Source organism: Erythrobacter insulae, assembly GCF_007004095.1.
GTDB classification, from domain to species: domain Bacteria; phylum Pseudomonadota; class Alphaproteobacteria; order Sphingomonadales; family Sphingomonadaceae; genus Erythrobacter; species Erythrobacter insulae.
Genome location: NZ_VHJK01000001.1, coordinates 1,881,702 through 1,939,372, shown reverse-complemented (window position 1 = coordinate 1,939,372; position 57,671 = coordinate 1,881,702). Strand labels below are relative to the sequence as shown.

The following is a 57,671-nucleotide window of genomic DNA, read 5'->3' as shown; positions in this document are numbered from 1 at the left end:
GCAGCGATGTCGAACAAGGATCGGTTCGACAAAATGCGGGACTTTTTCGAAGGTGTCGGGACCGAGCACGCCGCAGGCGTATGGGAAGACACCCCGGTCGACCGGCCCAAATTCCGCAAGAAATATGCGGCACTTAACGAAGCGGCGCGCAAAGCGGCCGAGGCGGTGGGCACATGACCTTCGTTATCGATCACGATCGCGCTGGCGGTTACTGGGGTGCGACATATGTCTTCACCGCGGTAAAAGGCCTGCAAGTTATCATTGATGGTCCTGTGGGTTGCGAAAACCTGCCGGTGACATCGGTGCTGCATTACACAGACGCCCTGCCCCCGCATGAACTGCCCATCGTCGTAACCGGCCTGGGTGAAGAAGAGCTGGGCAAGACCGGTACCGAAGGCGCGATGAAACGCGCATGGCAAGCGCTCGATCCTGAACTTCCCGCAGTGGTTGTGACAGGCTCCATCGCCGAAATGATCGGCGGCGGCGTGACGCCCGAAGGCACCAACATCAAACGGTTCCTGCCGCGCACTATTGACGAAGACCAATGGGAAAGCGCCGACCGCGCTCTCACATGGCTCTGGACAGAATTCGGCCCGAAAAAAGCGCCGAAGCTGAAAGAGCGCAAAGAAGGCGAAAAGCCGAAGGTCAATATCATCGGCCCGAGTTACGGCATGTTCAACATGCCATCGGACCTCGCTGAAATCCGCCGTCTGGTCGAAGGTATCGGCGCGGAAGTCGGTGTAGTGTTCCCGCTGGGCTGCCATCTTGCCGATATCCGCCAGCTTGGCATGGCAGAAGCCAATGTCTGCATGTACCGCGAATTTGGCCGGAACCTGTGCGAGACATTGGAGCGCCCCTATTTTCAGGCGCCCGTCGGCCTCAGCTCGACCACCAAATTTCTCCGCGCGCTCGCTGCAGAACTGGGTCTAGACCCTGAACCGTTTATCGAGCGCGAGAAACACACCACGATCAAACCGCTCTGGGATCTGTGGCGCTCGGTTACTCAGGATTTCTTTGGCACAGCCAATTTCGGCGTTGTCGCAAACGGCACCTATGCCCGCGGTATCCGCCACTTCCTGGAAGAAGACATGGGCCTGCCCTGCTCGTTCGCCTATTCGCGCGAACCCGGCGTCAAACCCAAAAACGAAGACGTACGGGCCGCCATCCATGCATCGCCGCCAATGGTGGTGTTCGGCAGCTATAACGAACGCATGTATCTGGCCGAAGCACCCAGTGGGTTTGGCCCGACCAGCACTTTCATCCCGGCAAGTTTCCCCGGTGCGGCGATCCGCCGGCACACCGGCACACCGTTCATGGGCTATTCGGGCGCGACCTATCTGGTCCAGGAAGTCTGCAATGCGTTGTTCGATGCGCTGTTCCACATCCTGCCGCTGGGCACGGACATGGACAAGGCCGAGGCAACCCCTGCCCGCTCCGAAACCGAAGTTTCATGGGATAATACCGCCAAGACCAAGCTCGATAAGCTGGTCGAAGCGCAGCCCATCCTGATCCGTATTTCCGCTGCAAAGCGGATGCGTGACGCCGCCGAGCGCACAGCACGCCAGCGCGGCCAAGACACAGTCACATCAGACTGTCTGAACGACCAATTTTCTGGGGCACAGCTCGAAGGGGAGACCGCATGAATTTGCGCACACTCACCATCGCTGCGCCCGGCATCCAGATTGCCCTTAACCCGGGCACACCAAATCCACGTGGGGGATCACGCGGGGATGCCGACGGAGGCTTCGGCCTTCACTCCAACCAACTGATACGGAGACATTTCTATGAATGATCCTGAAAGAATTGGAACTCATCTGACGCCTGAAGAGGCTAAAGAGATCCACAAAGCGTTTATGGGCACGTTTGCTCTTTACGTCGGAATCGCGCTTGTTGCACACGCATTGGTCTGGGCTGACAAGCCTTGGTTCCCAATCTGATCCACACAGTATGATCCGCCAAAACCCGTGGGAAACCCTGCGAGTGTTTGGTCGAAAATTACTACTGAAAATCTAAAAGGAATTTCATCATGTGGAGTATTTGGCTTCATTTTGACGTCCGCCGCGTTCTCGTGGCTCTACACGTCGGCCTCGCTGTTCTGGCCTTCTCGATTCACTTCATCCTGCTCAGCACGGATCGCTACAACTGGCTCGATAACTCGACCACTGGCACTCCTACTGCTGCAGCTGTTGTTGAATCGTCGGAAGCTCCGGCAGCAACATAACGGCACTAAAGATGCGAGGAGGCAGGTTCGCCTGCCTGCCTCCTACTTCTTTTCGTTAACAGATTAACACCCACCGTTCAGGTGGGAAGGATGGACCTATGGCGCTCCTTAGTTTCGAGCGGAAATACCGCGTGCGCGGTGGAACATTGATCGGCGGCGACCTATTCGATTTTTGGGTCGGCCCGTTTTATGTCGGATTCTTTGGGGTCACTGCAGCAATCAGCGCGCTCTTGGGCACAATGCTGATTTTTGCTGCGGCCATTGAAGGGCCGACCTTGAACCCCTGGCTGATCGATATTCAACCACCTGCGATTGAAAACGGTCTTGCTTTTGCCCCACTTTCCGAAGGTGGGTACTGGCAAGTCATCACAGCCTGCGCGCTTGTCGCGTTCGGCTCATGGGTACTCCGGCAAGCGGAAATCTCCCGCAAGCTGGGCATGAGCTATCACGTTCCTATTGCTTTCAGCTTTGCAGTGTTCGCCTATTTCACGCTTGTCGTGATCCGGCCTGTATGGATGGGCGCTTGGGGCCACGGCTTCCCGTATGGCATCTGGTCACACCTCGATTGGGTGTCGAACACGGGCTATATGTACGCCAACTTCCACTATAACCCTGTGCATATGCTCGCGATCACGTTCTTCTTTACGAACTGTCTCGCGCTTGCCCTGCACGGCGGTCTGGTGCTGTCAGCGGTCAACCCTACCAAGGGAACCGATGTGAAGACGCCTGAATATGAAGACACGTATTTCCGTGACTTCATTGGCTATTCTGTCGGTACGCTCGGTATTCACCGCGTTGGTCTCTTCCTCGCTTTGAGCGCAGGTTTCTGGAGCGCCATCTGCATCGTGATTTCAGGAACCCTTTATGTCGGCAGCTGGCCGGAGTTCTGGGATTTCTGGAAGAAAATCCCGATCTGGTCCTGAGGAGAAGCTGAATTATGGCTACCTATCAAAACATCTTCACTCAGATCCAGGTGAAAGCGGCGCCCGAAATGGGCGTCCCACACCTGGATGGCAGTGAACCACGCATCAACGCGACCGGTTACAGCTACTGGATGGGCAAATTCGGTCAGGCTCAGCTTGGCCCGATTTACCTCGGTTGGCTCGGCATGATCTCACTCGCCTTTGGCGCTGCTGCGATCATGATCATCGGGCTCAACTTCTGGGCGCAGGCCGGTTGGAGCCCGCAGACTTTCATGCGCGAGCTGTTCTGGCTTTCGCTTGATCCTCCGGGTCCGGAATACGGCTTTAGCCCGTTCGTGCCTTTGAACGAGGGCGGATGGTTTATCCTGACCGGTGCGTTCCTTTCGATTGCCGTTCTTTCATGGTGGGCCCGCACATATATGCGCGCCAAAGCGCTGGGCATGGGGATGCATATCCCTTGGGCCTTTGCGAGCGCCATCTGGCTGTTCCTGGTGCTGGGCTTTATCCGTCCACTCCTGCTTGGCAGCTGGGCAGAAGCGGTCCCATACGGTGTGTTCTCGCACCTTGATTGGACCAACAACTTCTCGCTGATCCATGGCAATCTGTTCTACAATCCGTTCCACGCGCTTTCGATCGTGTTCCTGTACGGCTCTGCCGTGCTGTTCGCGATGCACGGGGCAACGATCCTTGCGGTTGGCCGTTACGGCGGTGAACGTGAGATCGAGCAAATCACAGACCGCGGCACCGCTTCTGAACGTGCCGGCCTGTTCTGGCGCTGGACCATGGGCTTTAACGCCACAATGGAATCCATCCACCGCTGGGCCTGGTGGTTCGCAGTGCTCACCACCTTCACTGGCGGTATCGGTATCCTGCTGACTGGCACCGTGGTTGATAACTGGTATGTCTGGGCGCAGGAGCATTACTACGCTCCGAAATAATGCGCCCACGAGGGTAGAGCGCAGCCGGATACGGCAACGCGCTCTACCCCGTCGGCATATTGCCCAAGGGCAACTGAAAAGCCCGGCCTCGCACTGCGACGCCGGGCTTTTTCGTGGCCGGATCAACGGGATCTTTGGATTGATGCCGGTAGAACGAGGCGTCAGCGGTGAGGCATTAGCGGATCGGCAGCAGCGGATCGGGTAATTCCAAAAGCCACAGCATCGCCTTAACGATTACATCGCAAGCGATTGATCATCTGCGAGTGTTCAACCGGCCCTTCAGATCAAACAGATGCAGCGGCAGCGACAATGCCAGCGGAACCGCCACCCAGTACCAAGCCGCCCCGATCAACGCCGCACGCAGGCCCAGGACAATAAACGCCGCCGGGCCAAGCAATCCGGCGATCGCGCTCCAGCTCCAACCGCGCAGCTTTAGCCACACAGCCTCAAGGCCAAGCACAATCAAAATAAGATCAGCGGCGTGGCCGGATTGAAAGAACCAGCTCACGCGGGCAATCAGCCAAACGGACCGTTAAGCTGCAGGATGGCCCAATTCAGAGCGCCTGCAATCGTGACCCAGATCAAATACGGCACCAGCAGCACGCTGGATAGACGCGAATGGCGTCCGCAATAGATGATAAGAAGAACAATCGAGAGCCACAGCAAGACAAGTTCTACCATCGCCCAATCGGGTCGCTGGAGCCGGAAAAAAATCAGGCTCCACGTGATGTTGAGAAATCCGTTCAAAGCAAAGAGGCTGATAACCCACTGCCCGCTCTCGCTATTCGGCGCAGCGCGCCACGCGGAGATGCCGGAAACCCAGATAAGCGCGTAGATAAGCGTCCAGACCATCGGGAACACCGCATCCGGCGGGTTCCAATCCGGTTTCTGAAGACTTTGATACCAAGGGCCAAGGTCGGTAATCGTCGCGCCAAGCGCCGCGACAACAAGCGCGGCGATTGTCGCCACAGTGACCGGAATGATCAGGGTTGCTCTCATGCGAGATAGCTTAGCGCGTTGCGGCCCGCATACCCAATAGATGCGCGCAATCTTTCAAGAAGATTTTGATATGCGCCAGCGGCTTTTTGCGGACGAGCTTCTTGTTCATATACGCTTGCCAGGTGAGCTGCTGCACATCCTTGTCATCGCACATGGTCACAAATCGTTCGCGCCGTTTGTCTGATGAATACCAGAAATATTGCATCATGCCGAGGATCCAGAACACGCGGCCGTGCTCTTTCATAAACCGCTTGCGAGCAAGCTTGAGCGCTTTGGCTTCGCCCGTCTTCAGGAATTCACTGGCTGCATCGGCGACAACGCGGCCGCCGACCATCGCGTAATAAATGCCTTCACCCGATGCTGGCGCAACGATGCCAGCCGCATCGCCGGCAACAATCACATCCTTGCCATTGTCCCACTTTTTAAGCGGTTTCAGCGGAATAGGTGCGCCTTCGCGGCGAACGGTTTCGCAGCGGGTCAGATCAAGCTCGCTGCGCATTTGCGAAACAGCGCCGCGCAAGGAAAAACCTTTGTTCGCGCTGCCGACACCAATGCTGGCGGTGTCGCCATGCGGGAAGACCCACGCGTAAAAATCGGGCGACAATTTGCCTTGATAAAACACATCGCAGCGATCGGGATCGAACGCTTCGAGATCGTCATTATCGGGCGCTTTGATGATTTCATGATACGCGAAAACGCAAGGCACGCGTTCCGCGCCGGGCAGGCATTGTTTCGCAACCGAGGACCGCGCTCCGTCTGCGCCAATGATGCAGCGTGCACGCACGCTTTCAATTTCGCCGCCGCGTTTCCTGCGGAATGTCACCTGCGGATGTGCGTGTTCGTCACGCTCGACCTTTTCAAAGACAGCGCAAAGACGTTCTGCGCCCGACATACGCGCTCTTTCGCGCAGCCATTCATCAAATTCGTCGCGATTGACCATGCCGACATAGCCGATTTCGCCCACCGGCATATCAACCGACCGGCCCGAAGGCGCGATCATCCGGGCGCACCGCGCTTTGGCGACGAGCAGGCTGTGGGGAATGTCAAAATCTTCGAGCATTCGCGGTGGCACCGCCCCGCCGCAAGGTTTGATCCGTCCGCCGCGCTCAATCAACAGCACCGAATGTCCGGCAAGGGCCAGATCGTTGGCTGTGGTGGCACCGCAAGGGCCTCCTCCAACGACGACTGCGTCATAAATTTTCTCGCTCATGCGAACACCTCTTTCTTGCCTGTTTGTTTCAGGCTCGTCCCATTATTCTGATTGGTTTGCGCGCTGGCGCTGGTTGCGCGCACCGCGAGTATTGCCGCGAGCACAAACAGCCCGGCTTCGATTGCGAATATCAGTTGGAATGCGCTGCCATCGCTAGCCAATGCCGCGCGCGCTTGATCCACGCCGATTGCGCCGATCAATCCGCCTAGTCCAAAAGCGATTGCCTGACTTGCGCCCCACACGCCCATTCGCACGCCTTCGCGCGTTTTCTCGCCTGCTCCGGCGAGCCCCATCATCGCTCCGATCGAAGCGACCGCAAAAATGCCGTTGCTGAAGCCTAAAACGAACACGTTGATCGCAATCGGCCAACCGGGGCCGTGGATCGATGCCATTGCCAGACAAGCGAGCGACGCAGCCGAACCAACGCAGCCAGTGACCACCCAGACACGCAGATCGCTCGGCAGGCGGCCCGCAAATGCGCTGCCGCCGATTCCCGCGATGATCATACCAATCAGGATTCCGCCTTGATGCTGACCGCCGAGCTGGGTTGAATCGCCTGGATCCATGCCAAATACGAGGCCCGCAAAGGGTTCAAGAATGAGATCCTGCATGCTGAACGCGATCATCGATACGAAAATGTAGATTGTGAACCGGCGCGCGGCCCGCTCTTCCCACATCTCGCGCAGGGCCTCTCTGAAATTGGGCACTGGCGCATCTTTGGCGGTTTCGGCGAACAGGTTGGCGGTTTCGCTGCGCTCAAGCCGGATAACAGAAATCGCCGTAATCAGGATTGTAACCGCAGCTAGCCCGCTTGCGACGATCATCAAACGTTCGGGAGAATACGGTTTTAACAGTTCCCCCACTGTTATGGCAGAGACAACTATACCGGCGACCATCATAATCCATGTTGTCGCGGCTGCAGCAGCGCGGCGCTGCGGCGCAACGCCGGATGCGAGCAAAGCCAGCGCCGATGTGCCCGCCGCTCCAACCCCAAACCCGATGAAAGTGTATGCGATTACAGCAAGAGCAAAGCCGCCTTGCGGACTTACTTCCATCATCAGGGTTGCACGCGTGGCGAGCAGCGCTGATCCTGCCAGCAAGATGATACCGCCAAGTATCCATGGTGTGCGACGGCGCCCTTGATCGGAGCCATGCCCGAACAATGGACGGGCGAGCTGCACGGCATAATGCCAAGCAACCAGGCCAGCCGGAATGGCGGCGGCCATGGTAAATTCAACCACCATCAGCCGGTTGAGCACTGTCGTCGCCAACATAACGAGCGCGCCAATCGAGGCCTGAACTAGCCCGATGCGGATAATCGAAAACCAGCCAAGGCCAGTTGATACAGTTGCCGGTGGTTGTGATCCCTGATGCAGCATCAGATGTAACCGCCCAAGCCCAGCGCGGCAGCAAGCATTCCGAGGACAAACAGAGTTACACCCACGCCGTTATACCACGGGGCATATTGTTTCGGATCACGCAGCAATTTCGGCATCGCGGCCAGCTGTGCGCATAGCACCCCGGCAACCAGCAAAGCAGAAGCGGTGTATTCCCACATGGCCAGCAATGCGACCACTGCGATTTGTGAAACGGCCATGATGGCGCAGGCGTATCGAGCCGCCCCGGTTACGCCCATTGTCACAGGCAGCGATTTCAGACCCGTCTCGCGGTCGCCCTCTACCGCTTTGAAATCATTCAGCGTCATGATCCCGTGCGCGCCGATACTATAAAGCACGATAACCATCAGAACGTCTGCGGCTGGCAAACTTCCCAGCATAACCGCCGCGCCGGTGAACCAGCTTAAACCTTCATAGGTGAAACCGACTACTGCGGGCCCGGTCCACCCGCTCGTCTTGAAACGGAAAGGCGGGGCGCTGTAACCCCAGGCAAGAGCCAGTCCGACCAGCCCGGCAACAAAGACCCACATTCCCAAAGCGAACGCGACCGCCGCCGATAACAGAGTGCCGATCAATGCGATGTAAAGCCCCCATTTGCCGCCTATGCGGCCAGAGGGTATCGGGCGATCGGGTTCATTGATTGCATCGACATGCCGATCAAACCAGTCATTCACCGCCTGACTTGTCCCGCAAACCAATGGTCCGGCGAGCAAAATCCCGCCGAGAACGAAAAGCCAGCGGCCCTCCAGACCGACGCCAGAAGAAACCGCGCCGCACATAAACGCCCACATTGGCGGAAACCATGTAATCGGGCGGATGAGCTGGACAACGTCGCGCAGCGCCGGAATGGGCACAGATTCAGTCGTAAGCGCGGAGCGTTCCATGAAGGCAAGCTATGCCTGACAATCATAGGCGTCAAATTATTTTGACACTATTGTAAGGCCAGCACCCATTTTTGAAGGCTATTTCAGGTTTTTTCGGCCTCGTCGTGACACCTTGGAGAGACAAACAAGTGTCCAAATGTTTGGAAAAACCGGCAAATCGATCCCGCGAATCGGTGCTTTTGAGGTGATTTGGAGCCTGATTGTAGGCTGGTATGTGCCCTTTGGGGGCTCTTCAAACACGCACTCAAGCGGTATTTGCCGGTGCACAAACCGGCGCACAAACCGGGCGTTCAAACCGGACGTTTACTCCGTTTCGTTGGGCAAATTGCCAAGCCCGTAACGGTGAAGTTTGGAATAAAGACTCTGGCGCGAAAGACCGAGGATTTCAGCGGCCGATGCACGGTTGTCAGATGTGTAAGCAAGCGCGGCTTCGATACACAGCCGCTCAATCAGATCGGTCGATTCCCGCACGATATCTTTCAATGACATACGGCCCACCAGATCGGTGAGCTGTTCAACAGACCGCGGCAGGTCCTGTGAGCCCGGCGGCAAATCGCGCAGACGGCGGCCGATCGGACGAATAACGAACGCGTAGAGTGGATCCTCTCCGCTGCTGCGCACCGCCGACAATTCAACCGGCTCGCCTTCCATTTCATTGCCCGAACGCAGCACCGTGCTGACATTGCGCGCGGCGCCGTGCTGGTCAATCTGCCCCTCGATCAAGTCCAGATCGATGCCCGGACGCCCAAGGGTTTCGGACAATTGCCGACCGCGCAATTGATCAAGGCTGGCCGCCTGCACCAATTCAACAAAGGATTGATTTGCGCTGACAATTTCAAGATTGGCGTTGGCCATAACAAACGCATCCGGCATGTGATCGACCAGATCGAACAGCGGCGATGCATCATTGCTTTTGTCGGCCCCCACAGGCGACATGCGAAGCAGCAGGAACTGCCCGCGATCCTGCGAGAAACCGTTGATCGAAAGGGAGACTTTCCGTGCCCCTTTGGAAACGGTGATTTCAACAGGGGTTACAGCGTCGGACGCTATGGCCGCGCCAGCCATCGCCTGAAGCGCATCACGCGATTCCTTTTCGATCAGGCTCGGGAATTTTTTACCCGCTAGACCGCCCGCCTTGACACCCAGCATGGAATGCGCGGCGGGGTTCGCCTCGCGAATCCGCAAAGTCTGCGCCTCAAGCACCGCCACCGCTTCGGAAGAACGGTCGAACAACATGCGATAGCGCGCCTCCAACTGGCGCATTTGCAGGTAATCACGCTCAAGCGATTGTTGCACCTGAAGCAATCTTTGCTGCAGCTTGCCTGCGTCGCGCAAATCACGGCCGAACGCGATCCTGTGCTCACCGTTATTTACCGTCAGCACCGAATAGCGAATAGGCACATCGCCGTGGCGTGACGGGTGGTTTACCTGACGCCAATGCTGCACCTCACCGCGGCGCGCCGCAGCCAGCATCTCCATGATTTTCGGGCGGCTTTCATCGGTAACAGTCTCGATCCAGTTTTCACCGGTCCAGTTGGCAAATTCAGGGAATTCATTGGGGTCAAACGCCGCATCGAGAATGGTGCCTGCATCATCAAGCACCAAGGTGACATCACCCGCCACCATCGCAAGTTTCATAGCGGCGTCGGCGTCCAGCGTGCCAAACAAGTCGGCAGCTTTGCCGAACTGATGCTTGCCTTCAATACTATGCTTACGTGTGAGCATTTTCGGGTCCTGAGTTAACGCCTGGATTGCGCACGCACAGCTGCGGAACCGACCAATCTCTCGGCCTCTTCCAACGCAGCGCGAGCATCGGCGCCGGTCCCATCGGCTCCTACTTTCGCAACAATTGAAGGATCGTCATTGACTGAACGACCCCCTACTAAAATCGAAATATTCGGATTGGCAGACATACTTCGCATGGCAACAATCAGCTTCGATACGGCGGCGCTAGGGCAATCGCGAGATAGCGTCAATCCTACCAAATCGTAGGATTTCCGGGCCAAACGGTCGAGCAAATCACGGCGTTCGGGCTTCACCAACGCCTCGCTATCCCAACCGGCACGGCTGAAAACTTCATCAATCATCTGCGCACCAAAACTGTGCTGATCGCCCGGCATTGGTGCAAAAATTGCACGTGGTTGATTTTCAAAGTCTTTTACAACTGGCGCGGGTGATCGAACACCCACTTCGCGCATCACTTCCTGAAGCCGCCACAGACCCATGGTCACATCGACAAAATCACATTCATCGTTTTCCCACATCTCACCCAGCTTGCGCGCAGCAGGCGCCAACAAATCGAGGTAAATTGCATCCAAGCTTACTCCGGCCTCAAGAAAGTTATCCACCTCCTCAAGCAGATTGGACGCCTCCAGCCGCATCGGCAGCTTTGCAAAATTCTTGGCATCAATAGGGTCAATTTCGGAGTCTTTAGGCTGTGTCAGAGGCGTTTTGCCCAATGCGTGCGCCATTAGAAGTCGCGGGATGATATCCCCCTCGATGATCGCGTTGATTGAATCGTCGGAAAGCGGGCCATTATCTTTGACAGGCGCCCCCTTTTTGGACGTGAAACGGCTTAAAGGATTGGCGAACACTTTGCGCCACGCAGGTGATGTGACGCCGTTCGCTTGCTTTTGATGGGTATCCACTCTGCGAGCCTTCCTTCATCCCGGTCCAGCGTGCCGGGTCGGCGCAGATTGCGTCGCTGTCGGTGCAGCCAAATCCATTTCAGCCCCTCACACCTACGATTCAAGTCCTACGCGTTTTTTCCTGATTGAGCAAACAAGACCGCATAACCCGGTCTTTTTATGTCAAGCTAACACGACGTCCACTTTGATTGACACATTGATTTGCAAGGCGTAGTCACTGGCTCTGGATGAGAAGGCATTTCACACTATGAGTCGGCAAAAGCGCACATCTGCAACCGCATTCGCATCACGTCCTGCCAAGGCAGGTAGTGATGAGCGGCAGGATGGCGCGCTTTATTCCGCAGAAGAGCGCCGCAGGCGTGACGAATCGGTTTGGACAATCGTCCAGGGCGTTCTTGCTCCGGTCCAGTTTTTCGTTTTCATCGCCAGTCTGGTGTTGGTCATTCGGTATCTGACCACTGGCGAAGACGCATTCGCCGCTGACCTTTCAATCGTCGGCAAAACGCTCATCCTTTATACAATCATGATCACAGGCTCGATCTGGGAAAAGGTCGTGTTCGGGCGGTGGCTGTTTGCTCCGGCGTTTTTCTGGGAAGACGTCTTTTCGATGCTCGTTCTGGCGCTGCACACGATCTATCTGGTGATGCTGCTGGGCGCGTTTGGCACTGTAGAGCAGCGTATGCTCGTCGCTCTCGCGGCCTATGCAACCTATCTGGTCAATGCGGGGCAGTTCATCTGGAAATTGCGCGCCGCCCGCCTTCAGGCTGCTGAAACACGGGCGGTGATGGCATGAATATAGCTGCCACTCTTTCCGGCTGTGATACTCCTTCGGCCGATACACCGCGCCCGGTCTTGCGTGAGCGCGGCCAACGCGAAGTTTTCTGCGGTCTTACCGGGATCGTCTGGCTGCACCGCAAGATGCAGGATGCCTTCTTCCTTGTCGTAGGTTCGCGCACTTGTGCGCACCTTCTGCAATCGGCGGCCGGCGTTATGATTTTTGCCGAACCGCGTTTCGCGACCGCCATTATGGAAGAGCGCGATCTGGCCGGTATGGTCGATGCGCAAGACGAGCTTGACCGGGTGGTTGATCGTCTTCTTTCGCGCCGCCCTGATATCAAGACCTTGTTTCTGGTCGGATCTTGTCCGTCCGAAGTGATCAAGCTGGATCTGGCAAAGGCTGCAGAGCGCCTTGGCAAACAGCATATGCCCAATGTCCGCATCCTGAATTATTCGGGTAGCGGCATCGAGACGACATTCACCCAAGGCGAGGACGCATGCCTTACCGCGCTGGTGCCGGAAATGCCCGCCCATGTCGCGGATGCCCCGCAAGACCTGCTGATCGTTGGATCGCTGCCTGATATTGTCGAGGACCAGTTCCTTCGCCTGTTCGCAGAGCTTGGTATTGATAATGTCGGGTGTCTGCCCGCCCGCAATGCCCGCGATTTGCCCCGTGTCGGGCCGAACACGCGCTATTTGCTGGCTCAACCTTTTCTGGCCGAAACGGCGATGGCGCTCGAAGGACGCGGCGCTGTCCGGCTTGATGCTCTGTTCCCGTTCGGCGCAGAAGGCACAACGAGCTGGCTTAAAGCCGCTGCGGACGCTTTTGGCATCGACGAGGCGCATTTTGACCGCGTGGTTGAGCCGGGCCGTCAACGGGCGAAACGCGCGATCTCTCACGTCAAGGCGAACCTTGAAGGCAAACGCATCAGCTTCCTGCCGGATTCCCAGCTGGAAGTGCCATTGGCGCGTTTCCTCGCGACAGAGCTGGACATGATCCCGGTCGAAGTCGGAACGCCATATCTGCACCGCGCGCATTGTGCGCTGGAGCTTGATTTGATCCCGCCATCCGCGCGCATCAGCGAAGGTCAGGATGTCGAGCGGCAACTGGACCGTGTTCGCGCTGATAAACCCGATCTGACTGTTTGCGGCCTTGGGCTTGCCAATCCGCTGGAGGCGGAAGGGTTCTCGACCAAGTGGGCGATCGAACTCGTATTTTCACCGATCCATGGTTTCGACCAAGCGGGCGATCTCGCCGAACTCTTTGCCCGGCCGCTGCGGCGCCGCGACGTGTTGGAGGTATAGGCGATGCAACTCTCCGTCTGGACATATGAAGGCCCGCCCCACGTCGGTGCAATGCGCGTCGCGACCGCGATGGAAAAGCTGCACTATGTGCTGCACGCCCCCCAGGGCGATACCTATGCCGACCTGCTTTTCACCATGATCGAGCGGCGCGGCAAACGCCCGCCTGTAACATACACAACGTTTGAAGCCCGCGATCTGGGCAAGGACACAGCCCAGCTGTTCCAGAACGCAGCACGCGAAGCCGCCGCCCGGTTCAAACCGCAGGCGATGATCGTGGGCGCATCTTGCACAGCCGAACTGATCCAGGACGATCCAGCCGGACTGAGCGAGGCGATGGACCTGCCCTGCCCGGCGATCCCGCTTGAGCTGCCGAGTTATCAGCGCAAGGAAAACTGGGGCGCAGCCGAGACATTTTATCAAATTGTGCGCACCCTTGCGGACAAATCAATCACACGCGAGCCGATGGAAGGCAGAAAAGCGCGCGCCAATATCCTTGGTCCGACCGCGCTCGGTTTCCGCCACCGCGACGATCTGGTTGAAATTCACAAGATCCTTGAGGCGCTGAACGTCGAGGTGAACCTCGTGGCTCCTTTGGGCGCTACGCCTTCTGATATCACCCGCATCGGCGCGGCTGATTTCAACATTTCACTCTATCCCGAGATCGCTGACGAAGCGGCCCGCTGGCTTGAAAAAACTTTCAACCAGCCGACCGTTCGCAGTGTCCCTATCGGTGTGATGGCCACTCGTGCTTTCATTACCGACGTCGCCGAGTTGGCAAGTGCAGATCCCACGCTTGCCCTCGGCGACAACCAATCAAGAATGCCCTGGTGGAGCCGCTCGGTCGATTCGACCTATCTGACCGGCAAACGGGTATTCATTTTCGGCGACGCGACACACGCTGTTGCCGCTGCGCGCATCGCCAAGCACGAGCTGGGTTTCGAGGTCTGCGGGCTTGGCTGTTACAACCGCGAATTTGCCCGCGAAATCCGCGCCGAGGCGAAAGAACACGGTGTCGAACCGCTGATCACCGATGATCACATGGAAGTCGAAGACGCGATTGCCGCCGCTTCACCTGAACTGGTGCTGGGCACGCAAATGGAACGCCATATTGCCAAACGTCTGGGACTGCCTTGTGCGGTGATTTCATCGCCGGTCCATGTGCAGGATTTCCCGGCGCGCCACAGCCCGCAGATGGGCTTTGAAGGCGCGAATGTCATCTTTGACACCTGGGTTCACCCGCTGGTGATGGGCCTTGAAGAACACCTGCTGACCATGTTCCGTGAGGATTTCGAATTCTCTGACGAAGCAGGTCCATCGCACCATGCAGCCCACGCTCCGCGTCAGTCCAGCGGCCACGCACCAACGATTGACGCACAAGTGCCCGAAGAACCGGTAATTCCGGTGAATGACGGTTCAATCTGGACCGCCGAGGCCGAGCGCGAGTTGAAGAAAATTCCGTTCTTTGTCCGGGGCAAAGCGCGCCGCAATACAGAAGCATACGCCGTTGATCAGGGCCTGTCCGAAATCGGTCTGGAAACGCTGTATGATGCAAAGGCGCATTATGCCAAATAGCGCCCCTTCCTCCATCCTTGCCCACCGGTCCACTCCGGTGCGGGTCGCGATTGTCACGCTCGATAATCACCTCAAAGGTGCAGTCGAACGGGCGGGCAATGCGCTCGCTAAAGAAAACATCGAACTCACCCTGCACGCTGCGGCTGACTGGGACAGGGGCGAAGACGCGCTGGACCAAACCAAAGCGGCAATCGAACAAGCCGACATCGTCATTGCGACGATGCTGTTCCTTGACGATCATTGCCGCGCCATTCTGCCCACACTCGAAGCCCGCCGTGAAGATTGCGACGCGATGGTTTGCCTGATGTCGGCAGGTGAAGTGGTTAAACTTACCCGGATGGGCGGTTACCGGATGGACGCCCCGGCCAAAGGCCCGCTCGCGATGCTGAAAAAGCTGCGCGGCTCGAAAAAAGCGGGTGCAAGCTCTGGGGCTGGCCAGATGAAGATGCTGCGCCGGCTTCCGAAAATTCTTAAGTTTATTCCGGGCACGGCGCAGGATGTGCGCGCTTATTTCCTGACCCTGCAATATTGGCTTTCCGGGTCCGAAGAGAACATGGTCGCGATGGTTCGCTCGCTAATCGACCGCTATGCTGCGGGCGAGCGCGCCGGACGGCGCGGCGCGACGAAAGCGGATGCGCCGCAGGAATATCCTGAAACCGGCGTCTATCATCCGCGTACCAATCAACGCATTTCTGAAAGCCTGCGCCTGTTGCCGCGCGGCAAAGCGGAAAACGGCACGGTCGGACTGATCCTGCTGCGCTCTTATCTTCTGGGGCACGATAGCGGCCATTATGATGGCGCGATCGCCGCGTTCGAAGCCGCTGGAATGAAAGTCATTCCGGTATTTGCCAGCGGTCTTGATGCGCGCCCTGCGATCGAAAAGTTCTTTATGGACGAACACGGCAATCGCACTGTCGATGCCATCGTCAACCTGACCGGATTTTCGCTGGTTGGCGGCCCTGCCTACAACGATGCAGAGGCGGCTCGCGAAGTGTTGGGCAAGATGGACGTGCCGTACCTTGCGGCGCATGCGATTGAATTCCAGACAATCGAGGAATGGCGCGGCCGCGATCAAGGCCTTCTGCCACTCGAAGCGACCATGATGGTTGCCCTGCCCGAGCTTGATGGCTCAATCGCGCCCAGCGTGTTTGGCGGGCGTGCCGGAGAAGGCGCCGTTTGCGAAGGCTGCGCCCGTCGGTGCGAAAAGCCAGCTTCCGATCACCTTCGCCCGATGCAAAGCTGTCCCGAACGGGCCGAAGCTCTTGCTGCGCGCACGGCAAAACTGATTGCGCTTCGCCGCAGTGAACGCGCCGAGCGCAAGCTCGCAATCGTTCTGTTCAACTTCCCGCCCAATGCAGGGGCCACTGGCACTGCGGCGTTTCTGGCGGTTTACGAATCGCTTCACGCCACTCTGCAACGGTTAACAGCCGAAGGGTACAGCGTAGACGCACCAAAAAGCGTCGATGCGCTGCGCACCGCTCTGCTCGAAGGCAATGCGGAACGATACGGATCAGACGCAAATGTCGCCGCGCGCATTCCCGCTGACCAGCATGTCCGGCGCGAGCCACATCTCGCAGAAATCGAAGCGCAATGGGGCCCTGCCCCCGGTAAAGCGCAAAGCGATGGCGGCCACATTCAGGTGCTCGGCGCTCAATTCGGCAATGTCTTTGTCGGCGTTCAGCCTGCCTTTGGTTACGAAGGCGATCCGATGCGCCTTTTGTTCGAAGGCAATTTCGCACCGACCCACGCATTCAGCGCATTCTACCGCTGGATCCGCGAAGATTTCGGGGCGCATTCACTGCTGCATTTCGGCACGCATGGTGCGCTTGAATTTATGCCCGGCAAACAGGCCGGTATGACTGGCGATTGCTGGCCGGAACGTCTGATCGGTGATCTGCCGAACTATTACCTTTATGCTGCCAACAACCCTTCCGAAGGTATGCTGGCAAAACGCCGCTCGGCTGCGACTTTGGTCAGCTATATGACACCGCCGCTGGCGCAGGCTGGACTGTATAAGGGCCTGACCGAGCTTAAGGCGAGCGTTGAGCGTTGGCGTCTGGCATCCGATGATAGCACGGCGGAACGCGCCGATTTGGCCGAACTGATCGCTGATCAATGCGATGCTCTTGATATCGAATGCGATGACATCGGCGAATTGAGCGGCCGCCTTTATGAATTGGAAGAGGCGCTGATCCCGCACGGTCTGCATGTGCTTGGCAAGAACCCGGCAGGTGAACAGAAAACCGACATGTTGAACGCCATGCTTGAGGCGTCAACCAGCGAAGCCGATCGTGACGCTCTCGAAGCGAAGCTCGACGAAAGCGACGAGTTGGGTTCTCTGGTCCATGCGCTGGACGGTGGATATGTCCAACCGGCGCCGGGCGGCGATATTGTCGCCAATCCCGATGTTCTGCCCACAGGCCGCAATATTCACGGCTTTGATCCGTTTCTGCTGCCGACCAGCTTTGCCTGTATTCAGGGCCGCGATCAGGCCGAACGGCTTATTGCCCGCCACGTCGAAAGCGGCGCCAATTTCCCCGAAAGCATCGCCATGGTGCTGTGGGGCACGGATAATATGAAATCCGAAGGTGTCCAGATCGCTCAGGCGCTGACGCTGATGGGTGCCCGTCCGCGGCGCGACAGCTATGGCCGTCTGTGCGGCGCGGAATTGATCCCGCTCGAAGAGCTGGGCCGCCCGCGGATTGATGTTGTGATGACATTATCCGGAATTTTCCGCGATCTCTTACCTTTGCAGACCAGGATGCTGGCCGAGGCCGCGTTGCTTGCAAGCCAGGCGGACGAGCCGCTTAGCGCCAATTTCGTGCGCAAACACAGCCTCGCCCATGCCGAAGCCCATGGCTGCGATTTCAAAACCGCTTCGATGCGCGTCTTCTCCAATCAGGAAGGCGCCTATGGAGCCAACGTCAATCAGATGATTGATGGCGGCGTATGGGCCGACCCGGATGAGCTCGCCAATGCATTCGAGATCAACAAGGGTTTTGCCTACGGTGTTGACGGTACACCGGTGCAGCATCGCGAATTGCTGACCAGTGCGCTCAAAGACGTCGAGTTTACCTATCAGAACCTCGAAAGCGTCGAAGTCGGCATCACCGATCTTGATCAATATGTTGATGGCCTTGGCGGGGTAAGCCGCTCGGTCGCTCGCGCCAAAGGTGCAGAGGCGCCCGTCTATATTCTCGATGCAACTCGCGGAAACACCAAAGTACGCACCCTCGCCGAACAGATCGACCTTGAGACACGCACCCGCACGCTGAACCCGAAATGGTTCGAAGGCATGCTGGATCACGGGTTCGAAGGCGTCCGCAACATCGAACAGCACGTCACCAATACGCTGGGCTGGTCCGCCACAACCGGACAGGTGCAGCCGTGGGTCTATCAAAAGATCAGCGAAACTTTCGTCCTCGACGAAGAGATGCGCCGCCGCCTTTCGGAGCTCAATCCGAAAAGCTCGGCACGCGTTGCAAACCGGTTGCTTGAAGCCTGCGATCGCCACCTGTGGGAGCCCGATGCGGAAACTCTCGCTGCCCTGCGCGAAGCCAATGATGAACTCGAAGACCGCCTCGAAGGCGTCTTCGCAGCAGAATGATAAACAGAGGGATCTGACGCAATGAATTTACACACACCCAATTTGACGCCGCCCGACGGCGACGGCTCGGTACAGGTCCAGCTTGACCCGAGTGACAAGATCAAAGGCGCCAAGGTTTTCGCTGTTTACGGTAAAGGCGGGATCGGCAAATCAACCACCTCGTCCAACCTGTCCGCCGCATTTTCAAAACTTGGCCACCGCGTTTTGCAAATCGGCTGTGATCCAAAGCATGACAGCACATTCACGCTGACGAAGAAACTGATGCCGACCGTGATCGACGTGCTCGAAACGGTCGAATTCCACGCCGAAGAACTCCGGCCCGATGACTACATGTTCGAAGGCTATAACGGCGTCATGTGTGTCGAGGCGGGCGGTCCGCCTGCGGGCACTGGCTGCGGCGGTTATGTTGTCGGTCAGACTGTGAAATTGCTTAAACAGCACCATCTGCTCGAAGACACCGATGTGGTTATCTTTGATGTGCTGGGCGATGTGGTGTGCGGCGGCTTTGCTGCACCGCTCCAACACGCAGAGCGCGCAGTTGTGGTTGCCGCGAATGATTTTGACAGCATTTTCGCGATGAACCGTATCGTTGCAGCGATCAGCGCGAAATCCAAGAATTACGACGTACGTCTGGCCGGCGTCATCGCCAATCGCAGCCGTGAAACCGACGAGATTGATCGTTTCTGTGACAAGATCGGGATGCAGCGCCTCGCGCATTTCCGCGATGTTGATGCGATCCGCCGCTCGCGGCTGAAGAAATGCACGCTGTTCGAAATGGAAGATTCGCCGGAAGTCCAACAGGCTCAGGACGAATATCTCCGTCTCGCTGCCATGTTGTGGGCTGGTGTCGATCCATCTGCGGCGCTGCCCATGAAAGACCGCGATATCTTCGATTTCCTGGGGTTTGAATGATGGCAACACGCGTATCGACACCGTATGATGACCGCCGCGAAGCGCTCGAAACCTATTTCGACAGCACTGCTCGGCAGGCCTGGATTGATCTGACCTCCGACACCAAAGTCAGCGGTATTCGCGCGACTGTCCGTGCCGGACGCGATGAAATGCGCAGCACACTGCTGAACTGGCTGCCAACGGATCTGCGCCGTACGCGGATGCTGGATGCAGGCTGCGGCACCGGCGCTCTGGCGATTTCGGCTGCGTGCCGCGGCGCCGAAGTTACCGGCATCGATGTTGCAAGCGGCCTTGTTGATGTCGCACGCAAACGCACCCCGTCTTTCATCGGCCATGGCCGGATCAACTGGATGGCAGGCGATATGCTCGATCCCGCGCTGGGTGAATTTGCCCACACAGTCGCGATGGATTCGCTGATCCATTATTCGCCGGAAGATCTGGTTGATGCCCTCGCACAAATTGGCGAGCGGACCACGCATTCAATCCTGTTCACCTTTGCCCCGCTCACCCGTTTGCTCGGCGCGATGCACACCGTCGGCAAGGTCTTTCCAAAGAACAATCGCTCGCCGGCCATCGTGCCTGTCAGCGAAACAGAACTGCACGCGCGTTTGAGCGATCTTTCCGATTGGCAAATCGGACGGACCCAGCGCGTATCCAGCGGCTTTTACACCAGCCAGGCGCTGGAATTGGTAAGGCGTGGATGAGCACTTCGCCCCGCCCTACTCCCCAGAAACCGGGATCGTTCGCTGAATTCGCATTGGCATTGCTGCCATTTGCGGACGCGGCGAGCGTGGATTTACCGCTTTCGCGGTTGCTGAGACTGGCTCTGTTCCAGTTCAGCGTGGGCATGGCGATGGTGCTTTTGAACGGTACGCTGAACCGTGTGATGATTGTTGAACTGGGCACACCGGCCTGGATCGTCGCGCTTCTTATCGCGGTGCCTTTGCTGGTCGCGCCGTTCCGCGCGCTGATCGGGCACAAATCGGACACGCACCGTTCTTTCCTCGGTTGGAAACGCGTGCCTTACATCTGGTTCGGATCGATCATGCAGTTCGGCGGGCTGGCGATTATGCCATTTGCTCTTTTGCTGTTCGACAATCCCGACAAATTCAATCTCGCGGTTCTTTCCGCAGCCGGAGCATTCCTGCTGACCGGTGCGGGATTCCACGTGACCCAAACCGCCGGTCTTGCGCTGGCGACTGATCTTGCGCCCGAAGACAAGCGCCCGCGCGCTGTCGCGCTGCTTTATGTCATGCTGTTGATCGGTATGATGTTCTCGGCTTTTGTGATTGGCGGATTGTTGATCGAATTCAGCCCGACGCGCCTTGTTCAGGTCATTCAGGGCGCGGCCGTCCTCACCATGGCGCTCAACATTACTGCGCTCTGGAAACAGGAAGCGCGCAATGTCGAGGCAACCGCGCATAACCGCGAAACCCCGGATTTCCGCAAGCTGTGGAACGCCTTTGTCAAAGACGGACGCAATGCCCGGCTGCTGACCGCGATTGGTATTGGCGCCGCTGGATTTGCCATGCAGGACGCACTGCTTGAACCGTTCGGCGGCGAGGTTCTGGGCCTGTCTGTCGGTGCTACCACTGGTCTTACCGGCGCGTGGGCATTCGGATCGCTGCTCGGTTTTATGGTGTCAGGCCGCATGCTGTCGCGCGGCGGGGATCCGCTGCGTATCGCCGGCCTCGGACTGGTTACCGGCATTGCTGCGTTTCTCATCATTCTGTTCGCCCCGGCGTTCAATTCACCTGTGATGTTGTTCATTGGTGCTGGCGCGATCGGGCTTGGGCTCGGCCTGTTTTCTGTTGGCACATTGATCGAAGCCATGAACCTTGCCGAGAGCGCCACCGCTGGCCTCGCGCTGGGCGCATGGGGCGCTGTGCAGGCGACCTGCGCAGGTGCGGGCATCGCGCTTGGCGGCGCGCTGCGGGACATCGTCGCTGCCATCGCGATGAGCGGGGATCAAACCGCCGCCACTGCGACCCGCGCGACCGGGTACACCACCGTTTATATTCTCGAAATCCTGCTGCTTCTTGCAGGCCTCGCCGCGATCGGACCGCTTGTTGGCCGCGCTCGTAAATCTTCCACGAATTTGCGGGACACCGCAGGCCAGCCGTTCGGTCTGCGTGAATTCCCGACATGAATGCGGCTGCCGTTCTGCCGCAATTTGCACTGAGAGGAATGTGAAATGAATCACACCTATATTGTCGGGACTTTTGACGTCGCCGAACTCGCTTTCCTTAGTTTCTTTGTCTTCTTCATCGGGTTGGTGATTTATCTCAACCGGGAAAGCCGCCGCGAAGGCTATCCGCTCGAAGATGAATTTACGGGCCGCATCCAGCCCGGAACCCCGCTTTCGGATGCGGGTAAGAAAGAATTCCAGCTGCCGCATGGCCGCGGAACCTACATTCCCGAAGACGTTCCGCGCGATCCGGTTAATATCCCGGCAGAGCGCACATTCCATGCTGGCGGTGCACCGTATCACCCCACCGGCAATGCGATGAAGGACGGCATGGGCCCGGCCGCCTACGCCAACCGCGAAGATTATCCCGATCTCACCTTTGATGGCCGCCCGCGCATCGTTCCGATCGCAGACAGTCACGAGATCGAGATTGCACCAAACGATCCCAACATCATGGGCTGGAAAGTCGTGGCAGCGGACAAAAAAGTTGTCGGCACTGTCACTGATATCTGGGTCGATCAATCCGAGCATCTCATCCGCTACCTCGAAGTGACCACGAAGAAGGGGACCAAAGTGCTTACCCCGATGTTTGTTTCCGTGGTGCAGAGAAAAGGCCCGCTGCAAGGGCTCTTTCCGAACAACGAATCCCTGACGTCGGGTATTCTGCCGCAAAATGACGAGTTGGTAGAAGTTGACGCGATCACTTCGGATCAGTTCGAAGACGTGCCGCAGATCAAAACCGCTGGTCAGATCACACGCCTCGAAGAGGACAAGATCCAGGCCTATTTCGGTGGCGGCTACATGTACGCGACTGCTGAGCGGGGCGAACCGTGGCTCTAAACGACACAACCGCCGCTGCCGCTCCGCAGCCCTTCGATGAAAGCACTATCGACGGGCCTAGCGGAGATGGCGACCCAATGGGCACACCTGCGCCCGATGAAAAGGTGCTGTGGAAAGGAAAGCCTGATCTGGCCGTCCTCGCCCGCAGCGCGTTTCACACGCGCAAAGTGGCATTGTACTTTGCTGCGCTGATCGGCATTTCGCTGACATTCGGTAACATGAATGCTGCGATTGTCTGCGCGGTGCTCGGGGTGGCAGGTCTTGTGGTGTTGCAGAGCCTTGCGTGGCTGTGCCGCCGCACGACAGTGTATATCCTGACGAATGATCGTCTGATCATTCGCAAGGGTATGGCTATCGAAACGCGAATCAATCTGCCGTTAAAACAGATCGCGGCGGCGAACCTCAAAATGCGCGGCAAATCGCATGGCGATATCGCGATGGAACTGAACGGTGAGCGGCTGCTTGGTTACATCCTGATGTGGCCGCATGTTCGCCCGTTCAAATTCGCTCATCCTCAGCCAATGCTGCGCGCCGTGCCGGATGCCGAACAGGTCGCAAGCCTGCTGGCCGATGCCGCATCCAAGTTCACGCAGATCGAACGGAATGCGGCCGAAACCACAGACCAGACGATCCAGACTGCCAAGCAGGAGAACGGCCCTGCACCGCGCCCAGCGGCGCAGAATGATCTGCGCGACCTAAGCGATCGCGGTCTTGAAGGAGCTCCGGCATGATTGTTCGCGAATATGAAGAAGACGAAGTCACCGTCCACAAAGTTCCGCTCATTCTGGCGGGCGGTGTGGCGGCGATTTCGCTCGCTTTGACGGCGGCTGTCACGCTCGGCTTTGCCGACCCTGCGGCTGTCCCGAGCGAGGTACGCGCCGCAGACGGCACTACGACGGTCAGCACTCGCAGCATCCAGTTTTACGATGAAGCGGATGGCACAGTGCGGGTCGAAGATGCGGCTACGGGTGAGGCGATTGACCGCTTCCCTCCCGCAACGGGCGGCTTTGTCCGCTCAAGCGTGCGCAGTCTGGTCCATGAACGGCGGATCAGAGGGATCGGCGCAGCCACCCCGTTTGAACTGATCGAGTGGAGCGACGGTGCACTGTCATTGCGTGACAGCACCACAGGCGAAGCGATCGAACTGGCTTCCTTTGGAAGCGATAACCGCGCGGTGTTTGCCGCCATGTTGAAATAGGAGAAGCGTTGATGGGATCCGACGCCATGATTGCCGGAAGACCGGCTCAAACGAACGCAAGGCGATTTGATACGCTTTGCACCATATCTGTGGAGCAAAGCTCCGAACATTTTCACGCGCATGTCGAATTGGACGGCAATGTTGCCCTTCATCCCGGCGATAAAGTGCGCGTCCACGGCGATCCGATTTCGATTCCGTTTGGACACAGTGCGGTTTTCGAACGCGCCGTGACAGTGACGCGCGCAGGTCCGTTGACCCGTTTCGCGACGCGCATCGCAGCCTATTTCGAATTCAAGGAACTCTACGAAGTCAGCTTCAATCCAGGGAGGATCAAATGAACGCGCACAGCAAAATCGAAGCGCCCATCTCCAGCGAAGATGCGATGGCCATCGCCACCCAGGACACGATGCTGACCCCGCGCTTCTACACCACCGATTTCGACGCGCTTGACGCGATTGATGTCTCTTTGGTGCGGAAGGAATGGGACCAGCTCATCTCTGACATGGTGGGCGATCCGAACAAAAAACATTTCAAACATGATGACAGCTTCGCCGGCATTATCGAAAATCTTGAACCGGAACTGCGCGCCGAATTTACCGATTTCCTCGTCAGCTCGATGACGTCGGAATTTTCCGGCTGCATCCTCTATGCCGAAATCGCCAAGCGGACGAAAAACCCTGACGTGAAGCAGTTGTTCAAACTGCTTGCTCGCGATGAAAGCCGGCATGCCGGTTTCATCAACGAATGTCTTAAAGACGCAGGGATTGGTGTCGACCTTAGCTTTCTGACCAAGACTAAGAAGTACACATACTTCAAACCAAAGTTCATCTGGTATGCGGTCTATCTGTCAGAGAAAATCGGCTATGCGCGCTATATCGCGATCTACCGCCATTTGGCCGCCAATCCGCAGCACAAATTCCACCCGATTTTCGATTGGTTCGAAGAATGGTGCAATGACGAATTCCGCCACGGCGAAGCCTTTGCCATGCTGATGCGTGCCGATCCAAAGCTGCTCAAAGGCCACAACAAAATGTGGATCCGGTTCTTCCTGCTGTCGGTCTATGCGACCATGTATGTGCGCGACCATGCGCGCCCCGTGTTCCACAAGGCGCTCGGTGTTGATCCGACCGAATATGACTATCAGGTCTTTGGTATCTGCAACCAGATCAGCCGTCAGGTCTTCCCGGTTGAGCTGGACATCGACAGTCCTGCCTTCCGCAAGAATATGGAGGCTCTGCGGCAAGCAGCGCTGCGTATCGAAGCGGGCAAGGAACAAGGCGGCATTGGCGGCATGGCCAAACGCGTAAGCGGTATGGCGGGTGCGGGCTTTAATTTTGCCAAGATGTATTTTCAGCGCACCAAATCAAATGAACTTCCACAATCCATCCGGCTTCAACCTGCATGGTAAGCTGGAGCGGCCACATTGTACCGTTCATTGTAACGATCGCGATCTGGTTTGTCGCAACCGGGCTGATTGCCTGGGCCGACAATCGCGAGCGCGCAACATTCTCGCGTAGCCTCGTGATTGGCGGCGTATGCGGGATTGCTGGACTGGTCGCTATCGTGTTTGCGTCCCAAACAGCGGCCGCTTGGGCCGTTTATCTGGCGTTTGTCGGCGCTCTGATGGTGTGGGGCTGGCATGAAATCGGCTTTCTTACAGGAGCAGCCGCTGGGCCCCGGCGTGAACCTGCGGATGTGGGTCTTAGCGGCGCACGGCGCTTTGCTCAGGCAAGTGCAACCGTGATCCACCATGAGGTCGCACTGGCACTTACCGCCCTGCTGCTCATCTCGCTTGCATGGAATGCGCCCAATCAGATCGGGGCAACCGTATTCGTGATGCTGTTCGGCCTTAGGCTGTCGGCGAAAATCAACATGTATGTCGGCGTGCCCAATTCCACCGCTGAAATGTTGCCCGCACATCTAGCCTATCTCAAAACCTATTTTGGCCAGAACCGGATGACGGTGCTGCTTGCAGTATCCATTGTGGCGATTTCGGCTGTTGCAGCATGGTTTGGCTCGCTTGCTTTGGCAGCGCCAATCGGCAGTGCCGAAATGATCGGTGCAAGCTTGCTGACGACGCTGTGCCTTCTTGGCGCGCTGGAGCACGTCTTTTTGGCATTGCCGTTTCGCGACGGGATGCTGTGGGGCTGGGCTATGCCAAGCCGGGCGCCATCGCGCTCACCAAAACTGGCCCCAACACTAGCGCCAACACTGGCACCAACACCGGCGCCATCACGGGCACCGACGAACAAACCTAATTCGAATATCGAGAAATAGACATGAATACTGGCCGGGAAACAGAGGGGAAGCCCATGGATTTTGAAACCTATTTCGCCAGCGAGCTGGACAGCGTTCGCGAAGACGGTCGATACCGCGTGTTCACCGATATCAAGCGGCATCGGGGCAAATTCCCGCATGCGACCCGCTTTATCGGCGAAGAGACGCAGGCCGTCACCGTATGGTGTTCAAACGATTATCTGGGGATGGGACAACACCCCAAAGTGCTCGAAGCGATGCATTCGAGCCTCGATGAATGCGGCGCTGGTGCAGGCGGCACCCGCAACATTTCAGGCACAAACCACTATCACGTCGAATTGGAGGCAGAGCTGGCCGACTTGCATGGCAAGGAAAGCGCGCTGCTCTTTACCTCTGGATATGTTTCGAATTGGGCGGGTTTGGGAACGCTAGCGGCCAAGATCCCAGGCTGCGTAGTCTTCTCGGACTCGCTCAACCACGCTTCTATGATCGAAGGTATCCGGCACAGCCGGGCACCTTACAAAGTATGGAAGCACAATGATGTCGAGGATCTCGACCGGATGCTGTCCGAATTCGGGCCAGAGGTGCCCAAACTGGTCGCCTTTGAAAGCGTCTATTCGATGGATGGCGATATCGCCCCCATCGCCGAGATCCTCGATGTTTGTGAAAAACACGGCGCGATGAGCTACATCGATGAAGTCCACGCCGTTGGCCTGTATGGCCAGCATGGCGGCGGCATTGCAGAGCGTGAAGGTCTGATGGACCGGATCACCGTCATCGAAGGCACTTTGGGCAAGGCGTTTGGCGTCATGGGCGGTTACATTGCTGCCAGCCGCAACCTGGTCGATTTTGTCCGCAGTTTTGCCAGCGGTTTTATTTTCTCGACCGCCCTTCCCCCCGCAGTGGCGGCCGGCGCGGCGGCCAGCATCCGGCATCTGAAGAACAGCGATGCAGAACGCGAACTGCAACAAGAGCGTGTCAAACAGGTGCGCCGCAAGCTGGATATGCTTGGCATTCCGCATCTCGACAATCCGAGCCACATCATTCCGGTGATGGTTGGCGACGCCAAAAAGTGCAAGATGATCAGTGACTGGCTGATGGATAATCACGGCATCTATGTGCAGCCGATCAACTATCCAACGGTTCCGGTCGGCACAGAGCGTCTGCGTCTGACGCCTTCACCAGTCCATGATGACGGTGATATTGACCGGCTCGTCAACGCACTCAGCGAAATTTGGTCGCAATGCGAACTTGCGCGGATGTCAGCAGCGGCTTGATCCCAGCCGCCTGCGCAGCAATCGCGCACAATCGCACCGGCCAAAGAAAAGGGCGACGTGGTAACCCACGCCGCCCTTTTTGTTTCGAACCGTAAGCTGGCTTAGATGCCGGCTTCGGCGAAGATTTCTTCGAACTTGCGACCGGCAAGACCTGGGTGCGAAGCAGCTTTTGCAGCTTCGAGGTTGGCTTCCATGCCTTCGCCTTCAACGATGATCAGACCGACCATGCCAGCTGCGTAGTGCGGTACGCACTGATAACCGTAGATGCCTGGCTTTGGCAGAACGTAGGAAACTTCCTTGTTGATCTCGCCTTCCCAACCGGCTGCGCCTTCTGGCAGCATCGATGCGATCGATGACGACTGGTGCGTTGGATCAGTTGGAATGAAACGTACGGTATCGCCAACCTTAGCGGTTACGAGGCGCGGTTTGAAAACCTGCATGCCGCTCGATTCGTCTGGATCGCGCGTATACATGTTGATGTCGATTACGGTGCCGTTGGCTTCAACTTCTGGTGCCGCCGGTGCAGCAGGCTCGGCTGGTGCAGCAGCTTCATCAGCAGCTTCTGTAGTTGCTTCAGCAGGTGCCGCGTCAGTACCGTCGGTACGACCGCCGCCACATGCTGCGAGGGTCAGGAGACCGGCGATTGCAGCCGTGCCCATAAGATAGTTACGCTTCATATTCGAAATCCTCTGTATTACTTAAAATCCCATGAGCGGGACAATAAACCAGTTTTCCGCGAGTGGAAAGGATCGCTTCCGCAGGAATTTATCATCCAGAGACGAAGCCTTTTCGCGACTCCATAACGCACGAGGTCAAAAGGGTTTCCCGACTATTTTCAGTAATAAAAATCCGCTGCCGTCGGTGCCCAGAAATCTAGCGCATCCTATCGCCCCATTGCCAAGCGGGTCAGGCACGCTAAACAGACGCACATGAAAAATGTCTCTTGGAAAACAAAGCTCGCCCTCGCCCTCGTGGTATTTCTTCCGCTCTATTTTGCGGTTGCGGCGCTTGGCACGAAATTCGGACTTTGGAGCTGGCAAACCGGCCTTGGCACGTTGACCGCAGGTGCCGGGATCTGGGTCATGGGCATCGTTGGTGTCGTTTGCCTCATCCTGCTTATCATGGCGCTGATTAAAAAGCCGCGCAAAGGCTGGCTTGTTCCGGCAATCGGCGTAGCATTGCCGCTTGGCGCGGTTGTTATGCTCGGTTCGGTTCAAACCACAGCAAGCGAAAATCCGATCCACGATGTCGCAACAGACACCTCCAACCCGCCATCATTTTCCTTGGAAACACTATCTGCGCGTGAAGCGTTCGGGGCCAATGCTCTCAATGATTACCAGACGCCGCTTGGTGAGCTGGAGCAATATAAAGGCAGCCCGCCCGAGCTCGCGATCAAATCGCATGCGCAAATCATCAACGACACTTATGCCACGCTCTCACCGCTCCCGCTTGCCGGAGCGAGCAAATCCGATGCGGTCGCTGCTGTTGCCGCGGCAATGGGCAATATGGGCCTCACCGATATCCGGTCCGATGCAGAAGCAGGCCGTGTTGAAGGCGTGGCCGAAACATTCTGGTTCGGGTTCAAGGACGATGTCGTCGCCCGCATTGGCGAGAACCAGATTGATTTCCGCTCAGTCAGCCGTGTCGGTCGCAGCGATCTTGGCGCGAATGCCAAACGCATCGCTGAACTGCGCGAGCGTGTAGCCGGCCAAATCGGCCAGCGTTAAGTCAGTCTTTGAACTGCGCTGCGGCAAGCGCGCTACGTTGAAAAACGGTCAGAACGCATAGGGCTGCGTAGCCATAGGCGAGCACGGTGAACCACGCCGGGAATATGCACATGGCAATGAAAACGATGATCGTCTCTGCGCCTTCGGCCAGACCAGTGCTGTAGAAAAAGCTTTTTTTACCGTGCGCATCTGTCGTCTCTTGGCGCTCCGCAGCGATGACGGCAAAGGCAAGAAAGCTCACGCCCGTCAGCACAAAACTGGCAACAAGCACGAGCGCGGGCAGCGTGTTGCTCTCGGCCATCACGGCGAAACCCAGCGGGATTGATACGTAAAAGGCGAAATCGGCAACAATGTCGAAATACCCGCCAAGTGCAGTCGGGCCTTTTACCCGCGCAACCGCCCCGTCCAATCCATCGACCAGCCGGTTTGCGATAACCAGCGCAAGACCAAGCCACATTTGACCCCATGCAATCGCAACCGCGCCGCCCAATCCCAGCGCCAATCCGCCAAAGGTCAGGGCGTTGGCAGTCACACCAACCGCCGCAAGCGCGTTGCCGATGCGATTAAGCGCAGGATCGATTAATGGGCGTATCTTGGCGTCAAACATCAGACCGACCCGAAAGTCACAAGCCCGATCCACGCCCCGGTCATGGCCGTTGCAATATTGCCCGCGATCCAGCTTTTCATCCCAAGCCCGGCCGCCTCTGCCCGGCGTTCAGGGCAAAGCGTGCCGATCGTGGAAACAAGTAAACCAACGCTTGCAAGGTTGGCAACACCGCACACCGCATAAGTCACGATCAACAGGCTGCGCGGGCTGAAAGTGCCTTCGGGTAGTGCAGCGAGCTCCAGATAGGCGACATATTCATTCAGGATCGCCTTTGTCCCCATAATTCCGCCAGCCGCCTGCGCTTCTGCCCATGGAACACCAATGGCCCACATCAGCGGCGCGAACAGCCAACCGAAAATACGTTTGAGGGTAAGCGGTTCTTCCCCGACCAGAGGAAGCAGGGCCAAGATCTGATCTGTGAGCGAAACCAGCGCAAATACGACAATGATTACTGCGATCACCGCAAGGAACAGCTGCATACCGTCCATTGTGCCCTTCACGATGGCATCAATGCTGGAATCGTATTTGAGGCTGACGTCTTCGCCCTCTGCTCCTGCCTCCGGTCCAGTTTCGGTCGCCGTGTCATCGGGCCTACCCGGCACCATCAGTTTCGCAATCAACAGCGCCGCGGGCAGCGATACGAGCGAGGCAGAGATCATGTGCCCAACCGCATCGTCAACTGTATCGCGCAATGTAGTCGCGTATAGGATCAGGATCGCACCGCTGATGGTGGACATGGCCAGCACCATGACCTGAAACAGTTCGGCACGGCTCATCTTTGCGAAATACGCCCGCACCACAAGAGGGCTCTCGACCACGCCAAGAAACATATTGGCCCCGCCCGACAGGCCCACCACGCCGCTCACCCCAAGAGTGCGGCGGAGCAAGAACGAAAGACCATTTACCAGCCATTTAAGCACGCCCCAGTGCCACAGCACCGCAGCGAGCGCGGAAAATACGATCACGAGCGGCAATATCTGAAATGCAATAATCAGCGGGGCATCGCCGCCCTCTTTAAGTTCAAAGGGCAAAGGCGCGCCGCCGAGATACCCGAACATATAGGATGATCCATCCAGCGTCGCACGCTCGATCGCCGATACGCCTTCATTCGCATAGGCCATCAAATCCCAGACAAACGGCACCCGCACAATGACCAGCGCAAGCGCGCCCTGCAACACAAGCGCGCCTGTAATCCAGCGCCAGCCGGGGCGGCCGGACCGGTCCTCGCTTATGGCCCATGCGATAGACAGCAGCACGGCAATGCCGAACACACCGCGCAGCTGGTCAAACAAATCCAAGACGTTTTCCCCGTTCCGCGCCCGCTCGGGCGCTATGGTCAGACCTTTTTGCGGAAAAGGGTGTCGAGCGCCAGTGTATCGTGCTCGCGCAGCGCAATCAAAGCGAGCGCAGCGCCGGCAACCGTTAGCGATGGAAAAAACAGCAGGTTTGCATCATCCGCGTTGGCGAAAAGATACATACCAAACGGGTCGAGAAAATGCCTCCAGATCGGAAACGCTCCGCCAACCAGAATGACCGCAGAGGCAATCAGCGCATATTTGCGGAATAGGCCCAGCACCACCAGCGCGCCAATCAGAACTTCGGCTCCGGCAAAGGCAAGCTGGATTTCGTTCGCAGACGCCATGCCGCCATAATACTTTTCGGAAAGCTTGGTCCCCATGCCTTCGCTGAACAAGCGGACGCAGCCCCACAGGACGAGCAACATGCCCGTGCCGATGCGCATGACCAGAAGCGAAATTTTCGTTAGCACAGATATCTTCTCCGATTGGGAATTGGCGCGTTATTTATCCGCGCCGCCATGAATGGTATTTCTCAACCCAACCCAGCAAGCCTTCGGGCTTGTTTGCGCGCTTCCAATTGCCAGCGGCAAATTTGTTCGCTTCGGCCATGGTCGGGTAGGAATGAATGGTGCCAAGGATCTTGTTCAGGCCCAGCTTGTATTTCATCGCGAGCACATATTCGGCAAGCAATTCGCCGGCATGGCTGCCCACAATCGTCGCGCCGAGGATAGTATCCTTGCCCGGCGGGGTCAGCACTTTGACGAAACCTTTTGTCTCGCTTTCCGTGATCGCGCGGTCGAGATCATCCAATTCATAGGTTGTGATTTCGTATTCCACGCCCTGTTCCTGTGCTTCGGTCTCGTTCAACCCCACGCGGGCGAATTCGGGATCGAGGAAAGTGACAGCCGGAATGACGCGGTAATCCGCCTTGAAACGCTTGAACGTGCCGAACAGCGCATTGACGCTGGCAAACCACGCCTGATGGCTGGCGGTGTGGGTGAATTGATACGGCCCGGCGACATCACCGGCCGCGTAAATATTGGGAAACTTGGTCGCAAGAAATTCATCGGTGTTGACTGTGCGATTGGTATCGACGCCAATATCCTCAAGCCCAAATCCGGTTAGCCGCGCTTTACGGCCCACGGCCACAATCAACGCATCGAACGGGATTTCGACGCTGGCGCCATCATGGCTTGCGATAAGCGCGCCGTTGCTGACTTTTACCGCTTCATGATCGGTCATGACGGCGATACCCGCCTCCTCAAGCACCGATTGAGCCAATGCAGAGACTTCGGCGTCTTCGCGGCCAAGCACACGGTCCGTCATTTCGACCTGAGACACTTTCGAGCCTAACCGCGCAAGAGCCTGCGATATCTCGCAGCCAATCGGGCCTCCGCCCAGCACCGCTACTCGCTTTGGTACCTCCTCCATCGCGGCAAAGGCATCCCACATGGTTTCGCTGGTCAGATAACCGCTGCCTTCCAGCCCTTCGATTGGCGGGACAAGCGGCTCGGCGCCGCTGGCAATGATGATGCTACGCGTTGTCAGCCGCTGGACCTCTCCATCATTACGCGCGATCTCGACCGTCCATGGATCAATGATCGTGGCGTATCCTTTGACCACATCGACCCCCAGTTCGGTATACCGCTCCACGCTGTCATGAGGTTCGATGGTTTTGATCACATTCATGACCCGCGCCATCGTTTGTTTAAAGGGCACCACAGGCTCCGCCGCCTGCAAACCATACCGATCGGCGTGGCGTATAGTCGATGCGACCTTCGCGCTTTTGATCAGAGCTTTTGACGGGACGCAGCCGGTGTTGAGACAGTCTCCGCCCATCTCTTTCGCTTCGACCAGCGTGACCTTGGCCTTGACCGTTGCGGCGATATACGCGGAGACAAGACCGGCAGAGCCCCCGCCGATCACGATCAGGTTGCGATCATAGCGTTTTGGCTTGGCAAATCCTTTGTAGACCTTGCGCCGCTTGATCAGGCCGATGATCGCTTTTGCAATCCATGGCGCAATACCCAGCAGCACAAACGATCCGATGACGGCTGGCGATGCAATGCCGGAAAGGCTGTCAATCCGCGCCAGCTGCGTTCCGGCGTTCACGTACACAATCGTGCCCAGCAGCATTCCTATCTGGCTGACCCAGGCAAAAGTCCACGTTTTGATCCGTGTCAGACCCATGACGAGGTTAATCACGAAAAACGGGAACGCCGGGATCATCCGCACGGTAAAAAGATAAAACGGCCCGTCGCGTTCGAGCCCGCTATTGATCGCTTTCAACCGCTCACCGAACTTGCTCTCGATCGTATCGCGCAAAACATATCGGGAGGACAAAAACGCGAGCGTCGCACCCGCTGTTGAAGCGAAAGAAACGAGCACAGTGCCAATCAAAACCCCGAACAGGGCACCAGCCGCGAGTGTGAGAATGGCAGCACCCGGAAGCGATGCCGCTGTAACCCCGACATAGATCAGGAAAAACACGCCGAGAACCAAAGCCGGGTTCTCGTTATAAAAAGACGCCGCTCGATCGACCTCTGTCTTGATCCCTTCGACAGTGAAGACCTCTCCAAGATCGAAGATGAAATATGCCGCAATTAGCGCGGCGATAGCTGCGATGATGAGAATTTTTTTCATAGAAATTGCCTGATTGTTCCCGTTTTCGCAGCGGATGTATGATTGGTTACGCGGGTTTTTAATTTTTGCGGATGACCCGCGCGTACTGTCTCAGCCAGCGTGTGTCGATCCAGTGTTTCAATCTGGCAGCCCAGCGGCCTTGCGCGGCAAAGGGGCCGTAACTGGCAATTGCCTCCCCCCGCGCGGTGGAGATCAGGTAAAGACTGGCAGGCCGGGGGCGGTAGGAATTGGTCATCACACGCCCGGCGGCTGCATCCCGGAGGTTATCGGCCAGAGCAGGTCCGGCCATCACCGCGTGAACACCCGAATGCGGGATGTCCCGATCCTGACGCGACGCAATATCGCCCACGGCAAAAACATGCAGGTGCGATGTTGATCGTTGATAGGCGTCAACCGCTATAAATCCGTCCGCCCTGCAATCCAGACCACTTTCGCTAGGCCAAAGCGGTGCCGCGCTGCCCAGAGCAGCCACAATCAGATCGGGCGTGCTGATGGGGACGACAGCAGTTTGCGAGGTACCAGCCTCGACGCCGCCAGCCTCGACGCCGCCCACTTCGACGCCGCCTGCTTTCAATACGCCGTCTTCCAAGCATGCATTGGCATTGATAACGGCGATCCCCTGCGCGCCGCACTCCGCGATTGCCCGGCGGCGGGCGGCGGCGCTGAATTCCGGCAGCAGGCCCCTTCTGCCGGCGATGATGGTTACGCGCGGTTGATCAACGTTTGAACCGCCCCGGTTGCGCAATCCAAAGGCCAGCTCAACTCCGCCTGCACCCCCGCCAACCACCGCGATATGATCAAGCTTCCCCTGACCCTCGATTGCCTCGACAAAATCACCAATCGGGCGCACGTCCAGCAATCTGGGATCATCGCCCAAAACATGTTTCGCGCGTCCCACTCCGCCTGTATCGATCGAGCATAGATCAAAGGAGATTTCGCCGCCCCGAGAGACGCGAACACTCCGCGTCTCCGGGTTCAACGAGGCACACCGGTCCAAGACCAGCCGGACACCGGCCCGCGCGGCCAGGCCTGCCAGATCGACAAGGCCTTCATCCCTGCCATATTGGGCGCTGATCCAGCCTGGAACCATCCCGGAATACCGCAAGACCGGCTCTGGTGTCAGCAGGGTCGCATGATCAGCCGGTATGCCTCGCCGAATCCAATCGGCCAGAACAGCGACATGCGCATGGCCCCCACCGACCAAAAGGATATGCTGTGCCGGAATGGATCGCCGGATCGCGGTTTAACCGCGCGCAGTCTTTGCGATTGCCACCGCTTCGGCTGCCAGACGGGTCACCTCGGCAAAATCACCGGCTTCGACCGCGTCTTTTGGCGTCAACCAGCTACCGCCGCAGGCGAGCACGTGTGGCAAGGCAAGAAAGTCTGGCAGATTGTCCGCCGATACTCCGCCAGTCGGCATAAAACGCATCTCGCCAAACACTGCACCAAACGCTTTCAGCATCGGCACGCCGCCCGCAAGGCTGGCGGGGAAGAATTTCACTTCGCGCAGGCCCAACGCATACGCGCGCTGAACTTCACCAGCGGTCATTGTGCCGGGGAAAAACGGGATTTTTTCCGCAAGGCAATATTCAGCGATCTCATCAACGAGACCCGGGCAGACGATGAATTGCGCGCCCGCTTCATGGACTTCCTTCGCCTGATCCAGTGTCAGAACGGTACCCGCGCCGACGATAAGATCACCGCCGCGCTCAATAATCGCCTTCATGCTTTCCAGCGCGCCTTCACTGCGCAGCACGACTTCGATGACGCTCAATCCGCCTTCGCCCAGCGCTTTGGCAGTCGCCACAGCCCGGTCCGCATTGCCATCGCCAATCAACGGCACGACCGGTGCGGCCTTCAATCGTTCATTCAAGTCAGTCATTTTTATTCCTTATTGCCAAATTTAGGTGCGTTTGCGCGGAACCGTGTGAAAAACGGTGCGTTTGTTGGTTGCTGCAACGGGGTGATCCTCGCCAAGCGACCGGGAGGGATACCGGGCTGCGCACAAAGACGAAACGCTTTTTTGATGCCCAACACGGAACGCTCTGTCATGGCAACTGATAATGCTAGCTACGGCACCAGATTATCGCTGGTGACGTTTTTTCGCAGGTTTCTGGAGATTCTCAAGCCTGAAGCCAGCTTTTACTGGTTGACGCTGGTCTACGGGATCGGCGTGAGTTTGCTGTCGCTGGCAACGCCAATTTCGGTCCAGCTGCTGATCAACACCGTCGCCAACACCGCGTTAACCGCGCAATTGGTCATGCTTTCGCTGACGCTGTTCGGCTTACTCGTGCTGTTCGGTTTGCTTAATGCGCTACGGATCCATTTGATGGAGCTTTTTTCCCGCCGGTTCTATGCCCGGATGGTGTCAGAAATTGCCTTGATCGCCGTCTATGCGCAGGACCCGTTTTTTGGCGACCGCAAGAAAAACGCGCTGTTCAATCGGTATTTCGATGTGATCAATGTCCAGATTGCACTTCCCGTCTTGTTCATCGGCGGGTTCTCAGTGGTGCTTCAGGTGGCTGTCGGGTTCGTGCTTGTGTCCCTCTATCACCCGCTGTTCCTGGTCTTCACACTCGTGATGAGCGCTTTGATCTGGGTGATCTGGCTTGCATGGGGTGGCCGCGCCATTCGCACAGGCATAGATTTGTCCCATGCAAAGCACGGAACCGCAGGATGGCTGGAGACGATTGGCGATTCCAACGGTTTCTTCAAATCGCAGCGGCGCATTGATTACGCGCTGGATAAGACAGACGAATTCACCCACACCTATATCGGCGAGCGAAAGCGGCATTTCCGCCAGCATTTTTCGCAAACCCTCGCTTTCTTGCTCATGTATGCTGCGGCAAGTGCGGTTTTGCTCGGCCTGGGCGGATGGCTCGTTATTCAGGGCCAATTGGGCCTGGGACAACTGGTTGCCGCAGAGCTGGTCTTGTCCGTCGCGTTTTTCGGGGTCGCGCAGCTGGGCACATACCTCACCTATTTCTATGATCTTTGCGCTGCGATCGAAGAGCTCACCTTGTTCTATGATGTGGAGCAGGAAAAGATTGCAGGCGACAATCCAGTAAACGGTGACGATCACACACTTGTCTTCAAAAACGTACGCGGCACCGCCCGGCATGAAACTGCGGAAATCAATCTGGAGATTCCCAGCGGCTCCATCATCATGGCCGGATCAAGCCAACACGGCGTGCAAAGATTGTTTACCAATCTGCTGAAACTGCACGAACTACCCGACACCGGGTTCGCCACGATGGGCGGGATCGATTTGAAGGATATCGAGGCGTATAACCTGCGCAAAGACGTCCACGTGCTGGAACGGCCCAGCTTTGTTGGCATGACGATCCGCGAATATCTCAACCTGTCATGCCCCAACACAGCAAAGCAGCGCATGGCCGCAGCGCTGGAAACAGCGGGCCTTACCGAGACAATCAGCACCTTCGAAAAAGGTCTCGATACACAGATCGCGTCAACGGGTTGGCCGCTGTCCTCGGTCGAATTGCAACAGTTGAAACTGGCCAATGCGCTGCTCGAGCAACCCCGTGTGCTTGTGCTCAGCCAGCTTTTCGATCTGGTCGATGAAGACAGCTTGGCGCGCGTGATTAACGAATTGCGCGAGCAAGCATATTCAACCGTTATCTGTTTCTCGAACCGCCGGATTGATCTGGGCTTTGACCGCTTTTTGTATCTCGAGGCAAAAGAGCAGCGGTATTTCGACAATTTCGATGATTTTTGTCTGGCAGTAAACCAAAAGCGGCCGCGCAAACCCAGTGGTCCGCGGCCACTTTTGCCTGACAGTCATGATACCCCTGCCTCCCCTGATGCAATTGCAGGAAACCATGAGGTGACCGGACAATGAGCCTGATCGCACGCTCTCGTGAAGACATGGCGCACTTCACCGCGCTTGCCGCGATCAAGAAGCCGCGCATCATGCGCGCTGTTTATTTCATGGTGCTGACTGGCATCGTCGCCAGCGTCGCGTTCCTGATTTTTGTACCATGGGTTCAAACCACGGGCGGGCAAGGTGTGATCACCACGCTGAACCCGAATGAGCGCCAACAAGAGATCAACGCCGCTGTGTCAGGCCGCATCGAAGAATGGTTTGTGCGCGATGGCAGCGCCGTTTCGAAAGGCGATCCGATTGCCCGGATTGCCGATATCGATCCGCGCCTGATCGAGCGGCTTCAGGCCGAACGCCAACAAATCGAAATCCAGCTGCAATCCACCAAAAACGCGCTGGCCACCGCTCAGATTGACGAACGCCGGATGGCCGAGCTGTTCGCATCGGGCCTAACCGCGCGGCGCGATTACGAACAAGCCCAGATCCGTGTGGAAGAAATGCGCGGACGCGTAGCCGAAGCGCAGGCCAATCTGACCCGCGCCGACACCGCTCTTTCGCGCCAGTCGGAACAATTGATCGTTGCGCCGCGAGACGGTTTTATCCAATCCGTCAACGCTGGCGATGCAGCGACATTGGTTTCTGCCGGCGATATTCTGGCCACATTTGTGCCCGAAACGTCCGAGCGCGTCGTCGAAGTATTTGTTGATGGCCGCGATGTCGGATTGCTGCTGCCCGGTGAAAAAGCCCGCATTCAATTCGAAGGCTGGCCCGCTGTTCAATTCAGCGGCTGGCCATCGGTGGCCGTTGGCACGTTCGGCGGAATTGTCACCACAGTTGACCAATCGGCGCAGGCAGATGGCCGGTTTCGGGTGTTGATCGCCGAAGACCCCGACGCAGAAGAGCCGTGGCCCAAAGAACGCTATGCGCGTTTCGGCGCGGCCGTGCGCGCATGGATCCTGCTTGAAACCGTACCGGTCGGCTATGAAATCTGGCGCCAGCTCAACAACTTCCCGCCGGAACTTCCGTCTGTTCCAAACACGCAAAGTCAGGCGAACTGATCATGCGTGGGTTGGCCGCTCTTCCTTTTGCGGTGTTGGCATCGTTCGGGTTTGCCGCGCAGGTTGCCGCCCAGAATATCGAGCCTGTGGCTGATCCCCTGGAACAAGCCATTGCCGAAGGCCCGCTTTTGCCGAGCGAGGTTCTGCGCAGTTCCGCGCTCACTTTCCCCAGCATTCTGGAAAGTTTCGAACGCGAAGCCGCAGCGCGCAGCGACCAGCTTTCCGCCGATGGTGCTTTCGACCTGATCCTGAAAGCCGAAGCCTATGACCGGGTGACAGGCACATTTTCCGGCGGTTTTGCCGAAGTCGGCGCATCTCAACCGCTTCGCCCGCTGGGTGCCGAAGTGTATGGCAGTTACCGTATCTCGGATGGCCGTTTTCCGATTTACGAAAATTTCTACAACACCAATCAAGCTGGCGAATTGAAAGTCGGTGCGCTGTTTTCGCTTTTGCGTGACCGCCGGATCGATAAACGCCGTTTTGCAATCGAAGACACGCGCATTGCCGCCAGCCAGGCCAGCCTCGATGTCTTGCTGGTCCAGCTTAAAGTCCAGCACGACGCGCTCAAAGCTTATTGGTATTGGCTGGCTGCGGGCCGCGAAATCGGGGTTTACGAGGAATTGCTGGAGATTGCGCAGGCCCGAACCATCGGCCTGACACGAGAAGTGCGCGCAGGTGCCAAACCTCGCATAGCATTGACCGAAAACGAACAGAATGTGATCCGCCGCAAAACCTTGCTGACAGAGGCGCAGCGCAATTTCACCAATGCATCAAACAGCCTTTCATACTTTTTGCGAGACAGCGCCGGGCGTATGATCACGCCAACGCGCGAGCAATTGCCTGATACCAGCACGTTGGAAGCTCTTCCCGATATGCAAAGCCTCCTGTCGCAAGAGGTCAGCGATGTGATGGACAACCGGCCTGAACTGCAAAACTTCCGCTTGGCCATGGAGCGCGCGACGAACAAAATCGAGCTGCGGCGCAACGATCTGCAACCCAAACTGGAGGTTGGTGTGGAGCTGTCCCGCGATTTTGGCGCGGTTGGTGACGGCGGGTCGACATTCGATTCCACTGACACGGTTGTCGGGGTGAAATTCACTGTACCATTACAGCGCCGCGAAGCGCGCGGCAGGTTGCAACGTGCCGAGGCCGAGCTGCGCGAAATGGAGCTGCGGGAGCAACGCGTGAGCGACCAGATCGAGGTCGAGCTTGGCAATATCCTCACCAATCTTAACGCGTCGCTCGATCTCGCTGATCTTGCCGGTCAAGAAGTGGAGCAGGCAAGCGCGATGGTCGCCGCCGAACGCAAACGGTTTTCGCTTGGAGCGGGCGACTTTTTTCTTGTGAACCTGCGTGAGGAAAGCGCCGCCGATGCTCAGGTCCGTGCGATCCGCGCTGATTTGAAAGGCCGATTGGCTGCGGCCAGTTATTCTGCCGCGACAATGGACCTCGACGAACTGGGGCTGAATTGACCCGGTTGGCGGCGCAGCAGCGCCAAGCTTTGCAGGTTAGCGGCCTTTAATCCGGTTCCGTGCCGTCACCAACGCTTCTGGCGTGTCGATATCGGTTAGCCAGTCCGGCGAGCACGCAAGCACCTGCCCTTTGGATAGGATCCCGCGCGCGCCTGAATCGCCGCTCGACCGAGCCAGACTGCCAAATTGATCCGAACCGAATATCGCAGGCGGCATACGGGTATCCGCAACCGCCGAAGTTGCAATACATTGCGGGCCGATGTCTTTCGCAGCGTTGACGAGCGCCGCAAAGTGCCGCTCGGGCACAAATGGCATATCGGCAAGCGCGATCATCAATCCATCGAGCTGTGCAGCCATCGCCATCGAGGCCGCAAGCGCAACCGATGATCCCATCCCGGTTTCAGCCTTCGGATTGACATGGACATCGAAGCCCGCCTCGCGCCAGCCATGCGCGCACGGATGCTCTGCATTGGCCGTAATCGCCCACGCATGGGTAAACAATGATAGCGGCAAGGCGCAGGCTGTATGAACACCAAGCGGCATCCCGCAAAAGTCGGCTGTCAGCTTATCATCGTCGCCGAAACGGTGCGAAGAACCCGCAGCGAGCAGCGCCGCGCCAAGACGCCTTTCACCGGCCATCATCAGTTTCAAAATCGCTGTCTTGATAGGCTCGGATAACTTCCGCGAGCGCCGATAGCGCAAGCGTTTGCGGGTCGCGGGAGGAATGGAACACACCGATAGGCGCGCGGATGGAGGATATCCGCTGCGCGCTTACGCCTTTATCACGCAGGGCCTCTGTTCGCATTGCATGCGCTTTGCGTCCGCCCATCGCACCCAAATAGAAATGCGGCAGATCGAGCGCGCGGGCGATCAGGTCGATCTCCCAATCGTGATCATGAAACAGAAACACGAACGCAGTCCACGGATCGCTTTCCAGCAGATCGGTTTGGGTCGTGCGCTTAATCACCTGCACTGGGGTCTCATCCGCAGTCAAAGACGCCGCAATCGCTTGATCAGGCGTCAACACCGATACCGCGCAGTCCATCGTCTGCGCCAGCTTTGCCAGCGTGTTTACGCCTGCTCCGTGACCGATGATCTGGAGTTTGGGCGCGGGCCAGTGGCCGAACACACCGGTATTGTGTTCTGGATCAAACGCTGCGGATTGCCACTGCGCAACGTGCTTTGCCCCGTCTGCACTGATTGCGATGGCGAACGGTGAACGCGCTTTGATGGAGCCAAGGCAGTCGGCGGCCAGCCCGCCCGATCCCAGCGGCTGAAAATGCAGATCAAGCCCGCCGCCGCAGGGTAATTTGATGTCGAGGTAGCGGGAACCTGCGCCGAAACGCACCGTTCGCGGCGCAGCCACCTTCATCGCATCAATGGCTTCGGAGACAACGGCATTTTCGATACAGCCACCGGAGAGGGAACCGGCAAAGTTGCCATCTTCAGCCACGCCCATGACCGAACCCGGATTGCGCATGGAAGAACCCTCAACCGCGCATACTGTCACCAGCACGCTTGCCTTTCCGGCAAGCCGCGCCTCGTTCAGAAAAACAAAGACCTCTTTGAAATGCACCCGGTCGTTAAGCTCGCGCTTACTCGCTCAAACTTTCAAGATACGCGATGATGGCTGCACGGCGATCAGCATCATCGACTGCGCCTGCGACCATGATTGTACCGGGAACGAGGCCTGTCGGATCCGCCAGATACCGGTCCAGTTGAGCCGCATCCCAAGTGATGCCGGAATTCGCCAAAGCCTCCGAATACGCAAAATCATCAAGCGATCCGGCCCCGCGTCCCACGACCCCATAAAGGTTAGGCCCGGCCATAGACGCCTCGCCCGCTTCTGCGACATGGCAGCCGGTGCACATTGCAAATGCCGCTTCGCCAGCGGCAACGATATCGACTGGCGCTGCCACTGCCGGTGCGGCATCGCCGGGCTCCCGAACCACGATTTGCTCAACCACTGGCTGTTCCGCAGACCCGCCGCACGCGGCCAGCATGATGGTCAGCAGTCCTGCTCCCAATAACGCCTGATTACGCATGGTCTGTTCCCTTATATCCCGTTGTGTCTCTTTAAGCGTCGGTTACGCAAACTGCTTCGCAATCGGTAATTCACGCAATCGTTCACCGGTTGCCGCGAAGATCGCATTGGTCAAAGCGGGCGCTGCGGGAGGCAATCCCGGCTCGCCCGCGCCGCCCACTGGCACATCGCCGGAATTGATCAATGCCACTTCGATTTGCGGCACTTCATTCATGCGCAACATCTTGTAATCGTGGAAATTGCTCTGCTTGACTGCGCCATCTACCAGATCAAGCTCACCGTACATTGCCGCCGTCAGGCCGAACACGATGCCGCCTTCGATCTGGTTTCTAAAGCCATCGGGGTTCATCACATATCCCGCATCGCAGGCTGCCCAGCAATTGAGCAATTTGGGCTTGCCACTGGACATATCGACTTCGATGACCTCCGCTACAATCGTGCCAAAGCTCTCAACAATCGCGACGCCTTTGGCAGTGCCTTCGGCACGATCGCCAGACCAATCGCTCATCTCGGCAACCTTTTGGAGAACCGCCGTGTGACGCGGCGATCCCTTGAGCATGGCCAGCCGGTATTCCAATGGATCAGCCCCTGCTGCATGGGCCGCTTCGTCGATGAAGCTTTCGATGAACCAACCCTGCTGCGAGTGATCGACAGAGCGCCATGCCTGGAACGGCAGGTGCAAATCGGCCGCTGCAACCTTCACGCTGGTGTTGGGGATATCGTACATTGCCGGAACACATGCCTCGGGCGGATCGTGGCGCTGCGTAAAGATACTGTTGTACGAAACCAGCGCCCCGTCATCGGCAATACCAGCGCGGAACCGGCAAAGATCGGCAGGGCGATACATCGCCTTTTGCGTGTCTTCCTCGCGGCTCCAGATCAATTTGACCGGATAACCGGTTGCCTTTGAAACACGCGCCGCCATGGCGACATATTCGCTTTCAAGGCGGCGCCCGAATGCTCCGCCCAGATAGGGCTGATGGATGATCACATTGTCAGCCGAAAGTCCCACTGAATCCGCCACCGCGCTACGCGCCATCAAAGGGACCTGTGTACTGGTCCAGATGTCGCATTTGCCGTCTGCGAAATTCGCTGTGCAGTTCAGCGGCTCCATCGGAGCGTGAGCCAGATAAGGCGCTTTATATTCCGCCTCGATCTTGGTGGCCGCGCTTTCAAACGCGGCTTCGGCATCGCCGCGCGCTGCAGCTTCTTCACCGCCAGCATCAATCGCGCTGGCAAAAGCCGCAAATTGATCTTCGGTGGTCTTGATCGGGCTCTCCGACTTGCTCCAGCCGATCTCAATCGTATTCACCGCCTGCTGTGCCTGCCAATAGCTGTCCGCGACTACGGCGACGAAATTACCCATATTAAGGATTTGCAAGACGCCGGACATTTCCTTGGCGCGGCTGGCATTCATGCTTTCGGCGGATGTTCCGGGAACCGGTGCACGGATCACAGCGGCATAGGAAAGGTCAAGACCTTCGGGTACGGCATCAATGCCGAATTCCGCTGTGCCGTTGACCTTGGCCGGGATATCGGTGCGGGCCTTGCTCTTGCCCATAAGACGATACTCGGACGCTTTTTTCAGCGTTGGCGTGGAATCCATCGGCTGCTCTGCAGCGGCCGTCGCAAATTCAGAGTAAGGCGCGGATTTGCCCGACGCTTCATGGATCAGCGTGCTGTCGCGGGTCACGATCTCTTCTGCTGGAACGCCCCATTCATCGGCAGCGGCCCCGATCAACATCTTGCGCGCAGCGGCACCTGCAATTCGCATCTGATATTGTCCGGTCGACCGGATCGACGATGAACCGCCGGTAATCAGCAAGTCCATCGATTTGCCAAGCTGGGTAAACAATCCATCCCAAGTCGGCTCAAGCCAATCGGCGGCGTTGAGCGTAAACGGAGCGGCAAACATGCGCGCGGTATCGCTCACAATGTAGCTGCCATCGGCAGGCGCCTGCATCACGCGGACATTGTCCCATGCCGCATCCAATTCATCGGCCAACATCTGGGCCAGCACCGAATGGGCGCCCTGTCCCATTTCGCAATGCGGAACGATCGCTGTCACGATGTTGTTGGCGTCAATCTTGACCCAGCTGTTCACCAACTGCTCTCCGGCTCCGCCCGCGATTTTCGGGCCAAGAGCCCCGACCGGATTGCCCGGACGAACACCGATGCCGATCAGCAGTCCTCCACCAGCCAGCACGCCGGCGCCGATAAATCCGCGGCGGCTCCATTTGGCGAGTTTGCTGCGCTCTTTTTTCGCGCCGTTTTCTTCAGGGGTCATATCGTTCATGGCTTATGCCTCCCCCGCCAAACGTTCGGACAGCGGTTGCTCTTGCCCGGCCGCGACTTTGATAGCGCGGCGAATGCGGGTGTAGGTCCCGCAGCGGCAGATATTGCCCGACATTGCGGCATCAATGTCATCATCGCTTGGATTGGGATTGTCACGCAGCAAAGCGGTTGCCGCCATGATCTGGCCAGACTGACAATATCCGCATTGGGGAACCTGTTCGCTGATCCATGCTTGCTGGATTTTGGTCAATTCACCTTCCGGCCCCGCAATGCCTTCAATAGTGGTGACCGAGCGGCCTTCAGCGGCGGAAACCGGCGTTGAACAGCTCCGCACAGGCTGACCATCCAGATGCACGGTGCACGCACCGCATTGCGCGATGCCGCAGCCAAATTTTGTCCCGGAAAGTCCAATCTTTTCACGGACAACCCAAAGGATTGGCATCGCCGGATCAGCATCCACCGTTACCGGCCTGCCATTGAGAGTGAAACTTGCCATTACAAAAATTCCCCGCACTTCGCTCTAAGTTGCAAGCAGCAATCTATCCTAACACCAGCATGATTGAAAGAGACATGGCTCAGGGACTTTCACCGACGCGGCTTTGCCATTAAGCGTCGGGAATGAACGAAACCACATTCGATACGTTTCTGGCTTTGGATATTCGCGCCGGCACAATCATATCCGCGGAACCCTTTCCCGAAGCGCGCAAGCCTGCGATCAAGCTTGTCGTCGATTTGGGCGGCGCAATCGGTACGAAAAAAAGTTCCGCCCAGATTACCGAGCATTACACGAGCGAAACCCTGATTGGGCGCAAGGTGATGGCCGTTGTGAATTTCCCACCGCGCCAGATCGGGCCATTTATGTCCGAGGTACTCGTGCTGGGTTTTCCGGATAAAAACGGGGCCATCGTTCTCGCGGCACCAGATGGCGATGTGCCAGACGGCGCGCGCCTCGCTTAAATCAGCCGCGTGTAAACGAGCCCTGTTTAAACCAGATCACCAAGCGCTCGTTTCAGCGGATCGAGCCACGGCTCAAACGGTTTCCACGCGCCCTGCCCCTTGCGGTTGATCGGCTCACGCACCTGCTCACTGGAGGCTGTGCGGACCGCGCGTTCTGTCTTGTGAAACGCGAGGCAGGCTTCCTCGAAAGGAACCTCCAGAAAATCGAGCATACGCCGTGTCTGTCCCTCGAGATCATCGAGCACGTCTTCGTGCTGCACCCTCAGGACTTTGCCGGGCAGGACACTGTCCCAGTGATCCATCAAATCGACATAGTCGGCATAATACCGGCCCACTTCATTCAGGCCGTAGGTAAATTCCTGCCCCTCGGCAAACAGCTGTTTAAAGCCGGAGAAACAGCAATCCATCGGCGCGCGGCGTGCATCGATGATTTTCGCATTGGGCAGGATCAGATGGATCAGGCCAATATGCCGGAAATTGTTCGGCATCTTGTCGATAAAAAACGGCGCGCCCTGCCGGTGGATACGGGTTGCGCTGATGAACTCTTCGCCAAATTTGGCCAGCTGCTCACCGGTCAAATCACCCAGGATTTCGGGGTAACGCGAATATCCCGCTTTGCGGCCGCGCAGCCGGTGCGCAAGCGCAAGAATATTGGGCAGCTCCAGCGTCCCGTCGATCTGGGAATGGCTGGCAAGGATCTGTTCAAGCAAGGTTGACCCTGCACGCGGCAGACCAAGAATGAATATCGGATCGGGGGCGCTGTGTCCGTGGCCGTGATGTTTTTCAAACATCTCGGCGGCGGCGAATTCGCGCTGCCGCCCCAGCTCTTCGGTCATGCTGTCGGCGCTGTAGCGGGTCTGTGCGCGTTTCAGAGCATTGCCTTCATTATAGGCCGCAAAGCTGGCTTTATAATCGCCAGCATCCTCCTGCGCTTTGCCGAGTGCAAAGGAAATATGCACACGGTCCAAAAACGCGAGGTCGGGCCGCGCGGCCTGATCCTGCATCGCGGTCAGTTCGGCAGGTTCAAACGTGTATGTTTTGAGGTTGGCCAGCGCATACCACGCATCACCATGATCAGGTTTGGCCGCAATCGCCGCCCGGTAACTGGCAATGGCCTCTGCCTGAGCTCCGGTGGTTTTAAGTGCGTGCCCTTTGCTGGTCAGGTTAGCCGGATCATTCGGGATTTTCTGCAAAACGGCATCAAACAGCTGCAATCCGCGATCGTAATCGCCTGTCTGCATACTCTCGATCGCCAGCCGCGATTGGAACAGCGGGTTTTCCGGATCGCGCGAATACAGCTTTTCCGCCTCTGTTCGGGCTTTCTCGAAATTTTGGCGGCGCCTCAATGCATCGACATAATCCAGCCGTAACTGAATATCTTCAGGCGCAAAAGCAACCGCGCTTTCCAACAGAAATTCGGCATCATCAAGGATCCCGAGCTGTATGCCAATCTTGGCCAGCAGCCGCATTCCTTCGACATCTTTGGGGTTTTGACGCAGATAATGCCGGCAAATTTCCTCGGCCCGTATCAATCGTCCCTCAGCCAGATGATTCGTCACCGCCAGAAGTTCTCGCGGGAGGCTCGCTAGGCGCTGCTGCTGGGCTGCGGCAGCCTGCGCTTCCGAAACGCGACCGGCCTCACCAAGCAAGCGCGCCTGTTCACGGAAACTTGCCTCCAATGCGGGGTTGAACCGTGTGGCGCGCGAAAATGCCTCTAGTGCTTCGGACGGGGCACCTTTCGAAAGCGCAAGATGCCCTTCTTCCTGCCACGCCCGCCCATATTCAGGCATAGCCGCGTGAAGACGGGCAAGGTAGTCTTTCGCGCGTGCGAAATCGCTCAGATAGCGCGCAGCAACCGCCGCGAGATATAGCGCCTCACCGTCATTCTCGTTGTCCACCAGAATGGCCTCTGCCTGGGCCAGGCCAGTATCAAACTGGCCAGCCTGCATCGCTTGCTGTGCGGATTTCAATTGTGCTTCGCGGGTCATGGCGTTCGTTTAGACAAGTCTGGGGGACAAAAGAAAGGCGGGAGTGAACGCCTTGCTCACCCCCGCCCTTTGATTTGATCGGATTGGCTCGATTAGTAATCGAAGCCGATGCGCATGCCCACTGTAAGCGGACGGTTGGTTACGATCCGCGGACGGTCGTTGCCAAAGTTACCCGAGATCTGGGCACGCTCGTCAAACAGGTTCTCTCCAAAGAGTTCGAACGACCACTGGTCTTTCTTGATCCCCGCACGAAGATCAAACAGCGTGTAGCTCTCGAGCTCGATTTTGTTGATCTCGATGATATCGGTGAATTTCGTTGCCGAATAGCTCATCTGAGGCTGAATATAGGCCTCGGTCGTGCTCGACAGGTCCCACTCGTAACGAACGCGCAGGTTGCCTTGGAAGCCCGGCGCATAGGCCAGTTCTTCGCCAGCAAGCACATCGTTCGTCGGCGTCAGAACTTCTGTGATTTCCGTATCAAGGATCGAAAACGCACCAGCAATGGTCAGCCCCGGCGTGGCATAGGGAGCGATCGTGAAATCGGCTTCGAGACCATAAATTTCAGCGTTCGCTGCGTTGTCCGAGAAGAACAGGTTGGTGATCGACGGATCGAAGATCGTGGTTTGCAGGTTCTGAATATCGACGAAGAATGCCGAACCGTTCAGACGGACCTGGCCATCGACCAGATCAAGTTTCCAACCGAATTCATAGTTTTGGACTTCGTCGGTCTCAAGTTCGAACGGGACCGTAAAGCCATTCGCGCCTTGCACACCGCCTGGACGGTTAAGCAGTCCTGGACGGAAGCCTTCCGAATATGTTGCATAGAACATCAGATCTTCGGTTGGCGTCAGAGTGACTGTGCCTTTGAAAATCGTGCCGCTTGTCGATGCCGTATCCGGTGCCCGAACAGAGTTGAACGCGCGAACAGCCGCCGCTTCGAGTGAAGTCGGATTGCCGAACGCCGGCGCAAGCGCGGTGCGAATATCATCCAGAGAATCCGCCAGAGTGAAGGTCTGACGCACGGAATCGTTACAGGTCAGGTTGAAGAAGAACTGACCATCGCCGTCATAGAGATCGGAAATGTTGGTTCCGAACGCGTTCTCATCGACGCCCGAAGTGTTACAGAAGGTCGCGTTGGCGCCGCCTGCAAGATCGACTTCGATGTCGTAATACCGCGCGCCAAATGTTGCAGTCAGCAGGTCTGGAACAATATCCAGGCTCACTTCACCGAACAGACCGAATTGTTCGTCCGTACGAAGAATGTCGTTACGGAAAATCGTTTCAGCCGGGAACGCGCCTGAGTCTGTGTTGAATGCACCGGGGAACGCAAAGTTCTGCGGGAAACCGCCGAATGGTGCGGCGGCAACATTGCCCGGATAGGCAAAATCTACGCGCTCACGCAGTTCAAGGTCGGAATAAAATGCGCCGCCCTGGAACCGCACACGCCAATCGTCCGGCGTGCTGAAACGAAGCTCTTGAGTGAACACCGTCGTGTCGCTGACAGAGTTTACGTAAAGGTTCGGTGCCTGACATGTCCCGGTCGGGTTGCCTGGATCCGCATTGTACGCCGGATAGCTGACGCTGCCATCACAGATGTAATATGGCAGATACTGACCAGCGAACAGATAATCGGTGTAATCCGCGCGCTGTGTGCTTTCGCGGTCGGTGTATGCACCTGTGTAAACCACATCGAGCATCGCGAGACGGCCTTCGACCGTCCAGCTGGTGTTGGAGAAGTTGTCTTCGAGACGGTCTTCTTCAAAACGCTCGATCTGGAGATCATCGAGCCCGCCCAATTCAGGATCGGCGAAGAAAACACCGTCCGATTCAAGGCTTTGGCGCTGATGAGCCACCGTTACGGTCCAGTCAGGGGTAACTTCCCACAGACCCGTTACGCGGAAACCGGCATACTGGGTGTCGTTGAAGTTGTCCTGCGCGATCCCCGCATTGTCAGCCTGAAGGAACGTAACGTTCGGGCTGAGTGCCGGGTTGTCGATGAATGGAGTGTTGGGATCTTCGGCGGACTGAAATCCGGCACGGCCCGCGCCGACGACAACGCCGTTCGAGCGCACGGTATCCGCCGTGCGGAAACGCGCGCTTTCGCGCAAATCGCGTGTTCCGCGGACATTGTCGATGTAGCCGCCCTGATCATCGAGATAGACAACACCGCGCAGCGCAAAGTTATCGGTCACAGGGACGTTGAGCATCGCTTCGCCCTGATAGCTCGATTCACCGCCTTTGGTGAATGAAAGGCCGGCAGAGAATGCCGCGTCAAAACCGTTCAGGCTTGGCTTGTTCGTGATCAAACGAACAACACCGGCCTGCGAGCTGGCACCAAACAAGGTACCCTGCGGGCCCGAGAGGACTTCGATACGCTCAAGGTCAGCTGCGTATACATCAAGATTACGACCCGGCTGCGCGAGCGGCTGATCATTAAGATACAGCGCAACGTTAGGAGCAAGACCGGCAACACCGGCTACGGTGATGTTGGGCGTGGTCGATGCCAGACCGCGAATATAAATGGTGCTTTGTCCTGGACCATTACCGCCAGCGGTAACCGTTGGAAGCTGTTCAAGGTAATCCTCGAAAGTAGCGATATTCAGCTCGTCCAACTGTTCAGCGCCGATGGCGGCGACCGAAACCGGAACGTCTTGAAGATCTTCGCTACGGCGCTGAGCCGTAACCACGATGGTTTTGACACCGCCACGCGCTTCAGGTTGCCCGGCTTGTGGTTGAGCGGTGGTTTCCTGTGCGACAGCAGGTGATGCGATAGCAACTGCGAGCGCGCTAATTGACGCGCCGCCAATGAACTTCGACATTTATTATGCCCCTTTTGAGCTTTGAGATAGGTCGCGCTGCGGAACTGCAACGGCGTTACCCAAGAAACGAACAGCAGATAGAAAGCATCGCGTTCGATTGCGTTCCCATTAACAAGCCGATACATTGGTGGCTACAGCTGCACGGTAAGATTTGGCACGCAAAGGCAATCTTGTTGTAAAATAACAACACAGGCATCAGATGAAGTATTTTTAAAGTCTTAGCATCGCATTTCTCAACGTTTGCAAGTTTTGTTAAACTTTTACTTTATCAATATTTTGCCGCGTAACTTCGAAATTCAAATAGTGGCAAGTAAGCATCATTTTTTATTTATAAAAATGAAAATGCCACATAAATTATTCTGCAGGGGTTACTTTTCCGTCCCAAGTTTCGCACGCTTCTGCGGTGCAGGGGACGCCGTGATGATTGCGGATTAAATCATAAACAACCGCTTTGATGATCGAAACCGCCATTGCGACCACCACGATAGAAAACGGCAAAGCGCCGATGATCATGGTTATCCGGATCGCATCGATCCCGCCCAGAATCAGCATTGAGCCAACCACGAACGCCAAGGCAAAGCCCCAGAACAAAATGTGATACCGCCGTCCGCCCTCGTCCTCGCCTGCTCCGTTGATCGTGTTAACGATCAAAATCGCGCTGTCGGCAGAGGTAATCAGATACGTCATCAGCAAGATCACAACGAGCCCCGATACGATCAACGCCAGGTCCGAGCCCAGCATCACCGCTAGCGTGGCGAAAAGTTGATCAGAAATGTTAGCGTCGAATATGGCCCCTTGGGCGACGCCGCTAAGCTCAAGATCAATGGCAGTACCGCCGACCAAAGCCATCCACACAAAGCACATCAACGCCGGTACCAGCGCCACACCGATCACATATTCGCGGATCGTTCGACCGCGTGAAATGCGGGCAATGAACATGCCAACAAACGGCGCAAAGGCGATCCACCAAGCCCAGTAAAACACCGACCAGTCGAGCTGCCACTGGACCAGCGCGTCACCCATCTCGGTTCCCCCGCTGAACAGCGTCAGCGAATGGGCGGGCAGCGTTACAATATAGCCCCAGATGCCCATGCCCAACAATTCAAGCCCGTACAGGCCAGATCCGACAACAAGGAACAACGCCAAAAGCGCGAATGAAAGCACCATATTAATGTTGGAAAGCCATTTGATGCCCCGCCCAACACCTGAAAGCGCGCTGATCGTCGATGCGCCGACGAGCACAATCAGCGCCACTACGATCGCAGCGGTACTCGCAGTGCCATCTGCCTGAACCAGCCAGTCCCCCATGCCGACGCGATAAAGCCCGACAATGAATTGCTCGACCCCCAGCCCCATGGTGACCGCCACGCCAAGGATGGTTGCGACGACCGCAACAACATCGACCGCATGGCCAAACACGCCGGACATCGATTTGCCAAACAATGGTGCAAGGCTGGACCGGATCGTCAAAGGCAGGCCTCTTCGGTGTGACACATATCCGATTGCAAGGCCGACCAGCGCATAGGTGCACCACGCGCCAAACCCCCAGTGCAGGAATGTCCAGATATATGCAGAGCTGATCGCTTCGGCTGTGCGGGCCTCTACAGCTCCGCGAATGATGTCTGGATTGTTGGCAAAGTGTGAAAGCGGCTCGCCCGTGGAATAGGTGAGCATGCCAATGCCTATACCTGCTCCAAACAGCATGGATATCCATGAAAAGCGCGAAAATTCTGGCTTCTCATCCGGCGCACCAATCCTCAACCTGCCGCTTTGGGGAAGGATCGCGAGAACCAAACACACGACGACCAACGCTGCAACGAGATAGACATACCAGCCGCTAAAGCTCGAAATGATCGTGGAGTTTGCGACCTCAAGCGTATCCATCGCAGCGACCGGAAAAAAGATCGCCCACATGATAATCATGGAAACAATGATCTTGGCTGGAATTGATACCTCGCGGCTGAAACCATCATAGAAACCGCGGTCATGGGTCTGGATCGACAACTCAACCAAGGGGGGATCAATTGGCCAGTCGTCTGAATTAAGTGCTTCTGCTGACTTTTCGGTCATGAATGACAGGTCTCTGTTTGGTTTGCGCAAGATAAGTCTGCGCGAAATGGCGCTGCGCGTGATCAGGCCAATGATAGACCTGTGAACAGCAAAGCTTGATGGAGGAGCCTTAAAGCCTAGTCAGCTCGTTTCCTTTTGCAACCCTCATGCTTCGCCCTTGCAAGCGGCTGACTTTACGCTGATACTGACCGTGCAAAATAGAAAACGACGGGACGCTTTATTTTTTTGGGGGGAGAATCACTTTGGCCGTTTCCGATCACGTTGATCTAGATCAGTTCATGAAGGGCGTGAAAAAACGCAATCCAGGACAGACAGAATTCATCCAGGCAGTTCAGGAGGTGGCGCAAGACATCTTCGAATTCATGGAAGACAAAGTCGAATATCATGAGGCGCAGATCCTGCGCCGCATTGCTGAGCCTGACCGTGTCGTGTCATTCCGTGTTTGTTGGGAAGATGACAATCACAATATCCGGGTCCAGCGCGGCTGGCGGGTTCAAAACAATAACGCCATCGGCCCTTACAAGGGCGGCATCCGGTTCCACCCGAGCGTGACCGAGAGCGTTCTGAAATTCCTCGCATTCGAGCAGACATTCAAAAACTCGCTCACCGGCTTGCCAATGGGCGGAGGCAAAGGCGGGTCGAACTTCAACCCGCGCGGCAAAAGTGATGCCGAAGTGATGCGCTTCTGTCAGGCGTTTATGACTGAGCTGTACCGTCACATTGGCCCGGACACCGATGTTCCGGCAGGCGACATTGGCGTTGGCGGGCGCGAGATTGGCTATATGTTTGGTCAATACAAACGCATAACCAATCGCTGGGAAGGCGTCTTGACCGGCAAGGCAATCGAATTCGGCGGAAGCCAGATGCGCCCCGAAGCCACCGGCTATGGTGCGGTGTATTTCATGCAGAACATGCTGAAGCACAAAGGCGACGGTATCGAAGGCAAAACCGCCGTCATATCAGGCTCTGGTAATGTCGCGACGCACGCGGCAGAAAAGATCACGCAGCTTGGCGGAAAAGTTCTGACTCTTTCGGATTCCGGCGGTTTTATCCATGATCCTGACGGGATCGATCAGGAAAAGATCGATTGGGTCAAGCATCTGAAAAATGTGAAACGTGGCCGGATCAGCGAATATGCCGATCACTTTACCGATGCAACATTTCACGAAGGAAAGCGCCCTTGGGATGTACCGTGCGACCTTGCACTGCCTTGCGCGACCCAAAACGAGCTGAACGAAGACGAAGCGAAATCGCTGGTTAGCAATGGCTGTATCGGTGTTTCCGAAGGCGCAAACATGCCCACCACTTTGGAAGGTGTGAAAGTCTTCCACGATGCCAAAATCCTGTATGGTCCGGGCAAGGCCGCAAATGCAGGCGGCGTGGCCGTGTCAGGTCTGGAAATGAGCCAGAATTCCGAACGCATCTCTTGGAATCAGGAACGGCTTGGCGACATGCTTACCGATCTGATGGAAGGCATCCACGAGAAATGCGTGGAATACGGCGACAATGGCGAAGGCTATGTCGACTATGTCAAAGGCGCAAACATCGCAGGCTTTAAAAAGGTTGCAGATGCGATGCTGGCATTCGGCGTGGTCTGATAAAGCCGCGGCAAATCAAACAAAGGGAGCGTTCCGGGCATAGAAGGGCATGGAACGCTCCCTTTTTCTTTGTCGATTGAATTCCGGGCCTATTGGATGCCGAGCATTTGCGCCTGACGTTGCAATTCTTCGGCCTGATCGGGATTGGCTGCGACTGCTGCGCTGAGAGCCGCTTTCGCCTTACCCGGCTCACCCAGAGTCATCCGGCTGCGCATGAGCATGACCCAGCCATCAGGGTTCTGTGGTTCGGACTGGAGCCGCGCTTCGAGTTGAGCGACCATCCCTTCGGCCATGGTCCGTTGTTCGCCCGGAGGAATCGCGCCTGCCGCCGCGAGTTCCGCCTCGCTTGGCCCGCGCAGCCCCGGCGCGGCAGGAGCAGCGGTGGCTGGCATCCTGCCATCCATTACCGCCGATAGCCGCTGTTCCACATTCAGTTCGTTGATCGCCCCGACCTGTTGAATTGTTGCGACAAGATTTTCCTCCCACGGGGCACCTGGCGGCGTGTCGGAAAGCAGGTCGAGCCACGCTGCAATCGCTCCGGCATGGTCCCCATCGACATCTTTCTTCACCGCCAGGAAATACCGCGCTCTCGGATCGGTCGCATCCAGCGCAATCGCTTTCTTGAACGCCGCCAGTGCATCGGCTGGCAGCGGATCAGCATCCGCCGCGCTTGAATCGTTGGCCATGACCCGCGCCTCTCCCAGCGCAGACCACAATACAGCCGCTTTATCATCGATCTCTACTGCGCGCTCATATGCAGTCGCAGCCTCGGCAAATTCGCCTTGCTCGAAATGCGCATAGGCAAGATCGCCCCATGGACCGGCATCATCGCTGGATGCTTCGGCAAGCTGGCGCAGCTCCGCTAGTGTCGGCTCGGTACCGGCCTGTTCGGATACCGCCCCTTCGCCGCCGTCTGCGTCCAGCACATTGTATGCAACCGATGCAGCCGCCAGCAGCGCCGCCGCTGCCAACAGCACCCAACCAGCCTTTGATCCGCCGCCTGATTCAGCCGCTCGAATATCATCTGTCATAATTGCCCCTGATCCAATGCTTTGTCAGGTATCATTGCGTCGACAAAGGAGCAATTGCCTCTGGCATCTTTGCCTGACATCCGTATGGTGATGGAGGGTATAAATCTATCCATAGGGGGGAGGGTAGATTGTCGGACTTGTACAAAGTCGCCATTGTTGGTTCCGGCCCGGCCGGATTGAGCGCTGCCGCGCACGCTGCGGCGCTGGGCATGAGCCACGTCCTGTTAGAAAAAACAGACCACCTTTCTGATACGATCTACAAATACCAGAAGGGCAAACACGTCATGGCGACGCCGTCCAATCTGGTGTTGCGCAGTGATTTCGAATTTGATGCGGGTAAACGAGAGACCATCCTCGGCATCTGGGATGAACAGGCCGCTGCGCAAAATGTAAATGTCATGATGAATGCCGAAGTCGCCAAAGTCGAAGGCGAGAAGGGCGATTTTGCGATCACATTGAAAAACGGCGAGACCGTGCGCGCAGAAACAATAGTGTTGTCGATCGGCACACAGGGCAATCCCAACATGCTCCGCTGCCCTGGCGCGGATTCGCCGATGATCCAGTATCAGCTGGATGACCCCGGCGAATATTTCGATGAACATATCACCGTCGTCGGATCGGGTGATGCTGGCATTGAAAACGCGCTTGGTCTGGCGGCAGACGATGCGCAGCGCAACGTTGTAACGATCCTCAATCGCGGCGATAGCTTTGCCCGTGCAAAGGCCGCCAATGTCGCATTGCTGGAAGAAGCCGAGCAGGACGGACGCATCAGCGTGCGCCGCGAAACCACCCCGGCCGAAGTCGCAGACGGCAAAATGGTGCTGGAAACACGCGACGGTCAGGAAACCATTGCCTGCAACCGTATCATCGCACGCACCGGCTCACAGCCGCCGCGCGGATTTGTCGAGGCAATGGGGATCGAGTTCACGAGCGAGGAACGCAGCGCCTTTCCCAAGCTGACGCCTGCATTCGAAACGACCAAGCCCGGTATTCATGTAATCGGGGCGCTGGCGGGATACCCTTTGATCAAGCACTGCATGAACCAGGGTTATGACGTCATCGAGTTTCTGAACGGAAACGAGGAGCTCAAACCCGCTGATGAACCGATATTGGCAGAGAAATTCGCCGCGCTGCCCGGTAATCACGATGTTGAATATTGGCTTGGTGTTTTTGGCGACAATGTCTCGATCCTGGAAGAGTTATCGACGCTGCAATTGCGCGAGCTGATGCTCGACAGCACTGTCCACGCCTATGAAGCGGGCGATGTGGTGTTCACGCGCAATGCGCCGGGATCATCGATGTTCGCCATCGCCGAAGGCGCGGTTGCGGTTGAGGTCAATCCTGACGACCCATCAATCACGGTTCCCATCGAGCAGGGATCAATTTTTGGTGAGGTCGGCCTGATTTCGGGCAGGCGGCGCGGCGCGACCATTCGGGCGGCCGAACCAGTGGTTGCAATCGAACTATCCCGCACTGCTGCATTGAAACTGATCGCCACGTCGCCGGGTGCGGCGCGGGCTGTTAACCGGATCTCTGTCGAGCGGCAATTGCTGCAAATGTTCGGATCCGGCCTGACCAAGGAAGACGTCGCGCCATTGGTTGAGAGCGCCGAGGTAATGGCCATTCGCGCAGGGCAGGTAATCATCGAAGAAGGCGCGGACGACAAAGATATCTTCATCATCCGCCGCGGTTCGATGATCGTCGAAAAAGCGATTGGCGGGCGACCGGTTTTCCTCTCCTACCTTCCTGCTGGCAGTTATGTCGGAGAGATGGCTGTGATCGACGGTTCCTTGCGTAGCGCCACGGTAAAGGCTGCCATCAAATCCGAGGTCATTCGTCTGCCGGGCGAAGGGTTTATGGAACTGATGGAGCGCAATCCGCGGGTCCGCGAACAGGCCATGACCGACATGGCCAATCGCCGTGAAATCAACGCCTTTATCGAGAGCCGCAAGGATGATTTTGACGGCGCTGTCGATATGTATTCCGAAACTGCATCCTTCCTCGTGGATCAGGGTCTTGGCGAAGCGACCGACGTGTTGCTGATTGATGAGAAACTCTGCATCGGCTGCGACAATTGCGAGAATGCCTGTGCAGACGCGCATGAAGGTCTTTCGCGGCTCGACCGGGAAGCGGGCAAGACTTACGCGCACCTGCATGTACCGACGTCATGCCGCCACTGCGAGCATCCGCATTGTATGGCCGATTGTCCGCCCAATGCGATCAAGCGCGGACCCGATGGCGAAGTTTTCATTGATGAAACCTGCATCGGCTGCGGCAATTGCCAGCGCAACTGCCCGTACGGTGTGATCCGGATGGATCCAAAGCCGCCGAAGAAACCTTCACTGCTGCAATGGCTGTTTTTTGGCAGCGGCCCCGGCCCCGGCGAGGCTTCCGCCAAATGGCGCAAGACGAATGGCGATCCAGAGCAACCCAAGCAGGCGATCAAATGCGATATGTGCGCGGGTATCAAAGGCGGTCCCGCCTGTGTCCGCGCATGCCCCACAGGTGCCGCGATCCGTGTGTCACCTGACAAATTCCTGACCTTCACCAAGATCACCGAGGATGTTGAGTGATGGCCAGCGCACCGCAAAGCAAATTTCAGCAGGACGAAAAGCGGCGTGATGCCGACCACGTCAGTTTTCTGAAACATCGCAACTGGCGCTGGCTGAAAATTGCTGTGGTGCTCTGCATCGTTACGGGTGCCGGGTATGCGCTGATCGATCAGGAGCCCCGTCCCAATGGCGGCAGTTGGTATGGGTATACGCTTGGCACGATCGGTCTGCTCCTGATCCTGTGGCTGTCATTGCTGGGTGTTCGCAAACGCAAGATAACGACGGGGCACTGGAGCCTGAAAAACTGGACCAGCGCGCATGTGTGGCTTGGCCTGTCGCTGATTGTGATCGGTACGCTGCACACCGGTTTCCAGATCGGGTGGAACGTCCACACGCTGGCCTATGTGCTTATGCTGCTGGTTATCATCACTGGCATTTACGGTGTCTGGGCGTATGCCACCCTGCCCGCCGAGCTTAGCTCCAACCGCAAAGAATTGACGCGCGGCGAAATGATCGACG

At 57.2% G+C, this 57,671-nt stretch carries 51 protein-coding genes (2 of these 51 cut by a window edge); 28 read left to right on the top strand and 23 right to left on the bottom strand.

The window, feature by feature from the left end; translation table 11 throughout:
• From bchY to pufM, 6 genes are all read left to right on the top strand, one after another.
• Positions 1 to 177 carry the end of a chlorophyllide a reductase subunit Y gene (gene bchY / locus FGU71_RS09135; RefSeq protein ID WP_142789070.1) on the top strand. Its footprint begins 1,260 nt before the window's first position, so only the last 177 of its 1,437 coding nucleotides appear in the window; the start codon falls outside the window, past its left edge; it ends in the stop codon at positions 175 to 177.
• Complete coding sequence (bchZ, locus tag FGU71_RS09130; protein WP_142788276.1) at positions 174 to 1,643, top strand: chlorophyllide a reductase subunit Z; 1,470 nt, start codon at positions 174 to 176, stop codon at positions 1,641 to 1,643. Before bchY ends, bchZ begins: the two co-directional genes overlap by 4 nt.
• Before the next feature lie 141 nt (positions 1,644 to 1,784).
• Complete coding sequence (gene pufB / locus FGU71_RS09125; protein ID WP_142788275.1) at positions 1,785 to 1,937, top strand: light-harvesting antenna LH1, beta subunit; 153 nt, start codon at positions 1,785 to 1,787, stop codon at positions 1,935 to 1,937.
• Between the two features lie 89 nt (positions 1,938 to 2,026).
• Positions 2,027 to 2,221: a light-harvesting antenna LH1, alpha subunit gene (pufA, locus tag FGU71_RS09120; protein WP_142788274.1), complete on the top strand. Its 195-nt coding sequence runs from the start codon at positions 2,027 to 2,029 to the stop codon at positions 2,219 to 2,221.
• A gap of 98 nt (positions 2,222 to 2,319) precedes the next feature.
• A complete protein-coding gene (gene pufL / locus FGU71_RS09115; RefSeq protein WP_142788273.1) occupies positions 2,320 to 3,144 on the top strand; it encodes a photosynthetic reaction center subunit L in 825 nt (274 codons plus the stop codon).
• Between the two features lie 14 nt (positions 3,145 to 3,158).
• On the top strand, positions 3,159 to 4,082 hold the full coding sequence (pufM, locus tag FGU71_RS09110; RefSeq protein ID WP_142788272.1) for a photosynthetic reaction center subunit M: 924 nt from the start codon (positions 3,159 to 3,161) through the stop codon (positions 4,080 to 4,082).
• A 253-nt stretch (positions 4,083 to 4,335) separates the two neighbouring features.
• Here the strand turns inward: pufM and FGU71_RS09105 are convergent, their stop codons facing one another.
• From FGU71_RS09105 to FGU71_RS09075, 7 genes are all read right to left on the bottom strand, one after another.
• The gene (locus FGU71_RS09105) at positions 4,336 to 4,590 is read right to left on the bottom strand and encodes a hypothetical protein (RefSeq protein WP_185960251.1); all 255 of its coding nucleotides are present in this window, start codon (positions 4,588 to 4,590) and stop codon (positions 4,336 to 4,338) included.
• 8 nt (positions 4,591 to 4,598) lie between these two features.
• The gene (locus tag FGU71_RS09100; RefSeq protein ID WP_142788271.1) at positions 4,599 to 5,081 is read right to left on the bottom strand and encodes a TspO/MBR family protein; all 483 of its coding nucleotides are present in this window, start codon (positions 5,079 to 5,081) and stop codon (positions 4,599 to 4,601) included.
• A gap of 10 nt (positions 5,082 to 5,091) precedes the next feature.
• A complete protein-coding gene (locus FGU71_RS09095; protein ID WP_142788270.1) occupies positions 5,092 to 6,291 on the bottom strand; it encodes a geranylgeranyl diphosphate reductase in 1,200 nt (399 codons plus the stop codon).
• Positions 6,288 to 7,670, bottom strand: coding sequence for a BCD family MFS transporter (locus tag FGU71_RS09090; RefSeq protein WP_142788269.1), 1,383 nt, complete (start codon positions 7,668 to 7,670; stop codon positions 6,288 to 6,290). Before FGU71_RS09090 ends, FGU71_RS09095 begins: the two co-directional genes overlap by 4 nt.
• Entirely contained in the window at positions 7,670 to 8,572 is a 903-nt protein-coding gene (gene chlG, locus FGU71_RS09085) for a chlorophyll synthase ChlG (protein WP_142788268.1), read from the bottom strand. Before chlG ends, FGU71_RS09090 begins: the two co-directional genes overlap by 1 nt.
• 303 nt (positions 8,573 to 8,875) lie before the next feature.
• The gene (ppsR, locus tag FGU71_RS09080; RefSeq protein WP_142788267.1) at positions 8,876 to 10,297 is read right to left on the bottom strand and encodes a transcriptional regulator PpsR; all 1,422 of its coding nucleotides are present in this window, start codon (positions 10,295 to 10,297) and stop codon (positions 8,876 to 8,878) included.
• A gap of 14 nt (positions 10,298 to 10,311) precedes the next feature.
• Positions 10,312 to 11,220, bottom strand: a complete 909-nt coding sequence (locus FGU71_RS09075; RefSeq protein WP_234035709.1) for a cobalamin B12-binding domain-containing protein — start codon at positions 11,218 to 11,220, stop codon at positions 10,312 to 10,314.
• A 247-nt stretch (positions 11,221 to 11,467) separates the two neighbouring features.
• On the opposite strand from FGU71_RS09075, the gene bchF reads away from it, so the two are divergent.
• The 14 genes from bchF to hemA are packed head-to-tail and all read left to right on the top strand — an operon-like array spanning position 11,468 to position 27,152.
• The gene (gene bchF / locus FGU71_RS09070) at positions 11,468 to 12,013 is read left to right on the top strand and encodes a 2-vinyl bacteriochlorophyllide hydratase (protein WP_142788266.1); all 546 of its coding nucleotides are present in this window, start codon (positions 11,468 to 11,470) and stop codon (positions 12,011 to 12,013) included.
• A complete protein-coding gene (locus tag FGU71_RS09065; protein WP_142788265.1) occupies positions 12,010 to 13,302 on the top strand; it encodes a ferredoxin:protochlorophyllide reductase (ATP-dependent) subunit N in 1,293 nt (430 codons plus the stop codon). Before bchF ends, FGU71_RS09065 begins: the two co-directional genes overlap by 4 nt.
• A gap of 3 nt (positions 13,303 to 13,305) precedes the next feature.
• Positions 13,306 to 14,874 (top strand): ferredoxin:protochlorophyllide reductase (ATP-dependent) subunit B, encoded by a 1,569-nt coding sequence (gene bchB, locus FGU71_RS09060; RefSeq protein WP_142788264.1) that lies wholly within the window; start codon positions 13,306 to 13,308, stop codon positions 14,872 to 14,874.
• On the top strand, positions 14,864 to 18,481 hold the full coding sequence (locus FGU71_RS09055) for a magnesium chelatase subunit H (protein WP_142788263.1): 3,618 nt from the start codon (positions 14,864 to 14,866) through the stop codon (positions 18,479 to 18,481). The genes bchB and FGU71_RS09055 overlap by 11 nt, the downstream gene beginning before the upstream one ends.
• A gap of 21 nt (positions 18,482 to 18,502) precedes the next feature.
• A complete protein-coding gene (bchL, locus tag FGU71_RS09050) occupies positions 18,503 to 19,393 on the top strand; it encodes a ferredoxin:protochlorophyllide reductase (ATP-dependent) iron-sulfur ATP-binding protein (protein ID WP_142788262.1) in 891 nt (296 codons plus the stop codon).
• Positions 19,393 to 20,097 carry a magnesium protoporphyrin IX methyltransferase gene (gene bchM, locus FGU71_RS09045; protein WP_142789067.1) on the top strand — a complete coding sequence of 235 codons (705 nt, stop codon included), beginning with the start codon at positions 19,393 to 19,395 and terminating at the stop codon, positions 20,095 to 20,097. The genes bchL and bchM overlap by 1 nt, the downstream gene beginning before the upstream one ends.
• On the top strand, positions 20,094 to 21,542 hold the full coding sequence (locus FGU71_RS09040) for a BCD family MFS transporter (RefSeq protein ID WP_142788261.1): 1,449 nt from the start codon (positions 20,094 to 20,096) through the stop codon (positions 21,540 to 21,542). Before bchM ends, FGU71_RS09040 begins: the two co-directional genes overlap by 4 nt.
• A 45-nt stretch (positions 21,543 to 21,587) precedes the next feature.
• Positions 21,588 to 22,421, top strand: a complete 834-nt coding sequence (gene puhA / locus FGU71_RS09035; RefSeq protein ID WP_142788260.1) for a photosynthetic reaction center subunit H — start codon at positions 21,588 to 21,590, stop codon at positions 22,419 to 22,421.
• The gene (puhB, locus tag FGU71_RS09030; RefSeq protein WP_234035708.1) at positions 22,412 to 23,152 is read left to right on the top strand and encodes a photosynthetic complex putative assembly protein PuhB; all 741 of its coding nucleotides are present in this window, start codon (positions 22,412 to 22,414) and stop codon (positions 23,150 to 23,152) included. Before puhA ends, puhB begins: the two co-directional genes overlap by 10 nt.
• The gene (puhC, locus tag FGU71_RS09025) at positions 23,149 to 23,619 is read left to right on the top strand and encodes a photosynthetic complex assembly protein PuhC (protein WP_142788259.1); all 471 of its coding nucleotides are present in this window, start codon (positions 23,149 to 23,151) and stop codon (positions 23,617 to 23,619) included. Before puhB ends, puhC begins: the two co-directional genes overlap by 4 nt.
• A gap of 11 nt (positions 23,620 to 23,630) precedes the next feature.
• A complete protein-coding gene (locus FGU71_RS09020) occupies positions 23,631 to 23,957 on the top strand; it encodes a hypothetical protein (RefSeq protein WP_234035707.1) in 327 nt (108 codons plus the stop codon).
• Positions 23,954 to 25,027: a magnesium-protoporphyrin IX monomethyl ester (oxidative) cyclase gene (gene acsF, locus FGU71_RS09015; protein WP_142788258.1), complete on the top strand. Its 1,074-nt coding sequence runs from the start codon at positions 23,954 to 23,956 to the stop codon at positions 25,025 to 25,027. The genes FGU71_RS09020 and acsF overlap by 4 nt, the downstream gene beginning before the upstream one ends.
• The gene (puhE, locus tag FGU71_RS09010) at positions 25,021 to 25,896 is read left to right on the top strand and encodes a putative photosynthetic complex assembly protein PuhE (protein ID WP_142788257.1); all 876 of its coding nucleotides are present in this window, start codon (positions 25,021 to 25,023) and stop codon (positions 25,894 to 25,896) included. The genes acsF and puhE overlap by 7 nt, the downstream gene beginning before the upstream one ends.
• Positions 25,897 to 25,931: 35 nt before the next feature.
• Positions 25,932 to 27,152, top strand: a complete 1,221-nt coding sequence (gene hemA / locus FGU71_RS09005) for a 5-aminolevulinate synthase (protein WP_142788256.1) — start codon at positions 25,932 to 25,934, stop codon at positions 27,150 to 27,152.
• Positions 27,153 to 27,253: 101 nt separating this feature from the next.
• On the opposite strand, the gene FGU71_RS09000 is transcribed toward hemA, so the two are convergent.
• Positions 27,254 to 27,829: a pseudoazurin gene (locus FGU71_RS09000; protein WP_142788255.1), complete on the bottom strand. Its 576-nt coding sequence runs from the start codon at positions 27,827 to 27,829 to the stop codon at positions 27,254 to 27,256.
• A gap of 252 nt (positions 27,830 to 28,081) precedes the next feature.
• Here FGU71_RS09000 and FGU71_RS08995 point away from each other — a divergent pair, with 252 nt between their 5' ends.
• Positions 28,082 to 28,879, top strand: a complete 798-nt coding sequence (locus FGU71_RS08995) for a DUF1499 domain-containing protein (RefSeq protein WP_142788254.1) — start codon at positions 28,082 to 28,084, stop codon at positions 28,877 to 28,879.
• Position 28,880: 1 nt separating this feature from the next.
• On the opposite strand, the gene FGU71_RS08990 is transcribed toward FGU71_RS08995, so the two are convergent.
• Genes FGU71_RS08990 through eda form a run of 6 tightly spaced genes read right to left on the bottom strand, consistent with a single transcriptional unit; the run spans position 28,881 to position 35,309 of the window.
• Complete coding sequence (locus FGU71_RS08990) at positions 28,881 to 29,486, bottom strand: CDP-alcohol phosphatidyltransferase family protein (protein ID WP_142788253.1); 606 nt, start codon at positions 29,484 to 29,486, stop codon at positions 28,881 to 28,883.
• Positions 29,486 to 30,784 (bottom strand): NupC/NupG family nucleoside CNT transporter, encoded by a 1,299-nt coding sequence (locus FGU71_RS08985; RefSeq protein WP_142788252.1) that lies wholly within the window; start codon positions 30,782 to 30,784, stop codon positions 29,486 to 29,488. The genes FGU71_RS08990 and FGU71_RS08985 overlap by 1 nt, the downstream gene beginning before the upstream one ends.
• A 38-nt stretch (positions 30,785 to 30,822) precedes the next feature.
• A complete protein-coding gene (locus FGU71_RS08980) occupies positions 30,823 to 31,254 on the bottom strand; it encodes a hypothetical protein (protein WP_142788251.1) in 432 nt (143 codons plus the stop codon).
• 34 nt (positions 31,255 to 31,288) lie between these two features.
• The gene (locus tag FGU71_RS08975) at positions 31,289 to 33,427 is read right to left on the bottom strand and encodes an FAD-dependent oxidoreductase (protein ID WP_142788250.1); all 2,139 of its coding nucleotides are present in this window, start codon (positions 33,425 to 33,427) and stop codon (positions 31,289 to 31,291) included.
• 58 nt (positions 33,428 to 33,485) lie between these two features.
• Positions 33,486 to 34,631 carry an FAD-dependent oxidoreductase gene (locus FGU71_RS08970; RefSeq protein ID WP_234035706.1) on the bottom strand — a complete coding sequence of 382 codons (1,146 nt, stop codon included), beginning with the start codon at positions 34,629 to 34,631 and terminating at the stop codon, positions 33,486 to 33,488.
• 39 nt (positions 34,632 to 34,670) lie between these two features.
• Positions 34,671 to 35,309 (bottom strand): bifunctional 4-hydroxy-2-oxoglutarate aldolase/2-dehydro-3-deoxy-phosphogluconate aldolase, encoded by a 639-nt coding sequence (gene eda / locus FGU71_RS08965; RefSeq protein WP_142788248.1) that lies wholly within the window; start codon positions 35,307 to 35,309, stop codon positions 34,671 to 34,673.
• 168 nt (positions 35,310 to 35,477) lie between these two features.
• Between eda and FGU71_RS08960 the strand changes: the two genes are divergently transcribed.
• From FGU71_RS08960 to FGU71_RS08950, 3 genes are read left to right on the top strand one after another with little or no spacing between them, the layout of a single operon-like run.
• On the top strand, positions 35,478 to 37,286 hold the full coding sequence (locus tag FGU71_RS08960) for an ABC transporter transmembrane domain-containing protein (protein WP_142788247.1): 1,809 nt from the start codon (positions 35,478 to 35,480) through the stop codon (positions 37,284 to 37,286).
• Entirely contained in the window at positions 37,283 to 38,326 is a 1,044-nt protein-coding gene (locus FGU71_RS08955; protein WP_142788246.1) for an efflux RND transporter periplasmic adaptor subunit, read from the top strand. The genes FGU71_RS08960 and FGU71_RS08955 overlap by 4 nt, the downstream gene beginning before the upstream one ends.
• A 2-nt stretch (positions 38,327 to 38,328) precedes the next feature.
• On the top strand, positions 38,329 to 39,798 hold the full coding sequence (locus FGU71_RS08950; protein ID WP_142788245.1) for a TolC family protein: 1,470 nt from the start codon (positions 38,329 to 38,331) through the stop codon (positions 39,796 to 39,798).
• 36 nt (positions 39,799 to 39,834) lie between these two features.
• Here the strand turns inward: FGU71_RS08950 and FGU71_RS08945 are convergent, their stop codons facing one another.
• From FGU71_RS08945 to FGU71_RS08925, 5 genes are read right to left on the bottom strand one after another with little or no spacing between them, the layout of a single operon-like run.
• Positions 39,835 to 40,440, bottom strand: coding sequence for a nucleotidyltransferase family protein (locus FGU71_RS08945; protein WP_234035770.1), 606 nt, complete (start codon positions 40,438 to 40,440; stop codon positions 39,835 to 39,837).
• Positions 40,427 to 41,374, bottom strand: a complete 948-nt coding sequence (locus FGU71_RS08940; protein ID WP_234035705.1) for an XdhC family protein — start codon at positions 41,372 to 41,374, stop codon at positions 40,427 to 40,429. Before FGU71_RS08940 ends, FGU71_RS08945 begins: the two co-directional genes overlap by 14 nt.
• Before the next feature lie 19 nt (positions 41,375 to 41,393).
• A complete protein-coding gene (locus FGU71_RS08935) occupies positions 41,394 to 41,843 on the bottom strand; it encodes a c-type cytochrome (protein WP_142788243.1) in 450 nt (149 codons plus the stop codon).
• Positions 41,844 to 41,885: 42 nt separating this feature from the next.
• Positions 41,886 to 44,138, bottom strand: a complete 2,253-nt coding sequence (locus FGU71_RS08930) for a xanthine dehydrogenase family protein molybdopterin-binding subunit (RefSeq protein ID WP_142788242.1) — start codon at positions 44,136 to 44,138, stop codon at positions 41,886 to 41,888.
• Positions 44,139 to 44,141: 3 nt separating this feature from the next.
• On the bottom strand, positions 44,142 to 44,633 hold the full coding sequence (locus tag FGU71_RS08925) for a (2Fe-2S)-binding protein (RefSeq protein ID WP_142788241.1): 492 nt from the start codon (positions 44,631 to 44,633) through the stop codon (positions 44,142 to 44,144).
• A 122-nt stretch (positions 44,634 to 44,755) separates the two neighbouring features.
• Between FGU71_RS08925 and FGU71_RS08920 the strand changes: the two genes are divergently transcribed.
• Positions 44,756 to 45,094: a tRNA-binding protein gene (locus FGU71_RS08920; RefSeq protein ID WP_142788240.1), complete on the top strand. Its 339-nt coding sequence runs from the start codon at positions 44,756 to 44,758 to the stop codon at positions 45,092 to 45,094.
• A gap of 26 nt (positions 45,095 to 45,120) precedes the next feature.
• On the opposite strand, the gene FGU71_RS08915 is transcribed toward FGU71_RS08920, so the two are convergent.
• From FGU71_RS08915 to FGU71_RS08905, 3 genes are all read right to left on the bottom strand, one after another.
• Positions 45,121 to 47,082 carry a tetratricopeptide repeat-containing sulfotransferase family protein gene (locus FGU71_RS08915; protein ID WP_142788239.1) on the bottom strand — a complete coding sequence of 654 codons (1,962 nt, stop codon included), beginning with the start codon at positions 47,080 to 47,082 and terminating at the stop codon, positions 45,121 to 45,123.
• Between the two features lie 92 nt (positions 47,083 to 47,174).
• Positions 47,175 to 49,901: a TonB-dependent receptor gene (locus tag FGU71_RS08910; RefSeq protein ID WP_142788238.1), complete on the bottom strand. Its 2,727-nt coding sequence runs from the start codon at positions 49,899 to 49,901 to the stop codon at positions 47,175 to 47,177.
• A 354-nt stretch (positions 49,902 to 50,255) separates the two neighbouring features.
• Positions 50,256 to 51,971 carry a BCCT family transporter gene (locus tag FGU71_RS08905; protein ID WP_142788237.1) on the bottom strand — a complete coding sequence of 572 codons (1,716 nt, stop codon included), beginning with the start codon at positions 51,969 to 51,971 and terminating at the stop codon, positions 50,256 to 50,258.
• 242 nt (positions 51,972 to 52,213) lie between these two features.
• Between FGU71_RS08905 and gdhA the strand changes: the two genes are divergently transcribed.
• On the top strand, positions 52,214 to 53,569 hold the full coding sequence (gene gdhA / locus FGU71_RS08900) for an NADP-specific glutamate dehydrogenase (protein WP_142788236.1): 1,356 nt from the start codon (positions 52,214 to 52,216) through the stop codon (positions 53,567 to 53,569).
• An 89-nt stretch (positions 53,570 to 53,658) separates the two neighbouring features.
• Here the strand turns inward: gdhA and FGU71_RS08895 are convergent, their stop codons facing one another.
• On the bottom strand, positions 53,659 to 54,600 hold the full coding sequence (locus FGU71_RS08895) for a tetratricopeptide repeat protein (RefSeq protein WP_142788235.1): 942 nt from the start codon (positions 54,598 to 54,600) through the stop codon (positions 53,659 to 53,661).
• A gap of 128 nt (positions 54,601 to 54,728) precedes the next feature.
• Between FGU71_RS08895 and FGU71_RS08890 the strand changes: the two genes are divergently transcribed.
• Complete coding sequence (locus FGU71_RS08890; protein ID WP_142788234.1) at positions 54,729 to 57,173, top strand: NAD(P)-binding domain-containing protein; 2,445 nt, start codon at positions 54,729 to 54,731, stop codon at positions 57,171 to 57,173.
• Positions 57,173 to 57,671, top strand: partial view of a hypothetical protein gene (locus FGU71_RS08885; protein WP_142788233.1) — the 5' portion only. The gene runs 365 nt beyond the window's last position; only the first 499 of its 864 coding nucleotides appear in the window; its start codon is at positions 57,173 to 57,175; the stop codon falls past the right edge of the window. The genes FGU71_RS08890 and FGU71_RS08885 overlap by 1 nt, the downstream gene beginning before the upstream one ends.

Coding starts and splice junctions, on each gene's coding strand:
- bchZ (WP_142788276.1), top strand. CDS start 174: ATGACCTTCGTTATCGATCACGATCGCGCTGGCGGTTACTGGGGTGCG.
- pufB (WP_142788275.1), top strand. CDS start 1,785: ATGAATGATCCTGAAAGAATTGGAACTCATCTGACGCCTGAAGAGGCT.
- pufA (WP_142788274.1), top strand. CDS start 2,027: ATGTGGAGTATTTGGCTTCATTTTGACGTCCGCCGCGTTCTCGTGGCT.
- pufL (WP_142788273.1), top strand. CDS start 2,320: ATGGCGCTCCTTAGTTTCGAGCGGAAATACCGCGTGCGCGGTGGAACA.
- pufM (WP_142788272.1), top strand. CDS start 3,159: ATGGCTACCTATCAAAACATCTTCACTCAGATCCAGGTGAAAGCGGCG.
- FGU71_RS09100 (WP_142788271.1), bottom strand. CDS start 5,081: ATGAGAGCAACCCTGATCATTCCGGTCACTGTGGCGACAATCGCCGCG.
- FGU71_RS09095 (WP_142788270.1), bottom strand. CDS start 6,291: ATGAGCGAGAAAATTTATGACGCAGTCGTCGTTGGAGGAGGCCCTTGC.
- FGU71_RS09090 (WP_142788269.1), bottom strand. CDS start 7,670: ATGCTGCATCAGGGATCACAACCACCGGCAACTGTATCAACTGGCCTT.
- chlG (WP_142788268.1), bottom strand. CDS start 8,572: ATGGAACGCTCCGCGCTTACGACTGAATCTGTGCCCATTCCGGCGCTG.
- ppsR (WP_142788267.1), bottom strand. CDS start 10,297: ATGCTCACACGTAAGCATAGTATTGAAGGCAAGCATCAGTTCGGCAAA.
- bchF (WP_142788266.1), top strand. CDS start 11,468: ATGAGTCGGCAAAAGCGCACATCTGCAACCGCATTCGCATCACGTCCT.
- FGU71_RS09065 (WP_142788265.1), top strand. CDS start 12,010: ATGAATATAGCTGCCACTCTTTCCGGCTGTGATACTCCTTCGGCCGAT.
- bchB (WP_142788264.1), top strand. CDS start 13,306: ATGCAACTCTCCGTCTGGACATATGAAGGCCCGCCCCACGTCGGTGCA.
- FGU71_RS09055 (WP_142788263.1), top strand. CDS start 14,864: ATGCCAAATAGCGCCCCTTCCTCCATCCTTGCCCACCGGTCCACTCCG.
- bchL (WP_142788262.1), top strand. CDS start 18,503: ATGAATTTACACACACCCAATTTGACGCCGCCCGACGGCGACGGCTCG.
- bchM (WP_142789067.1), top strand. CDS start 19,393: ATGGCAACACGCGTATCGACACCGTATGATGACCGCCGCGAAGCGCTC.
- FGU71_RS09040 (WP_142788261.1), top strand. CDS start 20,094: ATGAGCACTTCGCCCCGCCCTACTCCCCAGAAACCGGGATCGTTCGCT.
- puhA (WP_142788260.1), top strand. CDS start 21,588: ATGAATCACACCTATATTGTCGGGACTTTTGACGTCGCCGAACTCGCT.
- puhC (WP_142788259.1), top strand. CDS start 23,149: ATGATTGTTCGCGAATATGAAGAAGACGAAGTCACCGTCCACAAAGTT.
- FGU71_RS09020 (WP_234035707.1), top strand. CDS start 23,631: ATGGGATCCGACGCCATGATTGCCGGAAGACCGGCTCAAACGAACGCA.
- acsF (WP_142788258.1), top strand. CDS start 23,954: ATGAACGCGCACAGCAAAATCGAAGCGCCCATCTCCAGCGAAGATGCG.
- puhE (WP_142788257.1), top strand. CDS start 25,021: ATGGTAAGCTGGAGCGGCCACATTGTACCGTTCATTGTAACGATCGCG.
- hemA (WP_142788256.1), top strand. CDS start 25,932: ATGGATTTTGAAACCTATTTCGCCAGCGAGCTGGACAGCGTTCGCGAA.
- FGU71_RS09000 (WP_142788255.1), bottom strand. CDS start 27,829: ATGAAGCGTAACTATCTTATGGGCACGGCTGCAATCGCCGGTCTCCTG.
- FGU71_RS08995 (WP_142788254.1), top strand. CDS start 28,082: ATGAAAAATGTCTCTTGGAAAACAAAGCTCGCCCTCGCCCTCGTGGTA.
- FGU71_RS08990 (WP_142788253.1), bottom strand. CDS start 29,486: ATGTTTGACGCCAAGATACGCCCATTAATCGATCCTGCGCTTAATCGC.
- FGU71_RS08975 (WP_142788250.1), bottom strand. CDS start 33,427: ATGAAAAAAATTCTCATCATCGCAGCTATCGCCGCGCTAATTGCGGCA.
- eda (WP_142788248.1), bottom strand. CDS start 35,309: ATGACTGACTTGAATGAACGATTGAAGGCCGCACCGGTCGTGCCGTTG.
- FGU71_RS08960 (WP_142788247.1), top strand. CDS start 35,478: ATGGCAACTGATAATGCTAGCTACGGCACCAGATTATCGCTGGTGACG.
- FGU71_RS08955 (WP_142788246.1), top strand. CDS start 37,283: ATGAGCCTGATCGCACGCTCTCGTGAAGACATGGCGCACTTCACCGCG.
- FGU71_RS08950 (WP_142788245.1), top strand. CDS start 38,329: ATGCGTGGGTTGGCCGCTCTTCCTTTTGCGGTGTTGGCATCGTTCGGG.
- FGU71_RS08945 (WP_234035770.1), bottom strand. CDS start 40,440: ATGATGGCCGGTGAAAGGCGTCTTGGCGCGGCGCTGCTCGCTGCGGGT.
- FGU71_RS08935 (WP_142788243.1), bottom strand. CDS start 41,843: ATGCGTAATCAGGCGTTATTGGGAGCAGGACTGCTGACCATCATGCTG.
- FGU71_RS08930 (WP_142788242.1), bottom strand. CDS start 44,138: ATGAACGATATGACCCCTGAAGAAAACGGCGCGAAAAAAGAGCGCAGC.
- FGU71_RS08925 (WP_142788241.1), bottom strand. CDS start 44,633: ATGGCAAGTTTCACTCTCAATGGCAGGCCGGTAACGGTGGATGCTGAT.
- FGU71_RS08920 (WP_142788240.1), top strand. CDS start 44,756: ATGAACGAAACCACATTCGATACGTTTCTGGCTTTGGATATTCGCGCC.
- FGU71_RS08915 (WP_142788239.1), bottom strand. CDS start 47,082: ATGACCCGCGAAGCACAATTGAAATCCGCACAGCAAGCGATGCAGGCT.
- FGU71_RS08910 (WP_142788238.1), bottom strand. CDS start 49,901: ATGTCGAAGTTCATTGGCGGCGCGTCAATTAGCGCGCTCGCAGTTGCT.
- FGU71_RS08905 (WP_142788237.1), bottom strand. CDS start 51,971: ATGACCGAAAAGTCAGCAGAAGCACTTAATTCAGACGACTGGCCAATT.
- FGU71_RS08895 (WP_142788235.1), bottom strand. CDS start 54,600: ATGACAGATGATATTCGAGCGGCTGAATCAGGCGGCGGATCAAAGGCT.